The 56661-nt window shown below is 70.8% G+C and carries 55 protein-coding genes, 1 tRNA gene and 2 pseudogenes (2 of these 58 only partly in view); 10 read left to right on the top strand and 48 right to left on the bottom strand.

Annotated elements, in window-relative coordinates; genetic code table 11:
• From leuS to ACYVIH_RS14625, 13 genes are all read right to left on the bottom strand, one after another.
• Nucleotides 1–1552 carry the 5' portion of a leucine--tRNA ligase gene (gene leuS, locus ACYVIH_RS14565; protein WP_460870184.1) on the bottom strand. It extends 950 nt beyond the left edge of the window, so only the first 1552 of its 2502 coding nucleotides appear in the window; the start codon lies at nt 1550–1552; its stop codon lies beyond the left edge, outside the window.
• Between the two features lie 173 nt (nt 1553–1725).
• Nucleotides 1726–2610: a hypothetical protein gene (locus ACYVIH_RS14570; protein WP_460870185.1), complete on the bottom strand. Its 885-nt coding sequence runs from the start codon at nt 2608–2610 to the stop codon at nt 1726–1728.
• Nucleotides 2611–2668: 58 nt separating this feature from the next.
• Nucleotides 2669–3151 carry a hypothetical protein gene (locus tag ACYVIH_RS14575; RefSeq protein ID WP_460870186.1) on the bottom strand — a complete coding sequence of 161 codons (483 nt, stop codon included), beginning with the start codon at nt 3149–3151 and terminating at the stop codon, nt 2669–2671.
• Between the two features lie 14 nt (nt 3152–3165).
• Nucleotides 3166–3528: a response regulator gene (locus ACYVIH_RS14580; protein ID WP_460870187.1), complete on the bottom strand. Its 363-nt coding sequence runs from the start codon at nt 3526–3528 to the stop codon at nt 3166–3168.
• Nucleotides 3525–4019, bottom strand: a complete 495-nt coding sequence (locus ACYVIH_RS14585) for a chemotaxis protein CheX (protein WP_460870189.1) — start codon at nt 4017–4019, stop codon at nt 3525–3527. Before ACYVIH_RS14585 ends, ACYVIH_RS14580 begins: the two co-directional genes overlap by 4 nt.
• Complete coding sequence (locus tag ACYVIH_RS14590) at nt 4016–4405, bottom strand: response regulator (RefSeq protein WP_460870190.1); 390 nt, start codon at nt 4403–4405, stop codon at nt 4016–4018. The genes ACYVIH_RS14585 and ACYVIH_RS14590 overlap by 4 nt, the downstream gene beginning before the upstream one ends.
• 5 nt (nt 4406–4410) lie before the next feature.
• Nucleotides 4411–5292 (bottom strand): CheR family methyltransferase, encoded by an 882-nt coding sequence (locus ACYVIH_RS14595; protein ID WP_460870191.1) that lies wholly within the window; start codon nt 5290–5292, stop codon nt 4411–4413.
• On the bottom strand, nt 5289–6449 hold the full coding sequence (locus tag ACYVIH_RS14600; RefSeq protein ID WP_460870192.1) for a protein-glutamate methylesterase/protein-glutamine glutaminase: 1161 nt from the start codon (nt 6447–6449) through the stop codon (nt 5289–5291). Before ACYVIH_RS14600 ends, ACYVIH_RS14595 begins: the two co-directional genes overlap by 4 nt.
• A 95-nt stretch (nt 6450–6544) precedes the next feature.
• Entirely contained in the window at nt 6545–8161 is a 1617-nt protein-coding gene (locus ACYVIH_RS14605) for a methyl-accepting chemotaxis protein (protein ID WP_460870193.1), read from the bottom strand.
• A gap of 173 nt (nt 8162–8334) precedes the next feature.
• Nucleotides 8335–9915, bottom strand: a complete 1581-nt coding sequence (locus tag ACYVIH_RS14610; protein ID WP_460870194.1) for a methyl-accepting chemotaxis protein — start codon at nt 9913–9915, stop codon at nt 8335–8337.
• Nucleotides 9912–10349 carry a chemotaxis protein CheW gene (locus ACYVIH_RS14615; RefSeq protein ID WP_460870195.1) on the bottom strand — a complete coding sequence of 146 codons (438 nt, stop codon included), beginning with the start codon at nt 10347–10349 and terminating at the stop codon, nt 9912–9914. The genes ACYVIH_RS14610 and ACYVIH_RS14615 overlap by 4 nt, the downstream gene beginning before the upstream one ends.
• Before the next feature lie 13 nt (nt 10350–10362).
• Complete coding sequence (locus ACYVIH_RS14620; RefSeq protein WP_460870196.1) at nt 10363–12732, bottom strand: chemotaxis protein CheW; 2370 nt, start codon at nt 12730–12732, stop codon at nt 10363–10365.
• 161 nt (nt 12733–12893) lie between these two features.
• Nucleotides 12894–14108 carry a methyl-accepting chemotaxis protein gene (locus ACYVIH_RS14625; protein ID WP_460870197.1) on the bottom strand — a complete coding sequence of 405 codons (1215 nt, stop codon included), beginning with the start codon at nt 14106–14108 and terminating at the stop codon, nt 12894–12896.
• A gap of 287 nt (nt 14109–14395) precedes the next feature.
• On the opposite strand from ACYVIH_RS14625, the gene galE reads away from it, so the two are divergent.
• From galE to ACYVIH_RS14640, 3 genes are all read left to right on the top strand, one after another.
• Nucleotides 14396–15358 (top strand): UDP-glucose 4-epimerase GalE, encoded by a 963-nt coding sequence (gene galE, locus ACYVIH_RS14630; RefSeq protein ID WP_460870198.1) that lies wholly within the window; start codon nt 14396–14398, stop codon nt 15356–15358.
• Nucleotides 15359–15361: 3 nt separating this feature from the next.
• Nucleotides 15362–15658 (top strand): hypothetical protein, encoded by a 297-nt coding sequence (locus ACYVIH_RS14635; RefSeq protein WP_460870199.1) that lies wholly within the window; start codon nt 15362–15364, stop codon nt 15656–15658.
• A 64-nt stretch (nt 15659–15722) separates the two neighbouring features.
• Nucleotides 15723–16229, top strand: a complete 507-nt coding sequence (locus ACYVIH_RS14640; RefSeq protein WP_460870200.1) for a YflT domain-containing protein — start codon at nt 15723–15725, stop codon at nt 16227–16229.
• 63 nt (nt 16230–16292) lie between these two features.
• On the opposite strand, the gene ACYVIH_RS14645 is transcribed toward ACYVIH_RS14640, so the two are convergent.
• From ACYVIH_RS14645 to ACYVIH_RS14720, 16 genes and pseudogenes are all read right to left on the bottom strand, one after another.
• A tRNA-Ala gene (locus ACYVIH_RS14645) sits at nt 16293–16368 on the bottom strand.
• Between the two features lie 118 nt (nt 16369–16486).
• The gene (locus ACYVIH_RS14650) at nt 16487–16963 is read right to left on the bottom strand and encodes a universal stress protein (protein WP_460870201.1); all 477 of its coding nucleotides are present in this window, start codon (nt 16961–16963) and stop codon (nt 16487–16489) included.
• Nucleotides 16964–16977: 14 nt separating this feature from the next.
• Nucleotides 16978–17607 (bottom strand): histidine phosphatase family protein, encoded by a 630-nt coding sequence (locus tag ACYVIH_RS14655; protein WP_460870202.1) that lies wholly within the window; start codon nt 17605–17607, stop codon nt 16978–16980.
• The gene (rsfS, locus tag ACYVIH_RS14660; protein ID WP_460870203.1) at nt 17604–17984 is read right to left on the bottom strand and encodes a ribosome silencing factor; all 381 of its coding nucleotides are present in this window, start codon (nt 17982–17984) and stop codon (nt 17604–17606) included. The genes ACYVIH_RS14655 and rsfS overlap by 4 nt, the downstream gene beginning before the upstream one ends.
• Complete coding sequence (gene nadD, locus ACYVIH_RS14665; RefSeq protein WP_460870204.1) at nt 17981–18634, bottom strand: nicotinate-nucleotide adenylyltransferase; 654 nt, start codon at nt 18632–18634, stop codon at nt 17981–17983. Before nadD ends, rsfS begins: the two co-directional genes overlap by 4 nt.
• Nucleotides 18635–18664: 30 nt before the next feature.
• Nucleotides 18665–18817 (bottom strand): hypothetical protein, encoded by a 153-nt coding sequence (locus ACYVIH_RS14670; RefSeq protein WP_460870205.1) that lies wholly within the window; start codon nt 18815–18817, stop codon nt 18665–18667.
• Nucleotides 18818–18833: 16 nt separating this feature from the next.
• Nucleotides 18834–20108: pseudogene (locus ACYVIH_RS14675) on the bottom strand (glutamate-5-semialdehyde dehydrogenase); the annotation flags it as partial.
• Nucleotides 20109–20130: 22 nt separating this feature from the next.
• Nucleotides 20131–20481 (bottom strand): hypothetical protein, encoded by a 351-nt coding sequence (locus tag ACYVIH_RS14680; protein ID WP_460870206.1) that lies wholly within the window; start codon nt 20479–20481, stop codon nt 20131–20133.
• A 117-nt stretch (nt 20482–20598) separates the two neighbouring features.
• Entirely contained in the window at nt 20599–21735 is a 1137-nt protein-coding gene (proB, locus tag ACYVIH_RS14685) for a glutamate 5-kinase (protein ID WP_460870207.1), read from the bottom strand.
• The gene (gene obgE / locus ACYVIH_RS14690) at nt 21732–23312 is read right to left on the bottom strand and encodes a GTPase ObgE (protein ID WP_460870208.1); all 1581 of its coding nucleotides are present in this window, start codon (nt 23310–23312) and stop codon (nt 21732–21734) included. The genes proB and obgE overlap by 4 nt, the downstream gene beginning before the upstream one ends.
• A 115-nt stretch (nt 23313–23427) precedes the next feature.
• Entirely contained in the window at nt 23428–23685 is a 258-nt protein-coding gene (rpmA, locus tag ACYVIH_RS14695; RefSeq protein WP_460870209.1) for a 50S ribosomal protein L27, read from the bottom strand.
• Nucleotides 23686–23730: 45 nt separating this feature from the next.
• Entirely contained in the window at nt 23731–24039 is a 309-nt protein-coding gene (gene rplU, locus ACYVIH_RS14700; protein ID WP_460870210.1) for a 50S ribosomal protein L21, read from the bottom strand.
• A 172-nt stretch (nt 24040–24211) separates the two neighbouring features.
• Nucleotides 24212–24418, bottom strand: a complete 207-nt coding sequence (locus tag ACYVIH_RS14705) for a hypothetical protein (RefSeq protein ID WP_460870211.1) — start codon at nt 24416–24418, stop codon at nt 24212–24214.
• Between the two features lie 920 nt (nt 24419–25338).
• Nucleotides 25339–27903 (bottom strand): annotated as a pseudogene (locus tag ACYVIH_RS14710) (Rne/Rng family ribonuclease); the annotation flags it as partial.
• Between the two features lie 258 nt (nt 27904–28161).
• The gene (locus ACYVIH_RS14715; RefSeq protein WP_460870212.1) at nt 28162–28902 is read right to left on the bottom strand and encodes a TIGR03936 family radical SAM-associated protein; all 741 of its coding nucleotides are present in this window, start codon (nt 28900–28902) and stop codon (nt 28162–28164) included.
• 19 nt (nt 28903–28921) lie between these two features.
• Complete coding sequence (locus ACYVIH_RS14720) at nt 28922–30100, bottom strand: winged helix DNA-binding domain-containing protein (protein ID WP_460870213.1); 1179 nt, start codon at nt 30098–30100, stop codon at nt 28922–28924.
• Between the two features lie 69 nt (nt 30101–30169).
• On the opposite strand from ACYVIH_RS14720, the gene ACYVIH_RS14725 reads away from it, so the two are divergent.
• The 6 genes from ACYVIH_RS14725 (at nt 30170) to ACYVIH_RS14750 (ending at nt 35258) form a co-directional block, all read left to right on the top strand.
• A complete protein-coding gene (locus tag ACYVIH_RS14725) occupies nt 30170–31438 on the top strand; it encodes a CynX/NimT family MFS transporter (RefSeq protein ID WP_460870214.1) in 1269 nt (422 codons plus the stop codon).
• A 64-nt stretch (nt 31439–31502) separates the two neighbouring features.
• Complete coding sequence (locus ACYVIH_RS14730) at nt 31503–31796, top strand: hypothetical protein (protein WP_460870215.1); 294 nt, start codon at nt 31503–31505, stop codon at nt 31794–31796.
• Entirely contained in the window at nt 31793–33148 is a 1356-nt protein-coding gene (locus ACYVIH_RS14735; protein ID WP_460870216.1) for a hypothetical protein, read from the top strand. The genes ACYVIH_RS14730 and ACYVIH_RS14735 overlap by 4 nt, the downstream gene beginning before the upstream one ends.
• A 19-nt stretch (nt 33149–33167) precedes the next feature.
• A complete protein-coding gene (locus ACYVIH_RS14740; protein ID WP_460870217.1) occupies nt 33168–33764 on the top strand; it encodes a hypothetical protein in 597 nt (198 codons plus the stop codon).
• Nucleotides 33761–34411, top strand: a complete 651-nt coding sequence (locus ACYVIH_RS14745; protein WP_460870218.1) for a hypothetical protein — start codon at nt 33761–33763, stop codon at nt 34409–34411. The genes ACYVIH_RS14740 and ACYVIH_RS14745 overlap by 4 nt, the downstream gene beginning before the upstream one ends.
• A 286-nt stretch (nt 34412–34697) precedes the next feature.
• Nucleotides 34698–35258: a hypothetical protein gene (locus tag ACYVIH_RS14750; protein ID WP_460870219.1), complete on the top strand. Its 561-nt coding sequence runs from the start codon at nt 34698–34700 to the stop codon at nt 35256–35258.
• A gap of 42 nt (nt 35259–35300) precedes the next feature.
• Here the strand turns inward: ACYVIH_RS14750 and ACYVIH_RS14755 are convergent, their stop codons facing one another.
• From ACYVIH_RS14755 to ACYVIH_RS14810, 12 genes are all read right to left on the bottom strand, one after another.
• Nucleotides 35301–37268, bottom strand: coding sequence for a TIGR03960 family B12-binding radical SAM protein (locus ACYVIH_RS14755; RefSeq protein ID WP_460870220.1), 1968 nt, complete (start codon nt 37266–37268; stop codon nt 35301–35303).
• A gap of 80 nt (nt 37269–37348) precedes the next feature.
• On the bottom strand, nt 37349–37519 hold the full coding sequence (locus tag ACYVIH_RS14760; RefSeq protein WP_460870221.1) for a hypothetical protein: 171 nt from the start codon (nt 37517–37519) through the stop codon (nt 37349–37351).
• A 92-nt stretch (nt 37520–37611) separates the two neighbouring features.
• A complete protein-coding gene (locus ACYVIH_RS14765) occupies nt 37612–38163 on the bottom strand; it encodes an RNase H family protein (RefSeq protein ID WP_460870222.1) in 552 nt (183 codons plus the stop codon).
• Nucleotides 38164–38277: 114 nt separating this feature from the next.
• Nucleotides 38278–39195 carry a TIGR03086 family metal-binding protein gene (locus ACYVIH_RS14770; protein ID WP_460870223.1) on the bottom strand — a complete coding sequence of 306 codons (918 nt, stop codon included), beginning with the start codon at nt 39193–39195 and terminating at the stop codon, nt 38278–38280.
• Nucleotides 39196–39297: 102 nt separating this feature from the next.
• Nucleotides 39298–40509: a rod shape-determining protein RodA gene (rodA, locus tag ACYVIH_RS14775; protein ID WP_460870224.1), complete on the bottom strand. Its 1212-nt coding sequence runs from the start codon at nt 40507–40509 to the stop codon at nt 39298–39300.
• On the bottom strand, nt 40506–42656 hold the full coding sequence (gene mrdA, locus ACYVIH_RS14780) for a penicillin-binding protein 2 (protein ID WP_460870225.1): 2151 nt from the start codon (nt 42654–42656) through the stop codon (nt 40506–40508). The genes rodA and mrdA overlap by 4 nt, the downstream gene beginning before the upstream one ends.
• Nucleotides 42656–43168, bottom strand: coding sequence for a rod shape-determining protein MreD (gene mreD, locus ACYVIH_RS14785; RefSeq protein ID WP_460870226.1), 513 nt, complete (start codon nt 43166–43168; stop codon nt 42656–42658). Before mreD ends, mrdA begins: the two co-directional genes overlap by 1 nt.
• Nucleotides 43168–44079 carry a rod shape-determining protein MreC gene (gene mreC / locus ACYVIH_RS14790; RefSeq protein WP_460870227.1) on the bottom strand — a complete coding sequence of 304 codons (912 nt, stop codon included), beginning with the start codon at nt 44077–44079 and terminating at the stop codon, nt 43168–43170. Before mreC ends, mreD begins: the two co-directional genes overlap by 1 nt.
• A gap of 58 nt (nt 44080–44137) precedes the next feature.
• Nucleotides 44138–45166: a rod shape-determining protein gene (locus tag ACYVIH_RS14795; protein ID WP_460870228.1), complete on the bottom strand. Its 1029-nt coding sequence runs from the start codon at nt 45164–45166 to the stop codon at nt 44138–44140.
• Nucleotides 45167–45365: 199 nt separating this feature from the next.
• On the bottom strand, nt 45366–45773 hold the full coding sequence (gene ndk / locus ACYVIH_RS14800) for a nucleoside-diphosphate kinase (RefSeq protein WP_460870229.1): 408 nt from the start codon (nt 45771–45773) through the stop codon (nt 45366–45368).
• A gap of 137 nt (nt 45774–45910) precedes the next feature.
• On the bottom strand, nt 45911–46285 hold the full coding sequence (locus tag ACYVIH_RS14805) for a DUF4233 domain-containing protein (RefSeq protein ID WP_460870230.1): 375 nt from the start codon (nt 46283–46285) through the stop codon (nt 45911–45913).
• Entirely contained in the window at nt 46285–47682 is a 1398-nt protein-coding gene (locus ACYVIH_RS14810; RefSeq protein WP_460870231.1) for a bifunctional folylpolyglutamate synthase/dihydrofolate synthase, read from the bottom strand. The genes ACYVIH_RS14805 and ACYVIH_RS14810 overlap by 1 nt, the downstream gene beginning before the upstream one ends.
• Before the next feature lie 119 nt (nt 47683–47801).
• Here ACYVIH_RS14810 and valS point away from each other — a divergent pair, with 119 nt between their 5' ends.
• Nucleotides 47802–50420: a valine--tRNA ligase gene (valS, locus tag ACYVIH_RS14815; protein WP_460870233.1), complete on the top strand. Its 2619-nt coding sequence runs from the start codon at nt 47802–47804 to the stop codon at nt 50418–50420.
• Nucleotides 50421–50490: 70 nt separating this feature from the next.
• Here valS and ACYVIH_RS14820 read toward each other — a convergent pair whose 3' ends face one another.
• The 7 genes from ACYVIH_RS14820 to tig form a co-directional block, all read right to left on the bottom strand.
• Nucleotides 50491–51471: a hypothetical protein gene (locus ACYVIH_RS14820; protein ID WP_460870234.1), complete on the bottom strand. Its 981-nt coding sequence runs from the start codon at nt 51469–51471 to the stop codon at nt 50491–50493.
• A gap of 215 nt (nt 51472–51686) precedes the next feature.
• Nucleotides 51687–52964 carry an ATP-dependent Clp protease ATP-binding subunit ClpX gene (gene clpX, locus ACYVIH_RS14825; protein ID WP_460870235.1) on the bottom strand — a complete coding sequence of 426 codons (1278 nt, stop codon included), beginning with the start codon at nt 52962–52964 and terminating at the stop codon, nt 51687–51689.
• Nucleotides 52965–53133: 169 nt separating this feature from the next.
• Nucleotides 53134–53757 (bottom strand): ATP-dependent Clp protease proteolytic subunit, encoded by a 624-nt coding sequence (locus tag ACYVIH_RS14830; protein ID WP_460870287.1) that lies wholly within the window; start codon nt 53755–53757, stop codon nt 53134–53136.
• Nucleotides 53758–53859: 102 nt separating this feature from the next.
• Nucleotides 53860–54462: an ATP-dependent Clp protease proteolytic subunit gene (locus ACYVIH_RS14835; protein WP_460870288.1), complete on the bottom strand. Its 603-nt coding sequence runs from the start codon at nt 54460–54462 to the stop codon at nt 53860–53862.
• A 122-nt stretch (nt 54463–54584) separates the two neighbouring features.
• Nucleotides 54585–55061, bottom strand: coding sequence for an SRPBCC family protein (locus tag ACYVIH_RS14840; RefSeq protein WP_460870236.1), 477 nt, complete (start codon nt 55059–55061; stop codon nt 54585–54587).
• A gap of 37 nt (nt 55062–55098) precedes the next feature.
• Nucleotides 55099–56328, bottom strand: a complete 1230-nt coding sequence (locus ACYVIH_RS14845) for an alpha/beta fold hydrolase (protein WP_460870237.1) — start codon at nt 56326–56328, stop codon at nt 55099–55101.
• A 201-nt stretch (nt 56329–56529) separates the two neighbouring features.
• On the bottom strand, nt 56530–56661 hold the 3' end of the coding sequence (tig, locus tag ACYVIH_RS14850; RefSeq protein ID WP_460870238.1) for a trigger factor. 1257 nt of this gene lie beyond the right edge of the window; the window shows 132 of its 1389 coding nt (coding positions 1258–1389); its start codon lies beyond the right edge, outside the window; it ends in the stop codon at nt 56530–56532.

Here is a 56661-nt window from a genome sequence, read left to right on the forward strand (position 1 = left end):
CCACGAAGGTGTCCATCGTGTCGCTGTCGCGCTTCGCCGAGCCGCCACAGGACGGGCAGGCGACATTGACCCAGTCCTCCGCCGCGGCCAGCGGCGAGGTGCCCTTCGGCTTCAGGTCCGCGCCACGCAGGTCGGGCAGCTCGACGGGCAGCTGGTCGTCCGGGACCGGGACCTCGCCACAGCTCTCGCAGTGCACGATCGGAATCGGGCAGCCCCAGAACCGCTGCCGCGACAGCAGCCAGTCACGCAGCCGGAAGTTCACCGCCCCCTGGCCGCGCCCGGCCTCCTCCAGCCGCGACACGATCCGGGCGATCCCCGACGCCTTGTCGGTCAGCCCGTCCAGGTCCCCGGAGTTCACGTAGACGCCGTCGCCGGTGGTGGCGACGAAGCTCTCCTCGGGGTTGTCCTCGCCGGTGTCGACGACGCGCCGTACGTTCAGGCCGAACGCCTTGGCGAAGTCCAGGTCACGCTGGTCATGAGCCGGCACGGCCATCACCGCACCGGTGCCGTAGTCGGCCAGCACGTAGTCGGCCGCCCACACCGGGATCCGCTCCCCGTTGACCGGGTTGACCGCGTAGCGACCCAGGAAGACACCGGTCTTCTCGCGCTCGGTGGACAGCCGGTCGATCTCGCTCTCCTTGCGCACCTGCTCCAGGTACGCCTCGAACGCCTCCCGCTGCTCGGGTGCGCAGATCTCCTGGGCCAGCTTCGCGTCCGCGGCCACGACGAAGAACGTCGCGCCGTACAGCGTGTCCGGGCGGGTGGTGAACACGCTGACCCGCTGCTGCGGCTGGTCTCCGCAGGCCTCGATGTCGAAGTCGACGTGTGCACCCTCGGAGCGGCCGATCCAGTTGCGCTGCATCGCCAGCACCCGCTCGGGCCAGGTGTCCTTCAGCTGCTCCATGTCATCCAGCAGCCGCTGGGCATAGTCGGTGACCTTGAAGTACCACTGGGTCAGCTCGCGCTTGGTGACCTCGGCACCGCACCGCTCGCACGCTCCCTGCACCACCTGCTCGTTGGCCAGCACGGTCTGGTCGTTGGGGCACCAGTTGACCGGGCTGGACTTGCGGTAGGCCAGGCCGCGCTCGCGGAACCGCAGGAACAGCCACTGGGTCCACCGGTAGTACTCCGGGTCGGAGGTGTGCAGCCGGCGCGACCAGTCGAAGCTCACCGCGTAGCGGCGGAACGACTCCGCCTGGGTCTCGATGTTGGCGTAGGTGTACGTCGCCGGGTGCTCGTCGCGCTTGATCGCGGCGTTCTCGGCGGGCAGGCCGAAGGAGTCCCAGCCGATCGGGTTCATCACGTCGTACCCACGCTGCCACCAGTACCGGGCGATCACGTCGTGCAGGGCCATCACCTCGGCGTGACCCATGTGCAGGTCACCGCTCGGGTAGGGGAACATCGTCAGCGCGTAGCGCCGCTCGCGCGCACCGTCGTCCGCGGCCTGGAACGGGTTGAGGTCCTCCCAGACCTTGCGCCACCTCTCCTGCGCGGCGACGACGTCGTACGTCGTCCGGTCCTCTGCCGTCCGGGGGGCCTGCTGCTCGGTCATCGTCTCGTCTTCCTGTCGCGTGTCGGTCGCGTCGCCTCGGGCACAAAAAAACCCCTCAGGCATGAGGGGTAGCCGCGCTGTCGTGGTGCGTGGTCAGCGCGGCCGGCTAAGAAGGAGGAACCTGGTCACCCGGCCATGGTACCGCAGGCACCCCCGTGCGCCGCGAGCAGTGCTCAGTCCTCCAGCGGACCGAGCGCCACCGTCAGCTCCCGGAGCAGTCCGGCGGCGGTCTCCTCGTCGAGGAGATCGCGGACGACCAGTGCCTGGACGGCACCGCTGACCAGGTTCCACGCCCCGGTCGCCAGATCGGTCACCGACAGGCAGCTCTCGCCGAGCGCCTCCACGGCGAGCAGCTGTGCCCGGGCGGTCTCCCGGATCCGGTCCGCGAGGTGAGCCGCCCAGGTCGCGGAGTGCACCGCTCCGGCCCAGTCCTCTCCCCGCATCCGGTCCGCGGCGGCGGAGAGTCGCTGCGGGTCCTCGGGCTCGAGCCGACGCAGGCGCCGCACCAGCGCTGCGACCTCGCGGCCGTTCGGACCCAGACGACTGCCGTGCTCGTCAGCGCGTCGTGACCGGTAGCTGCGCAACAGCTCCGCGACGGCTCCTCCGGGGAGCTGGTCGTAGGCAGCGCCCACCGCACCGCAGACGGCCGTCACCGCGGCCGCGGCGACGGGGCTCTGCCGGGGAGCCCCCTCCCCCGTCGTCCAGGTCCAGCCGAAGACGTCGTACCTGATGAAGTGCTCCAGCCCGTCCCGGCCGACGACCGAGGTGCGCTCGAGCAGGGCCAGCGCCTCGTGGGCACGGTCCATCGCCACGAGTGCGGCGCCTGCTCTCAGCGCACCGGTCAGGTTCTCGGGGTGGGACGCGGAAGCCTCGAGCGCGGGTAGGTCCTCGATGCTGGCGGTCGCCGGGTCCGCCGCCTCGGCGTACACCTCGGCGATCGCGGGCAGGTCGTCCTCGGTGAGGTCGAGCGCCGCCAGCATCAGGGACGCGACCGCGACGCCTCCCTCGCGCCGGACCAGGTCGAAGCCGAGCACGGGCGCGCTGACCAGTGAGTACACCTGGTACCTCCTGGTCCTCGTCAGCCCTCTGCGCCCGGCGTGCGGGCCGGATCCGTGCTTACGGTGCGCCCACGATCGACAGCTTGCCCTTGCCGTAGCCCGTCACGTCCACGACGAGGTCGAGGCGGTTGCCCAGGATCGCGGCGAACCCGGGCACGTCGCTCGGGGTCGCCGCACCGGGCGGGTACGTCGCGTGCAGCTTCACGTGCGGGTGCCCCTCGGCGTTGAGCAGCGACCCGCAGATGTTGAGGACCTCGCCGAGGTTCTCCTGCAGCAGCGGGCTCAGCTCAGCGTCCTCGATCGCGGCCTCGGCCCCACCCACGGGGATCAGTCCGATCGCCGCGGCGGCGTAGGCCGAGAGATCCAGATCCAGGGCGATCACAGCCCGCGTCCGCAGTCCGTCGTCGACGAAGACGCCGAGGGTCGCCGGCTCCTTCGGCTTGGGTGCGTAGGCGTCGCCGATGGCCACCTCGACGTTGCGCCCGAGCAGGTCGAGCAACAGGTCTCGCACGGCCTTCGGGGTCGGAAGAGGAGTGGTCATCGTCTGTGTTCCTTTCAGCCCAGCACGGGGTCGAGGGCGTCGCGAAAGCTCTCCGCTGTGAAGGGCTTGGTGATCAGGAAGAGGGCACCCGCGTCCTGTGCCCGCTGTGCCATCTCCGGAGAGCTCTCCGAGGTGATGAAGCCGAACGGCACGTTCTTGCCGGCTGCCCGGAGTGACTGGAGCATCGAGATGCCGTCCATCTCGGGCATGTTCCAGTCCGAGAGCACGAGGTCGGGCATGTGCTGGTTGACCGCGTCCAACCCCTCGCGGCCGTTGCCGGCCTCGACGAGGTCGTGGCCATCGTAACCGGCCTGGCGCAGGGTGCGGGTGACGATCTGCCGCATCACGCGGCTGTCGTCGACGATCAGGATCTTCACTGTTCTCCTCCGTTGGGTGCGTTCTTGGTGCGGGTGGACTCCCAGACGCTGACGCGCAGCGGCTGTCCGTCCCAGGAAAGGTCGGCGCGGCTCAGCTCGACGCCGTCGAGGGTGACCGCCCGCGTGACCCGGCCCATCACGACGGTGGGCAGGGTGAGGCTGCTGGGGGCGGGCATGATGCCCTTGATGTTGCCGCCGACCATGTTCACCAGCTCGCCGACGGCGTCCATCACGTCCTCGACGGTGACCTCGTCGAGCCCGAGCATCGCCTTGGTCGCCTCCTCGGCACCGGTGGCGGTCATCTCGAGCCAGACCTGGCCGTCCCAGGCCCCGCCCACGCCGACCCAGGCGTGGACGCCGTCGACGTTCGGGGCCAGCGGCTCGGCGGCGTCGAGCAGCGGGGTCTCGTCCTCGGTGCCGAGGAACGAGGCCCAGACGCCGTTGCTGATCTCGCGGACCTCCTCGAGGCTCAGCAGGGTGTCGGTGTTCATGCGATGCTCCTTGCGGGGTTGAGGCCGAGAAGGTCGAGCTTCTCGGAGAAGGCGTCTGCCCCGAAGGGCTTGATCAGGTACTCGTGGGCCCCCGCGGCGAGCGCGCGGACGATCTGTCCCTGCTCGGACTCGGTGGTGACCATCATCAGTGAGATCTGCCGCCACTCAGGGCGCTGCCGGATGGTCTGCACGAACGTGAGTCCGTCCATGACCGGCATGTTCCAGTCCACGGTGGCGAGCACGGGCAGGTCCTCGCCTGCCTCCTCCAGGCGGGTGACCGCCTCGGCTCCGTCGCCGGCCTGGAGCACCTCGAAGCCGAGCCCGCTGAGCTGGCGGGTGAGAACCATCCGCATGGCGCGGGAGTCGTCGATGACCAGTGCACGCATGTCACTCACCTGCCTTCACCGGCCGACACCAGGGGCGCCGGAGACTGTCGAGCGGTTCCATTGATTCCTCCTGCAAGGGGACGGTTGAGAGTGGTTCGGCCGGCAGAGACGCGCTCCCAGTTGTCGTCGATGCCGAGGGTCGTCTCGGCCCCGCCGAGGACCAGGTAGCCCTGGGGGTTGAGGACGCGCTGGGTGCGCTGCAGGATCGAGCGCTTGGTCGGGGTGTCGAAGTAGATGAGCACGTTGCGCATGAACACCACGTCGAACGTCGGCAGCGGCGGGAACGGCGCGGCGAGGTTGAACTTCTGCACCCGCACCATCGACCGGAGCTGGTCGGAGACCTGCCAGTGGGTGCCGACCTTCGTGAAGTGCTTGACCATCATCGGGGCGGGCAGGCCCCGGTTGATCTCGAGCTGGCTGTAGCTGCCCTGCTTGGTCCGCTCTAGCATCTCCCCCGAGATGTCGGTGGCCAGGATGTCGACCGACCAGCCGAGGGGTACGACGTGCTCGGCCATGAGCATCGCGATGGTGTAGGCCTCCTGGCCGCTGGAGCAGGCCGCCGACCAGACGGTGATCCGACGGCGTGCAGCGGTGCTCTTGAGCAGCTCGGGGATGATGTGGTTGGTCAGCGCCTCGAAGGGCTCGCGGTCACGGAACCACGAGGTCTCGTTGGTGGTCAGTGCCTCGACGATCGCCTCCCGGTCCTTGGCGCTCCCCCGGGTGGACACGGCGCCGACGTAGTCGTCCACGCCTGCGTGACCCGCCGCACGGGAGAGCGGGAGCAGGCGTGCCTCGACGAGGTACTCCTTGCCCGGGCTGAGCACGATGGCCGCCTCGCGGCGGACCAGTTCGCTGACGTACCCGAAGGCACGCGGGGAGAGCGTCACGATCGGACCTCCTCGAGAGCAGATGCGGTGCCCAGGGCGGGACGACCGGTGCGGACGCGTCCGACGATGGCGGGAGCCACGTCGGGCAGGGGAAGGATGCGGTGTGCCAGACCGGCGCCGGCGACCGCGCCGGGCATGCCCCACACGACCGAGGTCTGCTCGTCCTGGACGAAGACACTGCCACCGGCGGCGACGATGTCGGCCGCGGCTCGTGCACCGTCGGAGCCCATGCCGGTCAAGACGACGGCCAGGACGTTGGGGCCGAAGTTCTCGGCGACGGAGCGGAAGAGCACGTCGACCGCGGGACGGCAGTAGTTCTCCGGTGTCCCCTGGTCGAGCGTGACCAGGGTGTGCTCACCGGAGCGGCGCAGCCGCATGTGGTAGTCACCGGGGGCGATCAGCACGTGACCGGGGCGCACCCGGTCACCGGGCAGAGCCTCGCTGACCGAGACCGCACAGCGGGTGTTGAGCCGGTCGGCGAACTGCTTGGTGAAGACCGGGGGCATGTGCTGGACCACGACGATCGGCACCGGGAAGTCGGCCGGAAGGGCAGCGAGCACGGTGGTGAGGGCGTCCGGGCCTCCGGTCGAGACACCGATCGCCACCACGTCGACGCGGTGCTCCCGAGCCGGTCCCGGCCGTGTCGCCGGAGTCGGTGCGGTCCCGCGCCCGGGTACGGCGGGCGTGGCCGGACGTCGTACCCCCGCCCGAGCAGGCACAGAGGCACCCAGCGCCGAGGCTGCGCCAGGACGGGGGCAGAGCGCGAGGATCTTCGGGACCAGCTGCGCCCGGACCGCCTCCATCGACGCGGTCACGCTGCCGACGTTCGCGGGCTTCGTGACGTAGTCACGGGCACCCCGCTCGAGCGCGTCGAGGGTAGCGGTGGCGCCGCGCTCGGTGAGCGTGGAGAACATGATCACCGGGAGCTTGGGGTAGTCCCGGCGAAGCTCCAGCAGGGTCTCCAGCCCGTCCATCACGGGCATCTCGATGTCGAGGGTGATCAGGTCGGGGTTGGTCTGCGGGATCTTGGCCAGGGCGACCTTGCCGTTGGCCGCCGTCCCGACCACCTCGATGTTGGGGTCAGCCGACAAGATGTCGGACACCAGCCGGCGTACGACGACGGAGTCGTCGACCACCAGCACGCGGATCCGCGTCATGGTGCCGTCCTTTCGTTTGCTCTCATCGGTCCTGTTGGGAGACCTGCGCTGTGCCGAGTGACCCCCCGGTCGCTGAGCACAGCGCAGGTTGCTTGCTAGTACTGGAAGCGGGCGACCAGCTGCTGCATCTCAGCCGCCATCCGCGCCAGCTCCTCGGCCGCCTGGCTGGTGGACGCCGCAGCAGCAGTGGTGTCGTTCGCGGTCCGCGCCACACCGGTCACGTTCTGCGCGATATCACTGGACCCGGTCGCCGCCTCAGCAACATTGCGACTCATCTCGTTCGTCGTCGCGGTCTGCTCCTCCACCGCCGACGCAATCGTGTTCTGCGTGTCATTGATCCGCGCGATGATCGCCGAGATCTCCCCGATCGCCTCCACCGCAGCAGAGGTATCGGACTGGATCGCCTCGATCCGACGAGAAATGTCCTCCGTCGCCTTCGACGTCTCCTGCGCCAACTCCTTCACCTCGTTGGCCACGACCGCGAACCCCTTGCCGGCCTCACCGGCCCGAGCCGCCTCGATCGTCGCGTTCAACGCCAACAGGTTCGTCTGCTCCGCGATCGAGTTGATCACCTTGATCACGTTCCCGACCTCCGACGAGGACTCACCCAGCTTCGCCACCGTGCTCGTCGTCGTCTCCGCCACCTGCACCGCCTGCGCCGCAACCCCCGCAGCAGACGACGCGTTCTGCGCGATCTCCCGGATCGACGCCGACATCTCCTCCGTCCCCGTCGCCACCGTCTGCACGTTCCGCGACACCTGCTCGGCCGCCGCCGACACCAGACCCGCCTGCGACGCCGACTCAGCAGCCGAACCAGACATCTGACCCGACACGCTCGAGAGCTCCTCCGACGCCGACGCCAACGCCTGCGAGTTGTGATCGATCTGGCTCATCGAATCCCGCAGCTGATCCATCGCCGCGTTCAACGCCACCGCCATCTGACCCACCTCATCCGCCGAGTCCACCTCCAACCGCTGGTCGAGCCGACCCGCAGCCAGACCGCGGAGGACCTCGACGGCGCGGCCGAGCGGCTTGGCGACCAGCCCGGACAGGTAGCGGGCCATCGCGAGCGCCAGCAGACCGGCGAGGACCACGAGGCCGATCACCATCAGCCGGCCGGAGTCGTAGGCGCTCTGCGAGGCCTCCCGCGCCTGCTCGGCGTCGGACATCTCGATGTCCAGCAGCTTGTCGATCGAGTCGGCGACCTGGCTGGCCAGAGCGCTCATCTCGCCGGCACGGATCGCGGAGAACCGCTCCAGCTGGTTCGCCCGAGCCGCGGGCAGCGCCTTGCTGTCGCGCACCTCGCGGTAGGCGGTGAGCCCCTGCTCCAGGGAGGTCAGAGCCTCCTCTCGTCCGGTCAGGTCGGTCGTCCGGTACGTCGTCAGAGCGTCGTCGACCAGGCCGTCGAGCTCCTTGATCCGCGCATCGAGGGTCGCCATGTCCTCGGCGTCCGTGGACAGGGCCACGTCGAGCGTCCGGAAGCGAATGGACTCGAAGTAGGTCTCCACGCTGCCGATCAAAGCGAGGGACTGCAGGTTGTCCTCGTACATGTGGTCCAACCGGCTCTGGGCCTTGCCCAGGCGCGTGACGCCGAGCGCCCCGACCAAGGTCATCAGCACGATTACGGCGAGGAACCCGGCCAGCAGCTTGTGAGCGGTCTTCAGATCCCGCACCCTGCCCATGACTCCTCGGCTCTTCACGTTGTCCTTCATGTCGCTCTCCACGACGTTCCCCGTTTCAGTGGTCGTTGCCGCAGCTGCGGCGTGGTTCCGAATCTGTGCTGCCGGCACGCCGGGATCCGGCGACCGGGTGATGCGTCTCGGCAGGCAGGCCTGGCCGGCCGGTCGGTCTGCCGGCTGGCGCACTTCCTTGCTCGCCGAGGTGGTCAGTACTGGAAGCGGGCGACCAGCTGCTGCATCTCGGCTGCTGCGCGGGCGAGCTCCTCGGCCACCTGGCTGGTGGACGCCGCAGCAGCAGTGGTGTCGTTCGCGGTCCGCGCCACACCGGTCACGTTCTGCGCGATATCACTGGACCCGGTCGCCGCCTCAGCAACATTGCGACTCATCTCGTTCGTCGTCGCCGTCTGCTCCTCCACCGCCGACGCAATCGTGTTCTGCGTGTCATTGATCCGCGCGATGATCGCCGAGATCTCCCCGATCGCCTCCACCGCAGCAGAGGTATCGGACTGGATCGCCTCGATCCGACGAGAAATGTCCTCCGTCGCCTTCGACGTCTCCTGCGCCAACTCCTTCACCTCGTTCGCCACCACCGCGAACCCCTTACCGGCCTCACCAGCCCGAGCCGCCTCGATCGTCGCGTTCAACGCCAACAGGTTCGTCTGCTCCGCGATCGAGTTGATCACCTTAATCACGTTCCCGACCTCCGACGAGGACTCACCCAGCTTCGCCACCGTGCTCGTCGTCGTCTCCGCCACCTGCACCGCCTGCGCCGCAACCCCCGCAGCAGACGACGCGTTCTGCGCGATCTCCCGGATCGACGCCGACATCTCCTCCGTCCCCGTCGCCACCGTCTGCACGTTGCGCGACACCTGCTCGGCCGCCGCCGACACCAAACCCGCCTGCGACGCCGACTCAGCAGCCGAACCAGACATCTGACCCGACACCGAAGACAGCTCCTCCGACGCCTGCATCAGGGTCTCTGCGCTGGTGCCGAAGTCGGTCATCGTGCTGCGCAGGGTCTCCAGCGCCTCGTTCAAGGAGAGCGCCATCGTCCCGAGCTCGTCCTTGGAGTCGAGGTCGAGACGTTCGTCGAGCCGGCCGCTGGCAAGCCCCTTGAGCACCTCGACAGTCCGTCGCAGCGGGCGGGTGATCATCCGGCTGATCCACAGCGCGACGATGATCGCCACGACCGTCGCGACACCCAGGATCAGGAGCATCGCGAGCGTGAGCGAGGAGCGCAGGTCCAGCTCCTCCTGGTTCACCCGGGCGATGCCTTCGTCGATGGCCGTGCGCAGCTGGTCGAGCACCGCGTCCATCTGCTGGTTCGCGTCGGCCACCTGGCCGACCTGCGCGGCAGCCGCGTCACGGTCGGTGGCCGCGAGCTCGACGTAGCCGCTCATGAAGGTGAAGTAGCCCTCGAGCGCGTCGTAGAAGCCAGACTCGTCGGCCGCCGCCGCAGAGTCGATCTTCAGCTCGTCGAAGCCGGCCAGGATGTCCTGGGCCGTGGCGATGTCCTTGGCGAGGTCGGCCTTGACCTGCGCGGTGTCGCGCTCGACGAGCGCCCGGTAGGCGTCGGACTTGATCTCGCTGAACCGTGTGTCGAGGCTGTTGACCAGCGAGGCCGCCTGCGTGATGTGGCGTGCCTCGAGGGACTTCTCCTCGATGGCGTTCATCTTGACGTAGCCGTAGCCACCGAGGAGCACGCCGGGCAGCAGGCCGACCGCGGTCACCAGGACCAGCTTGTGAGCCGTGCTCCGGTTGCGGAGGACGGCACCGACGGTCTTCACGCAGCTTCTCCGTCGAGGGTGACGGCGAGCTCGGTGTCGAGGGCGAGCATGAGCTCGGTGTCGAGCTTGCACACGCCGGTGACCATGACACGGATCCGGGACGGGACGGTCTCGGGTGCCGCCTCGAAGGACTCCTGGCTGGGCTCGAGCACGTCGCCGATCTCGTCGACGACGAGGCTGACCGCGCTGCCGTCGGCGGTCCGGACGACCACGCACACCGACGGGGCCTCCTCCTCGCGTGCGGGGATGCCGAGCCGGCTGCGCAGGTCGATCGTGGTGACGATCTGGCCGCGCAGGTTGATCAGGCCGGAGACCTCGTGCGGTGCGAGCGGGACCGGGGTGACCTCCTGTGACTTGAGGACCTCCTGGACCGAGGAGACCGGAACACCGAAGAGGTGGCCGTCGAGGACGAAGGTGCAGTACTGCTGGGACATCTGGTGCTCTCCCTCAGCTCAGGACCGCCGGGGCGAGCAGCCCCGGGTCGATGGAACCGATCACGCGGTCGATGTCGACCAGCTCGGTGACGAGGCCGTCCACGACCGCCGAACCGTTGTGGCCGCCGGTGTCGAGGTGGCTGCGGACCGAGAGCTCCTCCTCGACGATGTCGAGGATCCCGGCAACGACGATGCCGATCAGGCTGTCGCCGCTGCGGCACACGACCACCTGGAGCGACTCGCCCTGGTCGCCGCCATACCCCTGCAGGGCCTGGTCGAGGCGCACGAGCGGAAGGATCTGGCCGCGGTACTGCACGACCTCGTGCCCACCGGTGCGTTCGATCCTGGTGAGTGCGAACTCCTCCAGCCGGTCCACGGTCCCGAGCGGGATCGCGGCACGCCGGCCGTCGCCGAGCGCGACCACGAGCAGTGCGGTGTTCTCGGTGTTGCTGGCCTGCACGTTCGAGGCGTCGAGCCCGTCGCCGTTCTCCACCGCCATGCCGGCCCGGCGGGCGAGTGCCATCGCGTCGAGGATCAGTGCGACCTGTCCATCACCCATGATCGTCGCGCCGGCGTACAGCTCGATTCCGCGAAGCTGGCGGCCGAGCGGCTTGACCACGATCTCCTCGGTGTCGAGGATGCCGTCCACGATCAGGCCGAACTCGCGGTTGTCCGCCTGAAGCACCACGATGTAGGTCGTCTCGTGGTCCACCACGGACAGCCCGAACTGCTCGCGGAGGTCCACCAGGGGCAGCAGCCGGCCGCGGAGCCGGTAGACCGGAGCTCCGTGCACCGTCTCGATCGCAGAGTGGGAGTCGGGCTCCACGCGCACCAGCTCGAGCAGGTTCACCTGCGGGATCGCGTACCTGTTGCCGGCCGAGGCCACCACGAGCGCGGGGATGATCGCCAGGGTCAGCGGGATCCGGATCCGGACCGTCGTGCCCTCGCCGCGGACGCTGCTGACGTCGATCGTGCCGCCGATCTTCTCGATGTTGGTCTTGACCACGTCCATGCCGACGCCGCGGCCGGAGACGTTGGTGACCGCCGCTGCGGTCGAGAAGCCGGCGGAGAAGATCAGGTTCAGTGCCTCGCGGTCACCCAGGGCGGCGGCGCCCTCGCGGGTGAGCATGCCGTTCGAGACGGCCTTGGCGCGCAGCTTCTCAGGGTCGATCCCGGCGCCGTCGTCGGCGATCTCGATGTTGACCTGGCCGCCCTCGTGAAAGGCACGCAGCAGCAGCGTGCCCTGCTCGGGCTTGCCCGCCGCGAGGCGCTGCTCGGGGGTCTCGATGCCGTGGTCGACGGAGTTGCGGACCAGGTGGGTCAGCGGGTCGCGCACGGCCTCGAGGATGGTCTTGTCGAGCTCCGTGTCGCGCCCCTCCATGCGCAGGTCGACCCGCTTGCCGAGCATCAGGGACAGGTCGCGCACGACGCGGGGCAGCTTGCTCCACACGTTGTCGATGGGCTGCATGCGCGTCTTCATGACGCCCTCCTGCAGCTCACCGGCGATCAGGTTCAGCCGGTGGGTGGTCCGCGCGAGCTCGATGTCCTCGCGGGTCGCGGACCGCTGGAGCATCTGGTTGCGCGTGAGCACGAGCTCGCCGACCAGGTTCATCAGCGAGTCGAGCAGCGCGACGTCGACGCGGATCGAGCTGTCGGCGACCGACCGGCGAGCCTCGTCCTGGCCGCCTGCGCTGTCGGAGGAGCCGGTCTCGGCGGCCGCGGTCCCGGCGGCGGCCTGGGGCAGGGCGTCCACCGCTGCAGGGTTCTCGGCGAGTGCCGAGCTCTCGGGGAGCAGGTCCAGTGCTGCGAGGTCGGCGGGCACGATCTCGTCGGCGCCGAGAGGTACGTCGGTGCCGGTGCTCGCCGTACCCACCTGCCCGTTGAGCGAGCCGGATGCCTGGCCGGACCCGGCCGCCTCGGCACCCACGGTGGCGAGTGCGGTGGCGGTGACCGTCACCTCCTCGGCCGGGACCTCGACCTGAGTGGTCCCTCCCTCGAGCAGCGCCTCGAGGCGGGCCACCAGCGGAGCGTAGGTCTCCTCGCCCTCGTTTCCGCTGCGCTCGATCTCCGCCAGCAGAGCACGCACGGCGTCGACCATCTCCAGCAGCACGGTGGTGATCTGCGGGGTGAGCACCATCTCGCCGTCGCGCAGACGCGACAGCAGGCTCTCCCCCACGTGCGTCACCGACTCCAGGGTGCCGAAGGCCAGGAAGCCGCTGGTGCCCTTGATGGTGTGCAGCGTCCGGAACACGCTCGAGAGCAGCTCGCGCGACGACGGGTCGCGCTCGAGGTCCACGAGGTCCCGGTCGAGCTGGTCGAGGTTCTCGTGGCTCTCCACGAGGAACTCCTCGATGATCTCGTCCATGCCTTCCATGCCGTCCATGGCAGCTCCGCTCTTCCCATCAGTGCCCGCGGCGGGCAGGTTGCTTTATCAATCGGTTCCCAGCGCCCGAACTTGAGCCGTTTTGCGCCGGTTCGGGGGTGGTTCGGGCACAGTGCGGTGCCCGGCCCGGACGTGCCGGATGTGACAGGTGTGACCAGGAGTCAGAGCGAGGCCACGGCGCGCAGGTCGGTGGCCATCCGGTCGGCCTCCGAGGCGGCGCTGTCGATCGCGTGACGCGCCTGGTTGGTGGCGGCAGTCTGCTCCTCGACGGCCGCGGCGATCGTGGTCTGCGCGTCGACGACCTGCGTCATCACGTCGCGGATCCGGTTGATGCTGCCGGCAGCCTGCTCGGTCTCGGACTGGACCGCCACCACCACCTCGCGGATCCGCTCGGTGGCGTCGGCGGTCTCCCGGGCCAGGCTCTTCACCTCGCTGGCCACGACCGCGAAGCCCTTGCCGGCCTCGGCCGCCCGTGCCGCCTCGATCGTGGCGTTGAGGGCGAGCAGGTTGGTCTGGTCGGCAATCGCGGTGATGCTCTGGGCGATCTGCTGGACCCGGCTCATCGTCTGCGACAGCCGCTCCATCGAGACCACGCTGTCGCGGATCTCGGTGTCCGCGTCGTTGGCGGTGGTCGTCGCATGGCTCGCGGCCACCGCGATGTCCTGGATCGCGCTCAGCAACCCCTCCATCTCGCCCGTTGCCGTGCTGACGTTGCCGTTCAGCCGCTCACCGGCCTGCTCGAGCACCGCGAGCCGCTCCGCGAGCTCGGCGGCCCGTCGCTCCTGCTCGGCAAGGCGCTCGGCGGCCTCCGCCGCGGTGCGCTCCCGCTCGGCTGCCAGCTCGCTCTGCATCTTCGCCTGAGCCAGGGCCTGCTCCTCGGCGCGGCGCTGCTCGGCGCGACGGGCGGCCTCGGCCTGCTCGGTGTAGCGCCAGCCGACGGCCAGGCCGACCGCCATCGCCAGCAGCAGCCCGGCGTGCAGCAGCGCGAACGCCAGAGGGTTCTCCTGGGCGGCGGGGTCGGAGAAGACCGCTTCTGCCTGGAGCGACCCGAGGATCAGGTGGTGTCCGCCGACCATCGCGATCGCGACGAGGAAGGGCGACCAGTCCTGGTAGAGCGCCACCAGGGCGAGCATCACGTAGAAGTGGATGTGGATGTCGGTCTGCCCGCCCGAGACGTGGAGCAGGACGGTCGAGGTCATCATCAGCGCGAAGCCGACGAGGCTGGCTCGTAGTGGCTGGGACAGCGCCCGCGAGGCCAGTGCGCACGCAGCGACGATCGCGGCGAGCCCGATCCACACGACCGAGTCGAGGACGCCGCGCCAGACGGCGACGCCGAGGATCAGCGGGATGTGGACCAGCGCCACCGCAGTGAGCATGCGGTGACGCGCGGCGAAGGCCGTGGCGTCCAGCGCGACTCCGCGCGGGACCCAGGAGGTGATACCCGTGCGGGCCGTGGTGGTGGTCAGGTCTGCTCTCTTCGGCGCGGCTCGGCGTTCACTTGAGCACAATCGCGGCAAATGACCCGGTCGGACCAGACCACCTGGCGCCCACCGCGGCCGGCCTCAGAGCCGTGGCGAGCCTGGTCCCGGGTCGCCGGCCAGTAGGATCGCCGACGCCGGCCGGGGACTCCCGGACGGCTTCGACGCGAGTGCGAGGAGTGCCGATGACGTGGCTGGTGACGGGCGGAGCGGGTTACATCGGGGCGCACGTGGTGCGTGCCTTCACCGAGCAGGGCATCGGCTCGGTGGTGCTCGACGACCTCTCCAGCGGTCACGCCGGGTTCGTCCCTGACGACATCCCGTTCGTCCGCGGCAGCATCCTCGACACCGACCTGGTCCGTCGTACCCTCCGCGAGCACGAGGTCACCGGTGTCGTGCACGTGGCGGCCTTCAAGTACGCCGGAGTGTCGGTGCAGAAGCCGCTGCACACCTTCGACCAGAACGTCACCGGCACCGTGAGCGTGCTCCGCGCCATGCAGGACGAGGGCGTGGACAACATGGTGTTCTCCTCCAGCGCCGCGATCTTCGGCACGCCCGACACCGATCTGGTGACCGAGGAGACGCCCACCCACCCCGAGTCGCCCTACGGCCAGTCCAAGCTCATCGGCGAGTGGTTGCTGGCCGACCAGGAGGTCGCCACCGGGCTGAAGCACACCTCGCTGCGCTACTTCAACGTGGTCGGGTCCGTCGACGACTCGATCTACGACACGAGTCCGCACAACCTCTTCCCGCTCGTCTTCGACGCCCTGGTGGCGGGCAGGACGCCGCACATCAACGGTGACGACTACCCCACCCCCGACGGCACCTGCGTCCGCGACTACATCCACGTCGCCGACCTCGCCCACTCGCACGTCGTGGCGGCCCGCAAGCTGGAGGGTGGTGAGCGGCTCGCACCGGCCTACAACCTCGGCAGCGGCGACGGCAGCTCGGTGCGCGAGATCATGGCCGCCATGGCCAAGGTGACCGGGATCGGCTTCGACCCCGAGATCGCTCCGCGTCGTCCCGGGGACCCCGCCCGGATCGTGGCAGCCGGCGACCTCGCCGCGCGCGACCTGGAGTGGCAGATGCGCCACGGACTCGAGGAGATGGTGGCCAGCGCCTGGTCGGCGCGGAAGAACGCCGAGTAGGCCGTGGCCCTCGGGTTCGTCTCCTGCCCGCTCTGCGGGACCGAGCAGCCCGCGCTGTCTCGCTACCCCGGTTACCTCTGCCGCAGCTGCGTGTCCCGGGCCGGCACCGAGGACGGGCGCCCGCTGGTGCTGGTGAACACCAGCGAGTCGGGCGGGTTCGCCGCCAGGTACGCCGACACCGGCGAGCTGTGCGAGGAGGCCACGATCACCCACACCGTCTACGTCGACGGTGTCGCCTGCTGGGCCGACGAGGCCAGGTTCGGCGGCATCGTCGTGGTGGTCCGCCCGCAGCTGGACTGAGGGTCGTCGGCCGGTCGGTCGGCGGCCGGCTTGCCCGCCGTACCCGGACGGGGAGAATGGACACATGAGCAACCCGGCACGCATGCCCGACCCCAGGTCCCCCCTGCAGCTGCAGTTCCCGCAGTCCCTCGGGGTGTACGACGACTACGCCGGAGCGCAGAAGGCCGTGGACCATCTCGCGGACAACGGGTTCCCCGTCGAGAACTGCATGATCGTGGGGACCGACCTCAAGCAGGTCGAGCGCGTGACGGGCCGGCTCACCAACAGCAAGGTCGCGCTCGGCGGAGCACTGTCCGGGCTCTGGCTCGGCGTCTTCGTCGGCCTGATCTTCTCCCTTTTCGGCACCGAGGACGCGCTGCCGGTGATCCTCTCCACCGCCTTGTTCGGGGCCCTCTTCGGCGTGATCTGGGCGATGATCGGCTACGCGGCGACGCGCGGCCGCCGCGACTTCACCTCGGTGCAGCAGGTGGTCGCGACCAAGTACGAGGTGCTGGTCGAGCACAAGTACGCCGCCGAGGGCCGTTCCCTGCTCGCCGACCTTCCCGGCGGCCGCCCGGACCCGTTCGCCTGAGGGCCGCACCCGGCCCGGAGACGACAGAAGCTCCCTCGCGTCGTGCGAGGGAGCCTCTTCGTCTGGTGGAGCTGAGGGGACTCGAACCCCTGACCCCCTCCATGCCATGGAGGTGCGCTACCAGCTGCGCCACAGCCCCGCCGCTCGAACCCGTCCGGGCCGAAGCAACTCGGGAATCTTAGCCAACCCGTTGGCCTTATGCGAAATCGGGGGTGCGGCGCGGCGCATGAGGTGCGCCACGCCGGCGCCGTGGCCGCTCAGGACGGGTTGCGTACGACGATCACGGGACCTGCGCAGTGCCGGATGCACTGCTCGGCCACCGAGCCGAGCACCAGCGACCGGAACCCGCCGAGCCCCCGCGACCCGACCACGACGACGTCGGCGGTCTCCGAGGCGGCGATCAGCGCCTGCGCCGCGGGGCTGTGCACGCAGTGCACCTGGACCTCGACGTCGAGGTCCTTGCCGAGCAGGTGGTCGATGCGGGCCTGCTCCTCGGCGAGCGCTGCCTCTTCGTACTCCTGCAGGGACGCGGCGAACCCCGGCGGGACATCGGCCGGCCGGGTGCTGCTCATGATCGACCAGGCCCGGACCACGTGGAGTGCGCTGCCGCGGCGACGAGCCTCCTCGAGGGCGAAGCGCACCGCGTGGGCGGCGCCTTCGGACCCGTCGTCCCCGACGACCACGCCACCGTCGGGACGGGCGTACTTGGTGACCTCGAAGATGCTGTCGTCCATGGCTCCATCCTCCCTCACGCGGGGACCTCGCGTGGCGCCTTCTCGTTGTATCCGGCAAGCCTGAGCCGACCGCCGTGCTCGATCTCCTCGAGGGTCACCCACGCACAGTTGTCCACGCCCTTCAGCGACGCGGCCTGGTCGTGGGGCCACTCGAGCAGGCCGGCGACCGCGATCTTCATCGCCGCCCCGTGCGAGACCACGACGCCGGTCTGGCCGCGCTCCAGCGACGCCACGCAGTCATGGAGGGCCGGCACGATCCGGGTGGCGACGTCGTCGCTGGACTCCCCGCCCTTGCCCGGCACCAGCCCACTCCCCCGGGTCCAGTCGGCGAACTCCTCGGGGAACCGGTCGGCGAACTCGTCGAGGGTCAGCCCCTGCCGCAGCCCGACGTCGAACTCACGCAGCCGCGGGTCCTCGGTGACCGGCAGCCCGGTCAGCTCGGCGAGGTACTCGGCGGTGCGCCGGGCCCGGCTCAGGTCGGAGGACCACAGCGCATGGATCTCGCGCGTCGCCAGGTGGCGGGCCGCCCCACGCGCCTGGGCGTGTCCGACGTCGTCGAGCTCGACGTCGGCGTGGCCCTGCGCCCGCCCGGAGGCGTTCCAGGCGGTGCGGCCGTGCCGGAGGATGACCAGCCGGCGGCTCACTCGCCGCGGCCGGAGGTGACGGTCTCGGGGAGCTCGATCACCGGGCAGTCACGCCACAGCCGCTCGAGGGCGTAGAACGAGCGCTCCTCCTCGTGCTGCACGTGGACCACGATGTCGGCGTAGTCCAGCAGCACCCAGCGGCCGTCGCGCTCGCCCTCGCGGCGCATCGGCTTGGCGCCGATCTCGCGGAGCTTGTCCTCGATCTCGTCGACGATCGCCCGCACCTGCCGGTCGTTGGCGGCCGAGCAGAGCAGGAACGCGTCGGTGATCACGAGCTGCTCGGAGACGTCGAAGGCGACGATGTTCTGGGCGAGCTTGTCGGAGGCCGCCTGGGCGGCGACCCGGACCAGCTCGAGGGCGCGGTCGGTGGCGGTCACGTGAGTCCTTGCCTGGGTCGGGGGCGGTCTGTCCGGTAGAGCGCGTGCTTGCCGATGTACTGCACCACGCCGTCGGGGACGAGGTACCACACCGGCTCCCCGGCCGCCGTACGGTCGCGGCAGTCCGTCGACGAGATCGCCAGCGCAGGAATCTCGACGATCGTGACCTTGTCACCGGGGATCCCCTCGAGCGTGGACTCGTCCATCTCGTAGCCGGGCCGGGTGCAGCCGACGAAGTGGGCGAGCTCGAAGAGCTCGGAGGCGTCGCGCCAGGTGAAGATCTCCATCAGCGCGTCCGCGCCGGTGATGAAGTACAGGTCGGCGTCGGGCAGCGCCTTGCTCAGGTCGCGCAGCGTGTCGATGGTGTACGTCGGGCCGCCACGCTCGATGTCGACCCGGGAGACCCAGAACTTCGGGTTGGACGCGGTCGCGATCACCGTCATCAGGTAACGGTCCTCCGCGGCGCTGACCTCACGCTCGGACTTCTGCCAGGGCTCGCCGGTCGGCACGAACACGACCTCGTCGAGGTCGAACCACGCCCGCACCTCGCTCGCGGCGACGAGGTGGCCGTGGTGGATCGGGTCGAACGTCCCGCCCATGACGCCGATCCGGCGACGTCGGTCGAGCGCTGGGCCGTTGAGCTCAGTCACGGGCATCGGTCATCGCGTGGGCGCTCCCGGTCAGGAGTGCTCGCGACCCTTGCCGAACGCGAGCACGGCCACCAGCAGCGCGAGCAGGATCACCAGCGCGATGGCGCCGACGGCGTACGGGGACAGAGCGGCGCCCGACTCGTGGGTCTCCTGGGCAGCCGTGATGACGGACGTAAGCAGCATGAGGGACACCTTACCGTCAGGGCCTCACGTGGCCGTCGCCGGTGACGACGTACTTGGTCGAGGTCATCTCCGGCAGCCCCATCGGGCCGCGGGCGTGAAGCTTCTGGGTCGAGATGCCGATCTCCGCGCCGAAACCGAACTCCCCGCCGTCGGTGAACCGGGTCGAGGCGTTGACCAGCACCGCTGCGGAGTCCACTGCGGCGACGAACCGGCGCGCCGCGGGCTGGGAGCGGGTCACGATCGCGTCGCTGTGCCCCGACGAGTAGGTGCGGATGTGCTCGATGGCCGCGTCGAGGTCGGGTACGACGGCCGCGGACATGTCCAACGAGAGGTACTCCTCGGCGAAGTCCTCCTCCGTCGCCGGCACCACGCCCTGGAGCCGGGAGAAGGTCGGGTCGCCGTGCACGGTCACCCCGGCCTCGTGGAGTGCGGTCACCACCCGGGGCAGGAACTCCTGGGCCACGTCGGCGTGGACGAGCAGCGACTCGGCGGCGTTGCACACCGAGGGCCGGTGGGTCTTGGCGTTGAGCACGATCGACAGCGCCATGTCGAGGTCGGCGTCAGCGTCGACGTACACGTGGCAGTTGCCGACGCCGGTCTCGATCACCGGCACCGTGGACTCCTCGACCACCGACCGGATCAGCCCGGCGCCGCCTCGCGGGATCAGCACGTCGACCAGGCCTCGGGCACGCATGAGGGCCTTGGCGGGCTCGTGGCCCTCCCCCGGCACCAGCGCGACGCTGTCCTCGGGGAGGCCGGAGGCGGCCGCCGCCCGGCGGAGCACCGCGACGGTGGCGGTGTTGGAGCGCAACGCGCTGGAGGAGCCCCGCAGCAGCACGGCGTTGCCTGCCTTCAGGCAGATCCCGGCTGCGTCGGCGGTGACGTTGGGTCGGGCCTCGTAGATGATCCCGATCACGCCGAACGGCACTCGCACCTGGCGCAGCTCGAGCCCGTTGGCGAGCGTGGAGCCGCGGACCACCTCCCCGACCGGGTCCGGCAGGGCCGCGACGTCGCGCAGACCCTGTGCCATCGCGGCGACCCGGCCCGCGTCGAGCCGGAGCCGGTCGATGATCGCCGCCGGTGTGCCGGCCGCCTCTGCGGCGGACACGTCCTCGGCGTTGGCGGCGAGGACCTCGTCGGTCGCCGCGACCAGGGCGTCGGCCATCGCGTGGAGCGCCGCGTCCTTCTGGCCGCGGGTGGCCAGAGCGAGCTCGTTCGCCGCGGCTCGGGCGCGCTGCGCGACCGCGACGACCGCGGCCTCGGCGCTGGGAGCAGAGGAAGTGGTCATGCGTCCAGGGTAGGGCGGCCGCGGCTCAGAACGGGAGCGGTGTCACGTCCTGGAGATCGACCACGACGGAGTACTCCCGACCGCGGCTCTGGAACACACCGCGTTCGACGACCTCGAGACCGACGACCTCCCAGCGCGGGAGGCCCGCGGAGTCACGGTGCTCGTTCCACACCCGCAGCGCCAGCGACGAGGCGTCGAGCAGCGACTCGGCCTCCTCCCAGTACTGGATCTCGGCGCGTGCACCGTCGTACTTCAACGAGTGCAGGAAGGGACGCTGGTCGCTGAGGCGGCGCAGCGCGTTGCGGACGACCAGCGGCTCCATCGCATCGCCCGCGACGGTCAAGGTCACATGCCACAGCCGAATGGCCTCGCCCACGTGCCACCTTCTCCTCAGGTCCCGGAACCCCAACGCCCCTAGTGTTGCGCGAGCGACCGTGCCGGGCAGGTGAATGTCCAAACTCGACGGACACGCGCGGCCATGGGCTGTACCGGACTAGCTCGACCGGTGGTGGTGCAGCAGCACGAGGTCGTCGCGGTGCACCACCTCGCGCTCGTAGGAGGAGCCGAGCTCCTTGGCCAGGTCGCGGGTGGAGCGGCCGATCAGCGAGGGCAGCTCGTCGGAGTCGTAGTTGACCAGGCCGCGCGCCACGGCGGTGCCGTCCTCGTCGACCAGGTCGACCGGGTCGCCGCCGACGAAGGTGCCGCTCACCCCCGTGATCCCGGCGGGGAGCAGCGAAGCGCGACGCTCGACGACGGCGCGCACGGCGCCCGCGTCGAGCACGACCGTGCCCTTGGGCTCCGTGGCGTGGGCGAGCCACAGCAACCGCGTCGGGCGGCGGCGGCCGGTGGGGTGGAACATCGTGCCCACCTGCTCCCCCGCGAGCGCCTCGGCGGCGCGGTCCGCGGAGGTGAGCACCACCGGGATGCCCGCGCCGGTGGCGATCCGGGCGGCCTCGACCTTGGTCTGCATGCCGCCGGTGCCCACACCGGCCGGACCGGCCCGGCCGATCGTCACGTTCTCGAGATCGTGGTCGGAGGAGACGTCGGTCAGCAGCCTGGTGCCGGGCACGGAGGGGTGGCCGTCGTAGAGCCCGTCGACGTCGGAGAGCAGCAGGAGCGCGTCGGCGTGCACGAGGTGGGCGACGAGCGCGGCGAGCCGGTCGTTGTCACCGAAGCGGATCTCGGAGGTGGCCACGGTGTCGTTCTCGTTGACGATCGGCAGCGCGCCCATCTCGAGCAGCTTGGCGAAGGTCCGGTAGGCGTTGCGGTAGTGGCTGCGCCGAGTGACGTCGTCGACGGTGAGCAGCACCTGGCCCACGGTCTGGCCGTGCCGGGCGAACTCCTCGGTGTAGCGGTGCACGAGCAGCCCCTGCCCGACCGAGGCCGCGGCCTGCTGAGTGGCCAGGTCGCGGGGCCGCCGGGCGAGCCCGAGCGGCGACAGGCCCGCGGCGATCGCACCGGACGAGACGAGCACGACCTCGGCGCCGCGGGCGCGGACCTTGGCCAGGGTGTCCACCAGGCTGCGGACCCGGACCGGGTCGATACCACCCTCGGCGGTGGTGAGCGAGGAGGAACCGACCTTGACCACGACCCGGGAGGCGTCGGCCACCTGGTGACGCAGCCCGGTCATCGTTGCTCGTCCTCCGGCACCGCTCGCACCGCGTCGGGGTCCTCCTCGTCCCAGCCGAGGTCGAGGTCCTGGCCGGGCTCCTCGGGCTCGATCAGGCCCTGCTCGGCGAGGCGGCGCGCCACGTCGGCGCGGGTCTCCCCCTCGGCGCGGTCGGCGTAGGCCTCGTCGATCGCACGCCGGCGCTGGGCCGCAGCGCGGCGCTCCTCGAACCGGTGGTCCTCGCCGCGTCGGCTGAGCAGCTCTGCGCCGGCCTCCATCATCGGCTTGAAGTCGAAGACGACCGCGTTGTCGGCGGCGCCGATCAGGACGGTGTCGCCCTCCTGCGCGCCGAGCTGGAGGAGCCGGTCCTCCACGCCGAGCCGGTTGAGCCGGTCGGCCAGGAAGCCGACCGCCTCGTCGTTGCTGAAGTCGGTCTGCCGCACCCAGCGCTCGGGCTTGTCGCCGCGCACCCGCCAGGCCCGCTCGTCCGGGCCCGCCGCGGCGCCGTCCTCGGTGACGGTGAACTCCGGCCCCCCTGCGGCCGTGGGGGGTCGGAGCACGATCCGGGTGGCCTCGACCACGGGCTTGTTCCGGCGAGCCTCGGCGACGATCCGGGCCATCGCGAACGACAGCTCGCGCAGGCCCTCGTGGCTGGCCGCGGACACCTCGTGGACCTCCAGGCCCCGGGCGGCGAAGTCCTCCCGGACGATGTCGGCGAGGTCGCGGGCATCGGGGACGTCGACCTTGTTGAGTGCCACCAGGCGAGGACGGTCCTCGAGACCGCCGTACCTGCTCAGCTCACGCTCGATCACGTCCAGGTCGCCCAGCGGCTCGCGCCCGGGCTCCATGGTGGCCATGTCGATCACGTGCACCAGCGCAGCGCACCGCTCGACGTGACGCAGGAAGTCGTGGCCGAGGCCGCGGCCCTCGCTGGCCCCCTCGATCAGCCCGGGCACGTCGGCGACCGTGAACGTCGTGTCGCCGGCGGTGACCACACCGAGGTTGGGCACCAGCGTGGTGAACGGGTAGTCGGCGATCTTCGGACGCGCCCGCGACAGGGCCGCGATCAGGCTGGACTTGCCGGCGCTGGGGAAGCCGACCAGCCCGATGTCGGCGACGACCTTCAGCTCGAGGGTGATCGTGAGGTCGTCGCCGGGCTCCCCCAGCAGGGCGAAGCCGGGCGCCTTGCGCTTCGACGACGCCAGGGCGGCGTTGCCGAGGCCGCCGCGGCCGCCCTGGGCGACGACCATCTCGGTGCCCGTCCCGACGAGGTCGGCGAGCACGTTGCCGTGCTCGTCACTGACCACGGTGCCGTCGGGCACCGGCAGCACCAGGTCCGCGCCGTGCGCGCCGTTGCGGTGGCCGCCGGCGCCGTGCCCGCCGTGCTCGGCACGCCGGTGCGGGCTGTGGTGGTAGTCCACCAGCGTCGTGACGTCGGGGTCGACCCGCAGGATCACGCTGCCGCCGGGGCCGCCGTTGCCGCCGTCGGGCCCGCCGAGCGGCTTGAACTTCTCCCGGTGCACCGACGCCACGCCGTTGCCGCCGCGACCCGCGGTGACGTGCAGCACCACGCGGTCGACGAAGGTGGGTACTGCCATGGGTCGGTCCTCACTTCAGGGGTGCCCGGCGGCGGGCAGGAGTCGGGAAAGTACCAAGGGGCGCCCCGCGGTGTCGCGGAGCGCCCCTGGGCGAAGAGTCAGTGCCGGCGGTGCGTCACTCAGCCGTCGGGATGATGTTGACGACGCGGCGACCCCGCTTGGTGCCGAACTCGACGTTGCCGCCGACGAGGGCGAACAGGGTGTCGTCACCGCCGCGGCCCACGCCCGAGCCGGGGTGGAAGTGGGTGCCGCGCTGGCGCACGAGGATCTCGCCGGCGTTGACGAGCTGGCCACCGTAGCGCTTGACGCCGAGGTACTGCGGGTTGGAGTCGCGGCCGTTCTTGGTGGACGCCGCACCCTTCTTGTGTGCCATGAGTTCAGTCCTTGGTTGATCGAAGAGAGGCTGATCGGCAGGCGATCAGGCCGAGATGTCGGTGACCTTGACCTGGGTGTACTTCTGGCGGTGCCCCTGGCGCTTCTTGTAGCCGGTCTTGTTCTTGTACTTCTGGATGATGATCTTCGGGCCCTTGGTGGCGCCGAGGACCTCGGCCGTCACGGTCGCCTTGCCGAGCTTGGCCGCGTCCGAGGTGACGTTGTCACCGTCGACGAGCAGCACCACGGGAAGCTTGACCGAGTCGCCGACCTCGCTGGCAACCTTGTCGATCTCGATGACGTCACCGACAGCAACCTTCTGCTGCTGGCCGCCACTGCGCACGATCGCGTACACCGCGGACTCACTCTCATTCGTCGGACTACAAGTTCGGTTCTGCGGCAGCGCGCTGCCCGGCTGGAAGGACGGGAGCGTGCGACTGACACACAGAGGACGGGCGCGCTTTGCACGCCGAGGATCAAGTTTACGGACGATCCCCTGTCGGGTCAAAACGCGGCCCCCGCAGAGGCTACTCCTGGAGGAACAGCCAGGGGTTGGTCGGCAGCGGCGTCGTCACCGGGCGTACGACGGTCCGCTTCCCGCTACGCCTGAGGCGATCGGCCTCCTCCTGCGCGGCCTGCCGCGAGCTGAAGGTGCTTTCCAAGGCCCGAGATCCGACGACATCGACGCGGTAGCTGAGCACGTGCTCGGCCGTGATCCGCTTGGCCTCTCTCACGTCTCCCAAGCTACGCCCGCGGCGCGGGGGTGGAATGGTCCGAAAGTCCCTTTCCGCGCCGCGAACGTCCCTTGCTCAGTACAACTTCATCGGCGGCGCGAGCCGCGCTTCTTCACCGGCACGTGCGGGGTCTCGGGCGCCTCGGCGGACGCGTCCTCGGCAGCCGCGCCGGCCGCCGTCTCCTCGTCCGCGAGCTCCGCGTCGTCGACCAGGGCGGCGATCGGCTCGCTGTCGGCCGGCTCGTCGACGTCCAGCTCCGCCTCCTCGACGACCTGGCCGTCGGCGGCCCCCGTGGGCGACGCAGTCGGTGGCTCCACAGTGAGCGTCGCCACGGTCGCGGCAGGCGGCGGTCCGGCGGCCCGCCGAGCACCCCGACGGCGCGTCGACGTCACGATCTTGGGCGCCACGGGCGCGGCAGGCTCACCCTCGGCAGCCGGAGCCTCCGAGGAGGCCTCCCCGTCCCCTTTGCGCTCGAGCTCGGCCGGGCCGGCTGTGGTCGGCTCGGCGCCGGTTGCTACGGCAGCGCCGGCGGTCACCTCGGCGACGCCGGACGTCTCCTCTGCTGCAACGACCGCCTCCGGGCGTGCCTCCTCGGCCTGCTCGGCGGTCGGCTCGGTCTCGACCGCGGCAGCCTTGGCCGCCCGCCCGCGTCCGCCGCGGCCGCGGCCCCCGCGGCTGCGCGTCGGCTTGGTCTCCTCCGCCGCCTCTGCCTCCGCGGTCGGCGACTCGGGTCCGGCCTCGGCGGGTGCAGGAGCCTCTCCGGCAGCGGCCGGCAGCTCCTGGGCCTTGCCGCTCGGCTGCTCCGGGGTCTCCCCCGGCGCCGCTTCGGACTTCTCCTCGTGCTTGGCCATCGCCGCGATGTCCTTCGGCGAGGGGATCGCCCCGCTGTCGCCGGCGCCCTCGTCGCGGCCCCGGCCGCGACCGCTCCGACGCCCGCGTCCCCGCGACTCGTCGTCGGACTTCTTCTTCGGCTCGACCGGCTCGTGGTGCAGGACCAGGCCGCGCCCCTGGCAGTGCTCACACGTCTCGGAGAACGCCTCGAGCAGCCCGGTGCCGATCCGCTTGCGGGTCATCTGCACCAGGCCGAGCGAGGTGACCTCGGCGACCTGGTGACGGGTCCGGTCCCGACCCAGACACTCGACCATGCGCCGCAGCACCAGGTCGCGGTTGCTCTCCAGGACCATGTCGATGAAGTCGACCACGATGATCCCGCCGATGTCGCGCAGCCGCAGCTGACGCACGATCTCCTCGGCGGCCTCGAGGTTGTTCTTGGTGACGGTCTCCTCGAGGTTGCCGCCGGAGCCGGTGAACTTGCCGGTGTTGACGTCGACGACGGTCATCGCCTCGGTCCGGTCGATCACCAGCGAGCCGCCGGAGGGCAGCCACACCTTGCGGTCGAGCGCCTTCTCGATCTGCTCGTCGATGCGGTACTCCGCGAACACGTCGCGGTCCCCGTCGTACCGCTCCAGGCGGTCGGCGAGATCCGGCGCGACGTGACTGACGTAGCCCTCGACCAGGTCCCAGGCCTCGTCGCCGGCGATCACCAGCTTGTTGAAGTCCTCGGTGAACAGGTCGCGGACCACCTTCAGGGTCAGGTCCGGCTCGCCGTACAGCAGCTGCGGGGCGTTGCCGCCCTTGACCTTGCTCTCGATGTCGGCCCAGCGGGCGGTCAGCCGCTCGACGTCGCGGGTCAGCTCCTCCTCGCTGGCGCCCTCGGCCGCGGTGCGCACGATCACGCCCGCGGAGTCGGGGACGATCTCCTTGAGCAGGCTCTTGAGCCGGTTGCGCTCGGTGTCGGGCAGCTTGCGGGAGATCCCGCTGGTGGTGCCGTCGGGCACGTAGACCAGGAACCGACCCGGCAGGCTGATCTGGCTGGTCAGCCGGGCGCCCTTGTGGCCGATCGGGTCCTTGGTGACCTGCACGAGGATCGACTGCCCCGACTTCAGGACCGACTCGATCTTGCGTGGGGCGCCGTTCTTGGCGCCCAGCGCGTCCCAGTTCACCTCGCCGGCGTAGAGGACCGCATTGCGTCCCTTGCCGATGTCGATGAACGCGGCCTCCATCGAGGGCAGCACGTTCTGGACCCGGCCGAGGTAGACGTTCCCGATCAGCGAGGTCTGCGACTCGCGGGCGACGTAGTGCTCCACGAGCACCTTGTCCTCGAGCACCGCGATCTGGGTGAGGTCCTCGCGCTGGCGGATCACCATCACCCGGTCGACGGACTCACGGCGGGCCAGGAACTCGGCCTCGCTGACGATCGGTGCCCGTCGCCGGCCGGCCTCGCGACCCTCGCGACGGCGCTGCTTCTTGGCCTCCAGGCGGGTCGAGCCGCTGAGCGCGGTGATCTCGTCCTCGGCGTTGCGGGGCTTGCGAGCGCGCGCGGTCGGGGCCTCCTCCTCGCCCTCACCCTCACCGCTGCGGCGGCGCCGACGGCGACGGCGGGTGCCGGTTCCGGCCTCCTCGGCCTCCTCCTTCGCGCCCTCGGGGCCCTTGCTCTCCTTGGGCTCCTTGGGCTCCTTGCCCTCGGGGGCAGCGCCACCCTCGGTCGGCTCGGCGCTCTCGCCGTCCTCGCCACCGCCGGAGCGACGGCGACGACGACCACCACGGCGACGGCGACGGCGCTCACCGCCCTGCTCCTCCTCGCCCTCCTCGGCTGCCTCGGGCTCGGCGGCAGGTTCTGCCTCCGGCTCGGCGGCTGCTGCCTTCTTCGTGGTCCGCTTCGCGGCCGCCTTCTTGGCGGTCTTGCGCGCGGGGGCCTCGGCGCCCTCGGGTGCCTCTTCGGCTTCGACGGCAGGCGCCTCGGCCGGGGTCCCGGTCTCGGCCTGCTCGGCAGGAGCCGCGGCGACCTTGGTGGTCCGGCGGCGGCGGGTGGTGACCACGGCCTTGGTCACGTCCGGCGGCTGGAAGAGCGGCGTGGTGGCCGACGGCGGCGCCGCGGCGGACGCCTCTTCGTCACCGGTGGGAGCCTGCGCGGTGGCCGGCGTCTCCCCGGCAGCCGGCAGCGTCGGCGCGGTCTCGGCCACCGGCCCCTCACCGGCTTCGGTCCCCTCGGCAGAGGGCGCCTCAGCAGCCTTCGCGGCCTTCTTCGTGGTCCGCTTCGCCGCGGTCTTCTTCGTGGTCTTCTTGGCCGCCCGCTTCGCCGCCGGTGCCCCCTCGGCCGCAGCACTCTCCGCCGGCGCTGCTGTGGCATCCACCTCGGGGGTGGTCTCGGCGGCGGCCGCCGGCTCGGGCCCGGTCTCGGGCTGTGGCGGCTCCGCCGCGGCCTTCTTCGTGGTCCGCTTCGCGGGGGCCTTCTTGGCCGTGGCGGCCTTCTTCGCGGCGGTCTTCTTGGCCGGGGTGCGCTTGGCGGCCGTCTTCTTGGCGGGTACGGCGCCGCCCTCGGTGGCCTCCGCGGCGCTGCCGACCCCGCTCTCCGGGTCCTGCGCCGCGGCACCCTCCGAGGTCGAGGGTGCCGCTGTTTCGGTGGTGTTCTCGTCGTCGAGCATGTGCTCTCCTATGACTCCCGGGACCTGTCGGAACGGGTCCACGCGGGAGCGTGTCGGTCGTCGTACCGGAGTCCGGTGCGACGCAAGCCTGCGGTCGGGGCTCCAGCACACGCCGGCCTCCGGTCGCGATTCCTGCGCGAGACGACGGCCCTGCATCGCTGAAGCGCGGCGACAACCTCCGAAGTCACTCGTCGCCGGGGGTTCGCGTCGTCGCCCTCCGCGGTCAGCAGCTCAGTGGACCGAACCTGTCACCTTCGGTCAGCCTGCGTCGCGGTCGGGCGCCAACGGATCCCCTACCGTGCCGGTCCTCGGGTCGAGCGGACCCTGGGCCTGCCGCTCGTACAACGGAGCGGTGTCGACCTGGAGTCCGGCGACCTCGCGGAGTCCGGCGAGGATGTCGTCGGGTCTCACGGACGGGGTTCCGTGCCGTAGGACCACGTCGAGTATCGCACACTCACCACCTGATACCTCGCCAACGTGTGAGGTGAGCGACACGACCGCGTCGCGACAGTCGAACGTCCGCAGGCCCTTCTTGGTCATCCGCTGCACCGACACCTCGTCCGCGGCGAGGAACCGCGCGACGGCGTCGGCCGCGACGTCCGCGACGACGCCCGGCAGGCTCAGCCGCCAGCTGCTCGCCTCCAGCCGGTCTGCCAGCGCGCCCCCGTGGCTCTCCACGACCTCGAGCACGTCCAGGCCGTCGGGCAGCGACTCGTCCAGGGCGGCGTGCACGGCGGCCGGGTCGACGACCTCAGCCAGCGCGATCTCGAGGTACTCCGCCTCGCTCGCCGAGCCGGTCGGCGCTGCCCCGGCGTAGGAGATCCGTGGGTGCGGGTTGAAGCCCGAGGAGTACGCCATCGGGATGCGCGCGCGGAAGACCGCTCGCTCGAACGCCCGGGAGAAGTCGCGATGGCTGGTGAACCGGAGGCGTCCGCGCTTGGCGTAGCGGATCCTCAGCCGCTGGACCGGCGGGGCTTGCTGTTCGGGCTGTTCGGGCACCCGCACACCCTAGTCGGACTCACCTCCTGGTCCGGGGGCGCCGTCGCCGGCCCAACGGCGTCGTGAGCGACGAGGGGACGTGTACGCCGGCCAACCAGTCGGTCAGCCGGCCCGCCTCCTCCTCGAGCCCGCGGAGCCCGGCAGGATCCACGTCCTCGAGGAGGTCGAGGACGACCTCGCCGGACGGGACCTGGTGCCAGCCGCCGACCACCCGGCCCTCCCACCACGCGGTCGGCCCGGCGTTGCCGTTGCCGTCGAAGAGCAGCCGCCGGTGCGCACCGAGGTACCAGTCCCGGTCGGCCCAGCCCATCGTCGTCACGTCGAGGGCGGGCAGCAGCGCCGCCCAGGGTTCGACAGGGGGCATCGGCTCCAGGTCGTCGGGGAGCAGGTAGCCGGTGCCTGCGTCCACCGCGACCGGCACGGCCCCGAGCTCGGCCAGGGCTGCGCGCACCCGACCGAGGGTGGACCCGAACCACCAGCGGAGGTCTCGCTCCGTGCCCGGCCCGAAGGCACGCAGCCACCGGCCCACGAGGACCGCCATCGCCTCCGCCTCGGGCAGCGGCTCCAGGTCACGCCCGATCCAGGAACGCATCGAGGTCCAGGTCGGGCGCGACACCGTCCAGGTCCCGAGGTTGTGGGCTCGCGCGACCTGCCCGGCCGCGGCGAGGGCGTTGAGCACGTTGGGCGCGACCGGTGCCCGCCCGGGCCAGGCCGTGCCCTGCCCGTAGGGCATCGTCACCTGCAGCGCCGGGATCTCCGCCCGCAGCTGCGCGGACGTCGCCTCACGTCCGTCGGCGAGCGCGGCGAGGACCGCCGCCGCGGCCTCGTCGAACCATCGGGCGCCGTCCTCGGCCAGTCCCGCTCTCTGCACGGCGCGTGCCAGCGACCGACGCTCCGCGGCAGCGATCCGGTCGCCGACGGCGCCCTGCACGACGTCGAGGCTCTCGCGCGGCACGACGAACAGGGTGCGCCGCATGGCCAGCTGCTTGACGAGGGTGCGGTCGTCGTACATCGCCTGCTGCAGGTCCGCCACCGTCATCGAACGGGTCCGGGCCCACGCGGACAGGAACGCGGTGGGCGCCTCGCTGCCGTGCAGCCCGAGCAGCTCGCGGGCAACGGCGAGCGGCCCCTCGACGCGACACGAGGGCGCGAGGTGGTGCCGCCGGGCCAGCCGCGCCCGGCGCTGGTCCGCACTCACGCTGCGCACGTTGCTCACCCTAGGGCCCGCGGTGCCGGCACAGGTGTCCGCGGGACATACAGTGTCGCGGTGACGAGGCACACCCACGACGAACCCGCCGCCGCGGCGCCGGCCGAGCAGCACCAGGACACCCGCACCGAGAAGATCCTCGTGCTGGTCGGGATCGTCGTGCTCGGCTTCAACCTCCGCCCCGCAGCGGTCAGCATCGGGCCGGTCCTCGACGAGATCATCGGGTCCTTGCGGATGAGCGGCACCACCGCCGGCGTGCTCACCACCCTCCCCGTGGTCGCGTTCGCCGGTTTCGGTGCCGTCGCACCGGACCTGGCCCGACGGGTCGGGGCACATCGGGTCACCCTGGTCTCGCTGCTCGCCGTCGTCGTCGGCCTCGGTGTCCGTGCCCGCACCGACCAGGTCTGGCTGTTCCTGCTCATGTCGCTGGTCGCCCTCGCCGGGATGGCCACCGCCAACGTCCTGCTCCCGTCGCTGGTGAAGCTGCACTTCCCCCACCGCGTGGGTCTGCTGACCTCGATCTACACGACCTCGATGGCGATCGGGCTCACGCTGGCCTCGGTGCTGACCGTGCCGCTGGGCCATCAGCTCGGCTCGTGGCGTTGGGGGCTCGCCATGTGGGCGGTGACCGCCGCCGTGGCAGCCCTGCCGTGGATCGGCCTGATCCGGCACGACCGGACCCCGGCTCCGGTGCCGCACACCGTCACCCTCCGGCAGGTCGCGCGCACCCGGCTCGGCTGGGCGATGGCGCTCTTCTTCGGCCTGCAGTCGCTCCAGGCGTACTCGATCTTCGGCTGGTTCGCGCAGGTCTACCGTGACGCCGGGTTCTCCGCCTCCACCGCGGGCCTGCTGCTCGGAGTGATCACCGCGATGAGCATCCCGTTCTCGTTCGTGATCCCCTCGCTGGCCTCGCGGCTGCGGAACCAGACCTGGCTGATCGTCGGCCTGATCGCCTGCTACCCCGTCGGCTACCTGGGGCTGATCTACGCCCCGGTGGCCGGCGCCTGGCTGTGGGCAGTGCTCGTCGGCACGGCGGCCAGCGTGTTCCCCCTCGTGCTCACCCTGATCGGTCTGCGGGCGCGCACCAGCGCGGGCACGGCCGCGCTGTCGGGGTTCACCCAGTCGGTCGGCTACCTGCTCGCCGCCGTGGGGCCGCTCGGGGTCGGCATCCTCTACGAGGCGACCGGTGGCTGGACGGTGCCGCTGTGGACGCTGCTGGTCCTCGTGGTCGGCCAGCTCGTGGCGGGTCTCACGGTGGCGCGACCGTCGTACATCGAGGACTCGCTGCCCGCGCCCGCGACGGTTCGACAGCCGCAGAATGGGACATAATCCCTCTCGGGCGCCCGGCTGAGTCCGCGCTCACGAGCAGGCGACGAGGGGAATCGGGGGAAGCATGAGCGACCTGAAGGTCGACTACTACCGGTTGCAGGACAGCGTGACGACGCTGAGCCGGCTGAAGTCGGAGTTCGACGACATCGAGGGGCGTCGCGACGACACCCGCGACATCTGGGGGCACGACGCGGTGCGCTCGGCGATGCACGAGTTCGCGTCCAACATGGACTACAACCGGCGCAAGCTGTCGGAGGAGATCCAGACCGTCGGCGAGAAGATGGCCGGCACGATCGAGGCGTTCCAGGAGGCCGACGCGAAGCTCGCCGCGTCCTTCGACCAGGAGCGCGCCCGATGACCGCCCGCCCCGGCGAGTGGCACCTGCTCGACCACGACGCCGACCCGGTGCCCGGGTCCTCCTACGAGGTGGCCACCGAGGGCCGTCACTACAGCCAGGTCGCCACCACGATTGCGGGGCAGATCTCGCGGCTCCGGGCCCTGGCCGAGCCGGATGCCGCGCTGGTGGGTCACTACGCCGAGGGCCTGCGTGAGTCCTGCGACGAGCTCGCCGGGCACCTGGAGCAGATCGAGGACAGGTTCCGTACGACGGGCAGCACGCTGGTGGCGTACGCCGAGGACCTGGAGGAGGCTCGCACGAAGACCGGCAACGCGCTCGCCGAGGCCGAGGAGGCCAAGCGCCAGCTGGACGCCAACACGCCGCTCGAACCCGATCCCGGGCTCGCCGACGCGCCCAAACCGCAGCAGGACGCTGCGCGCGAGGCGGCCGAGGCTCGGGCCGGCCGCTACAGCCAGGCCGAGGGCGCGCTGGCCGACGCCAAGGCGTCGTGTCGGACCGCCATGAGCGCCTTCGACGAGCGCGCCGAGGAGGTCGCGAAGAAGATCCGTGACGCCTCCGACGACGACATGAAGGACAGCCGCTGGGACAGGTTCAAGGACGTGGTCGGCCAGATCGCAGGCGTCCTCGACAGCATCGCTGACGTCCTGGGATGGATCGCGGTGGGGCTGACGATCGTCGCGCTCTTCATCCCCGGCCTGAACCTGCTCGTGATCGCCGCTGCGCTGCTGTTGGGTTCCCTGATGCTGCACACCTTGCTGGCGGCGACCGGCAACGGCTCGTGGCTCGACGTGGCCTTCGACGTGCTCGGTCTCGCCACGCTCGGAATCGGGACAACCGCGGTGGCCGCCGCTCGCGTCGGGCGGGCCGCGACCCTGGCCGCAGCCGGCCGTGCGGCAGGACGACAGGCCTCCGCGCAGGTGCTCACCCGCGCCTCGTTCAACGGCGGACGCGGCCTGATCGGTGGCGCGCACCGGTTCCTGCTCCGCAACTTCTCCACCACCGTGCGGCAGGGCATGCGCAACGCCTACGACGACGCCTACCGAGGGTTCGTCAACCGTCCCGTACCCGGATCCAGCATCCGGGAGGGGCTCAGGGCCGGGCTCGACCGGGACCTCGCGTCGCTGGTCAAGGACCACCGGCTGCTCACCCGCGAGCTCGGCGAGGCAGCGATCGACCCGGCGTACACCCGCAACCTCCAGCGCGCCCTGGCTGCGACCTGGACCAGCATCGGCACGGATGCCGCCAGCAAGGTCATGCAGCCGAAGGTCGGCGACGTGTGGCATCCCTACACCTTCCCGCCCTACGGCAAGGCCTCCGACGCCCTCACCTTCACCATCGGTGGTCCGCTGTGAGCGCCGCGACGGTGGCGCGGTGAGCAGCGCGGAGCTCGACCCCTACCTGGACCTCGACCCCGACCCGGCGCTGTGGCTGATCGGCCCCACGCCGGAGCGGCCGGTGGAGCAGTGGCTGCCGGCGGCCACGGACGCGGTCGTCTCCGACTTCGGGCGCGGTGCGGAGCAGGCCCGCGAGCGTGAGCACGTCCGCGACGTCCTCGGACTCACCGCACGGCGCCATCCCTCTCCCCTGCCGCTGTTCGTGCTCCGGTGGCGCGAGCTCAGGGAGGTGCCGATGGCGCTGTTCCTCGGTCTCGTCGAGCGTGAGCCGGGCCTGACCGACCTCTGGCTGGACGCGGAGGACGGCGAGTCCGTCGAGCCGCCGGTCCGCGAGCCCGTGCCGACCGGAGCAGGTACGACGATCGAACGCTCGCTGTCCTACACCCACGACGGGGAGACCGGTCTCACGATCGGACTGAGATACGTCGTCGACACCGGCCACCCCGTGGCTGTCGTCCTCGCCCACACGGCGTCGGACTCCCCGGGAGACATCCTCGCTGCGGCGTCCGACGTCGAGGACCTGCTGCGCACGGTCCGCGTGCTCGACCAGCCACCCTCGGGAGGGCGCCGATGAGCGCCACGTCGTACCAGCTGGTGCTGCCCGCGCCCTGGGAGCGGATCAGACTGGACGGCTCGATCCGGACCCGGGTCCGCGAGATCGTGGAGCGGTCGGTGGCCCGGCTGCCCGGGGACCTCCCGCCCGACCAGGTGGCGCCCGCCCGCCGCCGTGTCGAGGAGGAGCTCAACCAGCTCCTCGTCGAGGCGCGGAACAACGGCGGGATCGACTACTACCTGCCGACCGAGCTCATGCACGGTCAGCAGCTGAACGCCAGCTTCGTCGTGAGCGCCGTCATCCCCGACGCGACCGCGGAGGCAGACCTGGTGCCACGAGTGATGGCGAGCCTGCTTCAGGCCGAGGACACCGCGGCGGTCACCGTAGGGGACACCACCTGGACCCGTCGCGAGCGCGTGCTGCGCCGACCTCCCGGCGGCCTCGTCGGCGACCAGGTCGACCTGCGCAAGGTCGAGTACCTCACCGCCGTGCCCGACGACGCCCGCCGCTGGGTGCTGGTCACCTTCACCACCGCCGGGGACGGTGACGTCGACAGCGAGGCGACCGCCCTCATCGTGGAGCTGTTCGACGCGATCATGAGCACCTGGCGCTGGGGCGCGGACCCCGCAGGGGGGAGCCCGGCCGCCGGCTCTGCCGCGGAGGCGTGACGTGCCCCGGCTCAAGCCGGCTCCGCGGACATCTCCCGGATCCGCGGGCTCAAGGGGCAGTACGTCGGAGCCTCTGCCGTGACGACCCTGGTGCCCGCGGCAGCCGTGTCGTTCATGTGGTGGGCGAGCCTGCCGGCCTCGTCGGTCCTCTTCGGGATCGGGATCGTCGTCGCTACCGTGCTGCCCGGCCCGTGACCTCGCACGGCCCCGGGTGCTGGCCACCGGCCCGGAGGTGCGTAGTCTGCAAGACTGCGCGCGGCGGGTGCGTGCGAGGAGAGGAGATGCGTTGGCGCGGCTGAGTCATCTCGACGCGGAGCGAGACCTCCAGAAGTACATCGTCCTCTTCCTGGGCTGGGCCGGGATCGCCCTGCTGATCCTCGGGGTCGCCGCGATCGGCTTCGAGCTGCAGGAGGTCTCCGGCGACGCGGAGGGCCCCGGGGAGTGGGTGCCGCTCCGCGCGGCCATGGGAGCCGTGGCCGTGCTGATCAGCCTGCGGCTGCCGCTGCTGGTGCGCCGCCACCGCGACGACATCTCCCGGATCAACGGGCTGAAGGGGCAGTACCTCACCGCGGCGGTCGTCACCGCTGTCCTGCCCGTCCCCGGCTCCGCGTTCTTCTGGTGGGCGGCGCTGCCGGCCAGCGCGGTCGGCCTGGTCAGCCTCGTTCTCGCAGCACGGGTCCCGAAGATCCCTGTTGAGGAGATGACCGAGACGATCGACTACCGCAACCCCGAGGCCTGGGGCGGCCCCACGTTCCTGGGGGAACGGTTCGTCTTCCTCAAGGTGATGGCGATCAGTTTCGTGCTCACGAGCGCCCTGGTGATCGCGCTCATCCTCTTTGCCACCTGACCCGATGAAGCGACCGGGCGGCCGGAGCGACGCGACGACGCCTCAGACCACTGACAGCGGCAGAAGCTTCTTTCCGGTGGGGCCGATCTGGATCTCGGTGTCCATCTGCGGGCACACGCCGCAGTCGTAGCACGGGGTCCAGCGACAGTCCTCGACCTCGGGGATGTCGGCGTCGGGGTCGGCCGCCGACAGGGCGTCCTGCCAGTCCTCCCACAGCCAGTCGCGGTCGAGCCCGGAGTCGAGGTGGTCCCAGGGCAGCACCTCGGAGTACTCCCGCTCCCGGACGGTGTACCAGTCCAGGTCGACCGGAGTGTCGGTCAGGCCTCGCTCGGAGGCGGCCACCCAGCGGTCATAGGAGAAGTGCTCGCTCCAGCCGTCGAAGCGGCCGCCGTCGCGCCAGACCTCCTCGATGATCCGACTCACCCGGCGGTCACCGCGGGAGAGCAGGCCCTCGATGATGCCGGGCCGCCCGTCGTGGTAGCGGAAGCCGATCGCTCGACCGTACTGCTTGTCCTCGCGGACCATGTCGCGCAGCTTCTTCAGCCGCTCGTCGGTGGTCTCGTGGTCGAGCTGTGCCGCCCACTGGAACGGCGTGTGCGGCTTCGGCACGAACCCGCCGATCGACACCGTGCAGCGGATGTCCTTGCGGCCGGAGACCTCACGACCCTTGGCGATCACCTTCTTGGCAAGGTCGCCGATCTCGAGCACGTCCTCGTCGGTCTCGGTGGGCAGGCCGCACATGAAGTACAGCTTCACCTGGCGCCAGCCGTGGGAGTACGCCGTCGCGACGGTGCGGATCAGGTCCTCCTCGGTGACCATTTTGTTGATCACCCGGCGCATCCGCTCCGACCCGCCCTCGGGGGCGAAGGTCAGCCCCGAGCGGCGGCCGTTGCGCGACAGCTCGTTGGCGAGCGTGATGTTGAAGGCGTCGACCCGGGTCGAGGGCAGCGACAGCGAGACGTTGGAGCCGTCGTACCGGTCCGCGAGGCCTTTGGCCACCTCCCCGATCTCGGTGTGGTCGGCGCTGGACAGCGACAGCAGACCGACCTCCTCGAAGCCGGACTTGCGGATGCCGTTCTCGACCATGTCGCCGATCGTGGTGATCGAGCGCTCCCGCACCGGGCGGGTGATCATCCCGGCCTGGCAGAACCGGCAGCCGCGGGTGCAGCCACGGAAGATCTCCACCGAGAAGCGCTCGTGGACGGTCTCGGCCAGCGGCACCAACGGCTTCCGCGGGTACGGCCAGGAGTCGAGGTCCATCAGCGTGTGCTTGTGCACCCGCCACGGCACACCGGAGGTGTTCGGCGCCACCCGCTTGATGCGACCGTCGGGCAGGTAGTCGACGTCGTAGAACTTCGGGACGTAGACGCCGCCGGAGACCGCGAGCCGGTAGAGCAGCTCGTCGCGCGGGGTGCGCCCGCCAAGACCTGGACAGCCTTCGGCCTTCCACTCCCGGATCACCTCGGAGATCGCCAGCACGATCTCCTCGCCGTCGCCGAGGACCGCGGCGTCGATGAAGTCCGCAATCGGCTCGGGGTTGAACGCCGCGTGCCCGCCGGCGAGCACGATCGGGTCCTCCTCGCCGCGGTCCACCGCGTGCAGCGGGATGCCGGCGAGGTCGATCGCGGTCAGCATGTTGGTGTAGCCGAGCTCGGTGGCGAACGAGATGCCGAGCACGTCGAAGGCCCGGACCGGCCGGTGATGTTCGAGGGTGAACTGCGGGATGCCGTGCTCCCGCATGACCTTCTCCATGTCCGGCCAGACGGCGTAGGTGCGCTCGGCGGCGATCCAGTCGCGCTCGTTGAGCACCTCGTAGAGGATCTGCACGCCCTGGTTGGGCTGGCCGACCTCGTAGGCGTCGGGGTACATCAGCGCCCACCGGACGTCGACCGCGGCCCAGTCCTTCAAGGTGGCGTTGAGCTCGCCGCCGACGTACTGGATCGGCTTCTGCACCGACGGCAGCAGCGGCTCGAGTCGCGGGAAGAGTGACTCGGCGTGGGGCGCGGGCATGCAGGAACCTCTCGAAGTCTGTTGTGGGGTCCCGACAAGGGTACGACGCTCACCCCGGAGGTTCTAACCCCGCGCAGGCGCTACTCCGGCTCGGCGAGCTCGCGCAGCGCGGCCTCCGCCTTGGCCAGCTCCTCCCGCGCGAGCGCGATCAGGTCGGCCAGGCCCTGGGTGCCGAAACGGTTGCTGATGTTGGCCACCGCCTCGACGATCACAGGGTCGACGTTCTCCGGCGGCGTGGTGCTCTCGGTCATCGGGCCATCCTGGCCCGTAGGCCGGGGACCGTCCACTACCTCGCGCGCAGCGTGTCACGGGTCTCGACAGACCCCCTGGACTGCAAGGGGGGCTACTCGGACGCGGACGCCTCGAGCGCGGAGAACAGGTCGGGCTCCTCGACGACCTGACCCGGACGGGACTCCGGGTGCCTGACCTCGGAGCCGGCGAACCCGGGACCCGGGTCTGGGGCGGTGCCGTCCTTCCACGAAACCGCCGCAGCATTGGCGAGCCGGTCCGCCGCCTCGTTCAGCAGGTGTCCCGTGTGGCCCTTCACCCATTCGAACCGCACCCGACGGCCACGCATCGCCACGTCGAGCGCCTTCATGATCTCGACGTTCAGGACGGGCTTGCCGTCCCCCTTCCGCCAGCCTCGCCGCTTCCATCCAGGCATCCACGTGGTGATCGAGTTGATCGCGTAGGTGCTGTCGCAGAAGACGTGCAGGTCGTCGGTCAGGTGTGCGGTCTGCTGGAGCAGGTCGAGCACGGCGGTCAGCTCGGCCATGTTGTTCGTCCCGTGAGCCCAGCCTCCGACGGCCCAGCACTCCTCGTCGACGTACCAACCCCATCCCGCTGGGCCCGGGTTGCCGAGGGCCGAACCGTCTGCTGCCGCGATGATCGTCACGGCCGCGCATTCTGCCACGACGCCAGACCGTCCGGTGCCGCCAGAAGGCGCGACGTTCGTGGCGAGCTCGCGGTCCGACCGCCCGGCTCCGTCCGGCGCGACCGGGTCACGTCCTCAGCCCTTGACGTAGGAGAGCTTCTCGCGGACCTTCCCGTCGCGGAACGCGATCAGGTCCACGCCACGGACATGTCCCTGCGTCCCGTCCGGCTCGCTCCAGGTGAACAGCCAGCGCACGACAGCGCGGTCCTTGCAGACGAGGGACTCCTCCTCGGTGAAGACGGGGTCGTTGGTCTCTGTGAACAGCGTCTCCCACACCCGGCGTACCGCCTCTGCTCCTTCGTGGCGCACGCCATCGGGAGCGGGCGAGGTCGACTCGAAGACGCAGTCCTCGGTCATCAGCGCCATGATCCGGTCGACGTCACGGGCTGCGAAGGCCGCGGAGAATCGCATCAGCACCGCGTGATTCCTGCCCCAGTCGGCGTCGCGTCCGAACGCCGCCAGTAGGTCCCCCTGCAGGTCCCCGGACCTCGAGGCAGGCGGCCCGATCAGCCCGGCGGACCTCATCAGCTCCTCCTGACCCTCGAACCAGCGGGCGACCTCGGCGACCAGCTGCGGGTCGAGGCGGGTCTCGCCGGTCGTGGCGGCTGCGAGGTCCCAGGCGTGGATCAGGTGGTCCGAGGCGAGCTGACGGACATACTCGGCCGAGTCCGTGTCCCCGAAGGAGAGGTGGACCTTCTCCCCGCGCGGAAGCCGCTCCGCGACGACGGAGACGGCCTGCTTCGCGGCATCCAGCGCGGCGGTGACGGGGTCGTCCCCGAGCAGGTCGCCGTCGAAGCGGTCGCCGACCGCGGCGATCGTGCGCCCCTGCATCAGGGGCGCGGTCCACAGATCCTCTCCCATCACGTGGTTGACGAGGTCTCGGACCGTCCATCCGGCGCAGGGCGTCGGGTCGTCCCACTGATCACTGTGAACGGCGTTCACCCGGTCCGCCCAGCACTCGACGGTGCGGTGGTACAGCGTGTTCAGATCCATGGCCGCTCCTCCTCCAGGACCCAGCGTGCTCCGCGTCCCGATGTGCGTCCAGAGGGACGTTCCCCACGACCCGGGTCAACCGTCGAGGCGAACCGCGTTCGCCTAGAAGCGGGAGCGCGCCAGACGGCCGCGCGCCATGCCGAGGCCGAGGGACCGGTCGGTGCGCAGGTGGATGTTCTGGAGCAGCCCGACCGCCATCAGGCCGGCGAACATCGACGAGCCGCCGTAGGACACCAGCGGCAGCGGCACCCCGGTGACCGGCATGATGCCCAGGCACATCCCGATGTTCTGGAACGCCTGGAAGCCCAGCCAGCAGGCGATCCCGCCTGCGGCGAGCCGGCCGAACAGGTCGTCGGCGTGGGCGGCGATGGTCAGGGCGCGCCACAGCACGACCCCGAGCAGCGCGATCAGCAGCCCCGCGCCGACCAGGCCGAGCTCCTCCCCCGCGACGGTGAAGATGAAGTCGGTGTGCTGCTCGGGCACGAACCCGGACTGGGTCTGGGACCCGTCGAAGAGCCCCTGACCGAAGACCCCGCCGTTGCCGATCGCGATCCGGGCCTGCTCGGTGTTGTAGCCGGCCCCCCGCGGGTCGAGCCCGGGGTTGGTGAAGGCCAGGAAACGGTCGACCTGGTAGTCCTTCAGCACCCCGGCCTGCACCGCGAGCAGGGCTCCCCCGACCGCTCCCCCGGCCAGCCCGGCCAGCCAGCGGCGGGGTGCACCGGAGACGGCGACCACGCCGAACACCGTGGCCGACAGCACCAGCATCGTGCCGAGGTCGGGCTGCAGGAGGATCAGCGCGGCCGGCAGCCCCGCGATCGCGAGCATCCCCACCACGTCGAGGTGCCGGACCTGCCGCTGCTTCCACGAGCCCTCGGTGCGCTCGGCGACGAACAGCGCCATCGCGACGACCACGGCGAGCTTGGCGAACTCAGCCGGCTGGATCGACATCCCGCCGAGCACCAGCCAGGAGCGCGACCCGTTGATCGTGCTGCCCATGACGAGGACCAGCACCAGGCCGGCCACGGAGGCGGCGTACACGAGCGGGGCGAGGATCCGCACCCAGCGGTGGTCGGTGGCCATGATCATCACGCCGAGCACGGTGCCGATCGCGATGTTGACCAGCTGCTTCTTCAGGTAGGCGGTGGGGACGCCGCCGGTGAGATCGTCACGGCTGACCGTGGCCGACCACACCAGCAGCGTGCCGATCACGAGCAGGCCGGCGACGGCGAGCATCAACAGCCAGTCCAGGCGTGGCACGCGGGCCCCGCGTTCGATTCGGACGGCGCGGGTTCTCGGCGCGGTGGCGAGGCTCATGACCGGCGCCTCCTGTCCTTGCGGGGCGGTTGTGCCGGCGGGAGGATCGCGCCGTCGTCGGCGAACACGGGGAGACCGGCGGGAGGCACGGCCCCGGGCAGCGCGGCCTTCGCCGGCACGACCCTGTCGCCGCGGACGCCGTACAGGGTCTCCCAGATCTTGCGGATCGCCGGTCCGGACGTGCCCGACCCGGTGCCGCCCTGGGACACCATCATCACCACGGCGTAGCGGTCGTCGTAGGAGGCGACCCAGGACGTGCTCTGCTTGCCGTAGACCTCGGCGGACCCGGTCTTGGAGCGGATCTTGACCTTGTCGAGCGGGAAGTCGAGCAGCCGCCACGACATCGTGCCGCGCTCGGAGACCCCGCGCAGCGCCTGGTCGATGTAGCGCAGGTGCCGCTCGGCGACCTTGACGCTGCCCGCCCTCTTCGGCTTGATCTCCCGGATCACGTTGCCGTCGGGGTCGACGACCGCCTTGGCCACCCGGGGCTCCCACAGCGTGCCGCCGTTGGCCAGGCTCGCGTAGGCGCGGGCGAGCTGGAGCGGGGTGACGATCGTGTCGCCCTGGCCGATCGCGAAGTTCACCGCGTCACCGGCGCGGTAGGCGTATCCCTCGGCGCAGAACTCGCGCGCGAAGCGGTGCAGGAAGTCGTTGCCGTCGCGTCGGCCGATCTTGCAGTAATAGTCCTTGTTGGCCTCGTAGTAGTCGCGCTTCCACTGCCGGTCGGCGATCCGCCCGCTGGCCTCGCCGGGCAGGTCGATGCCGGTCTCCTCGCCGAAGCCGAACCGCTTGGCGATGGCCACGAGCGGGTCCTTGGCCTCGAGGTCGTCGACGTCGCTGCCCCACTTCTGCCAGTAGTTGTAGCCGATCCGGTAGAAGAAGGTGTTGCAGGAGACCTCGAGCGCCTTGTCGAACCCGATCGAGCCGTAGGCACCCGACTCGTAGTTCTTGAAGGCCCGGTTGCCGACGGTGAACGACGAGGAGCAGGCCAGCCGGCTGTCCTGGCTGTAGCCGTTCTCCAGCGCCCCGGCGGTCATGAACGGTTTCCACGTCGACCCGGGCGCGAACTGCCCCTGGGTGGCCCGGAACAGCAGCGGGGTGCCGGCCTCGGCGGAGTACAGCCGCGCGAGCTGGTCGTTGCTGATCCCGCCGACCCACACGCTGGGGTCGTACGTCGGGTAGCCGGCCATCGCGACCACCCGGCCGTTGGTGACGTCGAGCACCACCGCGGCACCGGAGTCGGCGGCGTACTTGCGGCCCGTGACCTTGTCGACGGTGCGCCGCGCGGTCTTGATGGTCGACTCGAGCTGCTGCTCGACGACGGCCTGCACCCGGGCGTCGATCGAGGTGACCAGGGTGTCGCCGGCCTTCGCCTCGATCTCGCCGGAGTCACCGAGCACCCTGCCCATGCTGTCGACGGCCACCCGCTTGTAACCCGGCTCGCCGCGCAGGTACTCGTCGTACTGCTTCTCCACCCCGGCGCGGCCGACCACCGACGCGCCGTGCACCGAGGTGTCACCCTCGGCCTCGGCCTCGTCGAGCTCCTCCTCGGTGATCGGGCTGAGGTAGCCGAGCAGGTGGGCGGCGTTGATGCCGTACGGCGACGGGTAGGCGCGCACGCTGGTGGACTCGGCGAGCACCGCGGGGAAGTCCTCGCTCTGCTCGAGGATCGAGACGGCAGTCTCCTGCGGCACGTCCTCGGCGACCGGCACCGGCTGGTAGGGCGAGCCGTTCCAGCAGGTGCCGGTGACGGCGCCTTCCTCGCCGCAGAGCTTGGTGCGGGCGAGGATCTTCCGGTACGGCGAGCCGACGGTCCGGGCGACCCGGCGCAGCACGTCCTCCTGTGCCCGCTCGTCCATCTTCCTGAGGAGCGTCCGGTCGACCGTCACCACCCACGAGGTGCGGTTCGCCACCAGCGGCCGGCCCATGTCGTCGACGATCAGTCCGCGCGCCGGCTGCACCACGATCTCGCGCACCGACTGCTCTGCGGCCTGGGCCTGGTAGGACTCGCCGCCGAGGACCTGGAGGTACCACAGCCGGGCGAACAGGGTGAGGAACAGCGAGAGCACGACGGCCTGGACGACGATCAGCCGCAACCTGCTGCGCTGGCCGGTCGACGCCCTGCCGGTGCGTGTCGGCGGGACCATCAGTAGGCGACCTGGTGCGGTTCGAGCCGACGGAACAGGCCCATCATCACCGGCAGCACGAACGGAGTCAGCACGACGTCGTACACGACCGCGGTGGGGATCACCGCCAGCGCCTCGGCGAGCGGCACCGCCGGGTCGGCGAGCACCATGCCGCTCAGCGCGAAGACGGAGGTGCCGATGAACGACGACGCCGCGACGGTGACGACCGCCGCGACCGCGGAGGAGCCGGCGTCGTGGCGGACCCGGCCGGCGAGGTAGCCGACGACGACCAGCGCGAGCGCCCAGCGACCGGCGACGTGGTCGGCCGGAGGGGCGAGGTCGACGGCGAGCCCGGCGACGAAGCCGAGCACCGCGGCGAACTCCGGGCCGCGCACCAGGGCGGCGGCGACCACGACGAGCAGCGCGAGGTTGGGCACCACACCGTTGACCGCGAGCGGCGCGAACAGCGCGACCTGCAGGACCACCGCAAGCGTGATGACGACCGTGAGCACGAGGGCCCGGGCGGCGACCATCAGCGGCCCCCTTCCTGCGTCCCGCTGGGCGATCCCGCCTTGATCAGGTCGCGGTCGCCCCGGGTGTCTCCACGGACGACGACTCCGACCACGTCGAGCGCGGTGAAGTCGACGAACGGCGCGATGACCGCGCGCTTGGAGAGCTCCCGCGGGCTGCTGAACACCGAGGTGACCCGGCCGATCGGGACCCCCGCGACGTAGGGGGCGCCGTTCTCCGAGCCCCAGGTCACGACCACGTCGTCGCGGGCGGGGGTCACCGCGTTGTCCACGAGGTCGAGGTCGAGCTTGGCGGGCTCGCCGACCGCACCGCGGCCGCGGAGGAAGCCGACCTCCATGTTGGAGCCGAGCCGGCCGCCGACCACCGAGCCGCGGTCGACGATCAGCAGCACCGTCGCCGAGGACCGGCCGGCGCGGATCACCCGGCCGACCAGCCCTTCGCTGTTGAGCACGGTCATGTCTGCGTGGACGCCCGACGTCGTCCCGGCGTCGATGGTCACGGTGCGGCTGAACGACTGCGCCGGGCCGATCGCCACGACCCGGGCGGGGACCAGTGCGTGGCCGGTGTCCCGCGAGCTCCTCAGCAGCCCGTCGAGCTCGGCGGCCCGGTTGCGGGCGACCGACGAGGTGGCCAGCTCGCCCCGCAGCGCGTCGTTCTCGGCCTCCAGCCGGCGGACCTCCTTACGCAGGCTGCCGGTCGTGGAGAACAGGTCCGGCACCGCGCGGAACGGGCGTACGACGGTCGCGGTCACCTCCTGCACGGGGCCGAAGGCCTCCCCGACGACCGCTCGCACCGGCTCGACCGGGGAGTCGTCACCGCCGCGAACGTCGAGGGTGATCAGCGTGATGCTGGCGAGCAGCAGGAGCACGAGCACGCCGCGTGAGGGGCGCTCGTGCCGGTCGCGCATGGTCATGGGGTCACCACCCGGCGTCGTCCGGATGTCGTGGCGAGCACGCTCGAGGGCACCGTCCTCACCGTCGCCTGGGCTCGCTGACGAGCACCTGCTGCAGCGCCTCGAACTCCTCGACGCACTTGCCGGCGCCCATGGCGACGGAGTGGAGCGGGTCCTCGGCGATGTGCACGGGCATGCCGGTCTCGTGGCGCATGCGCTCGTCGAGGCCGCGGAGCAGCGCGCCGCCGCCGGTGAGGACCAGCCCGCGGTCCATGATGTCGCCGGCAAGCTCCGGCGGAGTCTGGTCGAGGGTGGCGCGCACGGCGTCGACGATGTCGTTGAGCGGCTCCTCGAGGGCCTGCCGGACCTCGGCGCTGGAGACCACGATCGTCCTGGGCAGCCCGGAGACCATGTCGCGGCCGCGGACCTCGGCCTCGGGCTCCTGCGGCAGCGGAAACGCCGAGCCGAGGGTCATCTTGATCTCCTCGGCGGTGCGCTCCCCCAGCATCAGGGAGTACTCCTTCTTCATCCACGCGATGATCGCCTGGTCGAGGTCGTCGCCGGCCGTGCGGACCGAGAGGCTGGTGACGATGCCGCCCAGCGAGATCACCGCGACCTCGGTGGTGCCGCCGCCGACGTCGACGACCATGTTGCCGGTGGCCTCGTGGACCGGGAGGTTCGCCCCGATCGCGGCGGCCATCGGCTCCTCGATGATGTAGACCCGGCGGGCACCGGCCTGGTAGCCGGCCTCCTTGACCGCCCGCTGCTCCACGGCGGTGATCCCGCTGGGCACACAGACCACGAGGCGCGGCTTGGCGAAGTAGCGCCTGCGGTGCACCCGCTGGATGAAGAACCGCAGCATCTGCTCGGTCGAGTCGAAGTCGGCGATCACACCGTCCTGGAGCGGCCGGATCGCGGTGATGTTGTCCGGCGTGCGGCCGATCATCCGCTTGGCCTCGTGGCCGACCGCGAGCACCTCGCCGGTGGTGGCGTTGAGCGCCACGACCGACGGCTCGTCGAGCAGCACGCCCTTGCCGCGGACGTAGACAAGGGTGTTGGCGGTGCCGAGGTCGACCGCCATGTCCCGGCCGATGAAGCTGTTCGCCATGTCCCGCCCTCTGGTGTCCGCACAGGGGTACGACGATCACGTGCTCGTCGTACCGTGCGAAAAGCCTAAGAGGGCAAGGCTTTGCTTCCCGGCAGGACACGCGCGTGCCCGCCGTCCCGCTGGTCGAGCCCGTCCTCCGCTGGTCGAGCCCGTCCTCCGCTGGTCGAGCCCGTCCTCCGCTGGTCGAGCCCGTCGAGACCTAGAGGCCCGGGAACCAGATCTTGATCTCGCGCTCGGCGGACTCGGGCGAGTCCGAGCCGTGCACGAGGTTCTCGCGGTTCGACAGCGACAGGTCGCCGCGGATGGTGCCGGGGGCCGCCTTGCGTCCGTCGGTGGCGCCGTTGATCGCACGCACCACCTCGATCGCCTCGTCGCCCTCGAGCACGCAGGCCACCAGCGGCCCGGAGGTCACGAACTCCCGCAACGGCGGGTAGAAGTCGCGCTCGACGTGCTCGGCGTAGTGCTCGTCGGCCTTGGCGGCGTCGATCGTGCGCTGCTCGAGGGCCACGATCGAGAGCCCCTTGGCCTCGTAGCGACCGAGGATGTTGCCGACGAGGCCCCGGCGGACGGCGTCGGGCTTGAGGAGGACCAGAGTGCGCTGCGACATGGTCGCAGCCTATCTACTGGCCGGCGCGGGTCTCGACGGGCTCGACCTCCGGGTCTCGACGGGCTCGACCACCGGGTCTCGACCGGCTCGACCACCGGGTCTCGACGGGCTCGACCACCAGGCTGTCCGGTGACCGCTCAGGCCGGCCCGTGCTCGGCGGTCCACTGCTGCTCGAGCACCTCGCGCTCAGCACGCTCCCGGTCGACCTTCGCGCCCAGGAAGAACGCTCCGGCCCACAGGGCAGTGAACACCCCACCGAGCACGAACATGATGGGCACGACGAAGCCCAGGGCCAGTGTGACCAGCTGGATCGTCCAGCCGAGGTAGTAGGCCCACGGCATCCGCAGCAGGCCCGCCGTCACGACACAGGCCGCCGCCAGGCCGAACCCGATGCCGAGCGCCGTGCCGACGTCCAGGTCCTCCAGCCCGATCAGGACCAGCCCGCTGAGGAAGAGCACGACCGCCTGCAGCGACAGCATGGTGGCGCTCATCGCCCGCTTCGCCGAGCGCATCAGGAGGTCCTCCCCTCGGCCGCACTGGGGCGAGCGGCCCGCTCGCGCGGCTTCAGCATCGCGCGGGCCTCGCCCACGGTGACCACCGAACCGGTCACCAGCACACCGCCGGAGCCGTAGACGCCACCGGTCTCGGCCAGGGTCGCCGCCATCTCGATGGCGTCGTCGAGCCGCGGCGCGACGTGCACCCGGTCGACCCCGAAGATGCCGCGGGCGACCTCGGCGAGCTCCTCGGCCGGCATCGTCCGGGAGGTGGAGTTCTGGGTGCAGACGATCTCGGCGAAGCTGTGCTCGAATGCCGCAAGCAGGCCCTCGTAGTCCTTGTCCGCCATCACCCCTACCACACCGACCAGCGGGTGGAAGGTGAAGGAGTCCTCCAGCGCGGCGGCGGTGGCCGCGGCGCCGTGCGGGTTGTGGGCGGCGTCGAGCACCACCGTGGGGCTGCGCCGGATGATCTCGAGACGCCCCGGCGAGGTGACCTGGCCGAACGCCTCGTGCACGAGCTCGGCGTCGAGCGGCTCGTCGCCGGCGAACGCCTCGACGGCGGCGAGGGCGAGCGCGGCGTTCTGGCCCTGGTGGGCGCCGTAGAGCGGCAGGAACAGCTCGTCGTACTCCGCGCGCAGACCCTGGAGCCGCAGCATCTGCCCACCGACCGCGGGCAGCCGGTGGACGACACCGAAGTCCACGCCCTCACGCAGCACCCGCGCGTCGACCTCGGCGGCGCGTTCGAGGATCACCTCCGCCACGGCCGGCAGCTGCTCGGCCATCACCACGGTGCAGCCGGGCTTGATGATCCCGGCCTTCTCCAGCGCGATGTCCTCCGGGGTGTCGCCGAGGTACTTGGCGTGGTCGACGCTGATCGGGGTGATCACCGCGACCTTGGCGTCGACGACGTTGGTGGCGTCCCAGGAACCGCCCATGCCCACCTCGACGATCGCGGCGTCGACCGGCGCGTCGGCGAACGCCGCGTAGGCCATGCCGACCACGGTCTCGAAGAACGACAGCGGGTGCTCGGCCTCCGCGTCGGCGAGCGCTGCGAACGGCGCCACGTCGCGGTAGGCCTCGACGAAGGTCTCCTCCGAGACGGGCTCGCCGTCGATGGAGATCCGCTCGGTCATCGACTCCACGTGCGGGCTGGTGAACCGCCCCGTGCGCAGCCCCAGGGCGCGGATCAGCGTGTCGACCATCCGCGCGGTGCTGGTCTTCCCGTTGGTCCCGGTCAGGTGCACGACCGGGTAGGCGTGCTGCGGGTCGCCGAGCAGGTGCACCAGCGCCCGGATCCGGTCCAGGCTCGGCTCGAGCTTGGTCTCGGGCCAGCGGGCGAGGAGCGCACGTTCCACGTCGGCGTAGGTCGTGGGGTCGCCGTCGGGCGTGGCGGAGGCAGGGGTGTCAGGCATCGCGGTTCGAGTCTACGGGGGTACGACGGCCCGCCCGTCGCCGCACGACCTGCCCTGCCCGTCGTACCGGGCCGAACTGAGTCGCAGCACCCGAAGCCCCACCCGTAAGATTTCCTGCCATGGACAACGATCCCAAGCCCCAGCAGACCGGAGAGACCACCGACGCGACCCACGGCCGCTCGGTCGTCGTACCCGACCGGCCTGCCCTGGAGGGGCTGGAGGACAAGTGGGTCCAGCGCTGGGAGGACGAGGGCACCTACCGGTTCGACCGGTCCCGGACCCGCGAGGAGATCTACTCGATCGACACCCCTCCCCCGACCGTCTCCGGCTCGTTGCACGTGGGCCACGTCTTCTCCTACACCCACACCGACCTCATCGCCCGCTTCCAGCGGATGCGCGGCAAGGAGGTCTTCTACCCGATGGGCTGGGACGACAACGGCCTGCCCACCGAGCGCCGGGTGCAGAACTACTTCGGCGTGCGCTGCGACCCCTCGCTGCCGCACGACGAGGACTTCACGCCGCCGGAGAAGCCGGACCCGAAGAAGCAGGTCCCGGTCGGCCGGCAGAACTTCATCGACCTGTGCGAGCAGCTCGTCGAGGAGGACGAGAAGACCTTCGAGGCGCTGTGGCGCAAGGTCGGCCTGTCGGTGGACTGGACCCAGACCTACACCACGATCGGTGAGGACGCCCGGGTCGCGAGCCAGCGGGCGTTCCTGCGCAACTTCGCGCGCGGTGAGGCGTACTCCACCGACGCGCCGACGCTGTGGGACGTCACGTTCCAGACCGCTGTCGCGCAGGCCGAGCTGGAGGCTCGGGAGTACCCCGGTGCCTACCACCGCGTCGCGTTCCACCGCCCCGCCGGCGAGCCGGTCCACATCGAGACCACCCGCCCGGAGCTGATCCCCGCCGTGGTCGCGCTGATCGCGCACCCCGACGACGAGCGCTACCAGCACCTGTTCGGTACGACGGTCACCTCGCCGGTGTTCGGCGTGGAGATCCCGGTCCTCGCACACCCCGCGGCCGAGCCCGACAAGGGCGCCGGCATCGCGATGTGCTGCACCTTCGGTGACCTGACCGACGTGATGTGGTGGCGCGAGCTGCAGCTGCCGGTGCGCACGGTGATCGGCCGCGACGGCCGGCTGCACCGCGATACGCCGGCCTGGCTGTCGCTCGAGCCCGCCGCCGCGGCGTACGCCGACCTGGCCGGGAAGACCACGTTCAGCGCCCGCGAGGCGATGGTCGAGAAGCTCCGCGAGACCGGGGACCTCGACGGTGAGCCGAAGCCCACGCAGCGGATGGCGAACTTCTTCGAGAAGGGCGACAAGCCGCTCGAGATCGTCTCCACCCGGCAGTGGTACCTCAAGAACGGCGGACGCGACCTCGAGCTGCGCGCCGAGCTGATCGACCGGGCGACCGAGATCACCTGGGTGCCGGAGTACATGAAGCACCGCTACACCAACTGGGTCGAGGGCCTCAACGGCGACTGGCTGGTCTCCCGGCAGCGCTTCTTCGGCATCCCGTTCCCGGTCTGGTACCCGCTCGACGCCGACGGCGAGCCCGACTACGACCACCCGCTGATGCCGTCGGAGGACGAGCTCCCGGTCGACCCCTCCTCGCAGGCGCCGCGCGGCTACGACGAGGACCAGCGCGGCAAGCCGGGCGGGTTCATCGGCGACCCCGACGTGATGGACACCTGGGCGACGTCCTCGCTGACGCCCCAGATCGTCACCGGCTGGGAGCGCGACCCGGACCTGTTCGAGCGCACCTTCCCGATGGACCTGCGCCCGCAGGCGCACGACATCATCCGGACCTGGCTGTTCGCCACGGTCGTCCGCGCCCACCACGAGAACGGCGTCGTTCCCTGGTCGCACGCCTCGATCTCGGGCTTCGTGGTCGACCCCGACCGCAAGAAGATGAGCAAGTCCAAGGGCAACGTCGTCGTCCCGACCGACATCCTCGACAAGTACGGCGCCGACGCCGTCCGGTGGCGTGCCGCCCTGGCCCGTCCCGGCGCCGACTCGCCGTTCGACGAGACGCAGATGAAGGTCGGTCGCCGGCTCGCGATGAAGGTCCTCAACGCCTCGAAGTTCGTCCTCGGACTCGGCGCGGTGGAGACCTCCCCCGCCGCGGTCAGCGCGCCGGTCGACTGCGCGATGCTCGGGGGCCTGGCCGAGGTGATCACCAAGGCCACCGAGTCGTTCGAGGCCTACGACTACACGACCGCGCTCGAGGTCACCGAGAAGTTCTTCTGGGAGTTCTGCGACGACTACCTCGAGCTGGTCAAGGAACGCGCGTACGGCGGCCGAGGCGACGAGCCGGCCGCGTCGGCGAAGGCGGCCCTGGCGATCGCCCTCGACGTGCAGCTGCGCCTGCTTGCGCCGTTCCTGCCGTACGTCACCGAGGAGGTCTGGTCGTGGTGGCGCGAGGGTTCCATCCACCGCGCCCCGTGGCCGACCATCACCGATCTCGGTTCCGCGGCGTCGACCCGACCGGCGCTGCTGGCCGCCGTGGCGGACGTGCTCACCGGGATCCGCGGAGCCAAGTCGCAGGCCAAGGTGAAGATGCGTGCCGAGCTCTCCTCGGTGACCGTGACCGGTCCGGCCGAGTCCCTCGAGCTGGCCGAGCTGGCTGCGGAGGACCTGCGTGCCGCGGGCAACATCACCGGCGAGCTGGTCTTCCGCGAGGGTGCCGGCGAGCTCACCGTCGACGCGCAGATCGCCGAGCAGCCGGAAGCCTGAGCCGGACCGGGATGCGGCCGGTGCCCTGACGACGCGGGGCAGCGGCCGCTACCTTGCTCCGGGGAGTGGCTCAGTGCCGCCAGCCGTGACGGGAGCCGTCGCGGTCACCCCACGAACGCCCATCACGATCCCGGTCGCCCCAGGAGCGGTTGCCGCGGTCGCGGTCACGCCAGGAGCGGTTGCCGCGGTCGCGGTCATGCCAGGACCCGCGGTCGTGATCGGACCGGTCGCGACCCGTCCACCGCTCGCTGCGTTGGGACAGGTCACCCCAGGTGTACGACGAGCCGTGCGCGGCACGCTTCTCGTGACGACCGTGGTCGTCGCCGCGCCGGTCCCGCCGGGACCGCTTCGACTCGGACCTGGCCGGCCAGCTCGCACGGCCGTAGGACCGATCCCGGCTGAATGAGCCGATCGTGCGGCCGAGGTCGCGCAGAGTCTTCTCCGCAGAGCTCGACGCCCGCTCGACGGCCCGCTCCGCACCTCTCCTGACACGGGCAGCCGCCTTGGCGTTCCGCTCCGCGGCCTTGGCTGCGGCGCGCTGCGCCCTGTGCACGGCCCGGTCCGCCTTCGCCGACGCGCGCTCGGCCTCCGCACGCGCACGTGCAGCTGCCTTCTCGGCCCGCTCTGCGGCCCGCTGCGAGGGTGCCGGCTGCACGCGACCGGCGGTCTGGGACCTCCGATCGGGGCTTCCGGTGCTGGCTGCGGTGCGCGCGGTGCCGGCGTTCGAGGGCACCGACGTGGCGACCGCGCGCTGGACCTGCACCGTGGCGGCGCTCGAGCCCCTTCGCGCTTGCTCGCCGGACGTCGTCGGTGACTTGGGGGTGGGGGCGGAGTGCAGCGCCTCGAAGACCGGCCCGAGGTCTGCGACCGTCTCCGAGGGAGGCTCGTAGGCGGGCAGGGGCAGGCTGCCGTGCACACGGGCCGTGCCGCCGATGACGGCAGCCATCAGCCGCCCGCCCTGGGCGTCGGCGCTCTGGATCCCGACGAGGGTGGCGGCGGCGAACGCGAGCAGCACGAAAGCCACGATCGGCTTGCGGTGTTCTGCGCTCACTGCTGGCTCTCCCGAGGCGAGAAGCACCTGCGCGAGGTGCTGGATAGGTGCCTCTCGATTCTGACGATCTGTCGGGTTCGTGTCCGGCAAACGCGAAAATCCAGACATAACAAACCTCACGCCCCGAACCCTCAAGTCAGCGGGTCGACCTGCCGACAACGGCACGAGGCCGGCCCCTCCCGGGACCGGCCTCGACGTGCTCAGGATGCGTCCGCTCAGGCGGACTTCTTCTTCTTCGACTCCGGCTCACGCGGCACCAGGGTCGGGTTCACGTTGTCGCTGACCACCTCGCCGGTCACCACGACCTTCGCGACGTCCTCGCGCGAGGGCACGTCGTACATCACGTGCAGCAGGACCTCTTCGATGATCGCGCGCAGACCGCGAGCGCCGGTGCCGCGCACCATCGCCAGGTCGGCCACGGCATCGACGGCGTCGCCGGTGAACTCCAGCTCGACCCCGTCGAGCTCGAAGAGCTTCTGGTACTGCTTGACCAGGGCGTTGCGCGGCTCGGTGAGGATCGCGACCAGCGCCTCCCGGTTGAGCTTCTCCACGGTGGCGATCACCGGGAGGCGGCCGATGAACTCGGGGATCAGCCCGAACTTCATCAGGTCCTCGGGCATCACCTCGGCGTAGATCTGGTCCTGGTCGCGTTCGGCCTTGGTGGGCAGGTCGGCGCCGAAGCCGAGGGTCTTCTTGCCGACCCGCTGCTCGATGATGTTCTCCAGCCCGGCGAAGGCACCGCCGACGATGAAGAGGATGTTGGTGGTGTCGATCTGGATGAACTCCTGGTGCGGGTGCTTGCGGCCCCCCTGCGGCGGCACCGAGGCGGTGGTGCCCTCCAGGATCTTCAACAGCGCCTGCTGGACGCCCTCGCCGGAGACGTCCCGGGTGATCGACGGGTTCTCCGCCTTGCGGGCGACCTTGTCGATCTCGTCGATGTAGATGATGCCGGTCTCGGCCTTCTTGACGTCGTAGTCGGCGGCCTGGATCAGCTTGAGCAGGATGTTCTCGACGTCCTCACCGACATAGCCGGCCTCGGTGAGCGCGGTCGCGTCGGCGATCGCGAACGGGACGTTGAGCATCCGGGCGAGGGTCTGGGCGAGGTAGGTCTTGCCGCAGCCGGTCGGGCCGATCACCAGGATGTTGGACTTGGCGAGCTCGACGGCGTCGTCCTTGGCGTGGCGGCCGGTGGTGACACCGGCCTGGACCCGCTTGTAGTGGTTGTAGACCGCGACCGCGAGCGCCTTCTTGGCGTTCTCCTGGCCGATCACGTAGGAGTTGAGGAACTCGAAGATCTCGCGAGGCTTGGGCAGCTCCTCGAGCCCTACCTCACCGCCCTCGCTGAGCTCCTCCTCGATGATCTCGTTGCACAGGTCGATGCACTCGTCGCAGATGTAGACGCCAGGTCCTGCGATCAGCTTCTTGACCTGCTTCTGGCTCTTCCCGCAGAACGAGCACTTCAGCAGGTCGCCCCCGTCACCAATGCGTGCCACAGGCGACGTCTCCTCACGACTCAGGCCGGCACTGAACGCGCCGGCTCGCTGTCCACCACTGCTACTTCCTCGAAGGTACCCCGTCGCGCCCCCAAATGGGATGGGGACACGGCGATCCCTTCGCCCGGTCAGGTGGTGCGTGGTGGCCGCACCACCTGACCGGAGGGGTCTAGCGGCCGGTGCCCCCACCGACGCCGAGCGCGGCCTTGCGCGACTCCAGGATCGAGTCGATCAGGCCGTAGTCGATCGCGGCCTGGGCGGTCAGGATCTTGTCGCGGTCGATGTCGCGGCTCACCGTCTCCTTGTCCTTGCCGGTGTGCTCGGAGATCATCGTCTCCAGCAGGTCCCGCATCCGCAGGATCTCGTTGGCCTGGATCTCGATGTCGGAGGTCTGGCCGTAGGTGCCCTCGGTGTAGGGCTGGTGGATCAGGATCCGGCTGTTGGGCAGCGCCATCCGCTTGCCCGGGGCGCCGGCGGCCAGCAGGATCGCGGCCGCGGAGGCGGCCTGACCCAGGCACACGGTCTGGATGTCGGGCTTGACGAAGCGCATCGTGTCGTAGATCGCGGTCAACGCGGTGAACGACCCGCCCGGGCTGTTGATGTAGAGGATGATGTCGCGCTCGGGGTCCATCGACTCCAGCACCAGCAGCTGCGACATCACGGCGTTGGCGACCTCGTCGGAGATCGGCGTGCCGAGGAAGATGATCCGGTCCTCGAACAGCTTGGTGTAGGGGTCGATCCGGCGCACGCCGTACGACGTGCGCTCCTCCCACTGCGGGATGTAGTAGTTCATGCTCGGCGACGCGAGCTCACTGGCCCTGCCGCTCGGCGACGGGCCGCCGGAGAGACCGGGAATCTGGTTGGCGCTCATGAAAGTCTCCGCTCCCAATCCTCGTCAGTTCTTCGCCGCGGGGCGGCCCTGGTCGGCGACCTGGCCGGCGCTGGCCACGACCTTGTCGATGAAGCCGTAGTCCAGCGCCTGCTCGGCGGTGAACCAGCGGTCGCGGTCGGCGTCCTGCTCGACCTGCTCGAGCGGCTGGCCGGTGTGCTGGCTGATCAGCTCGAACAGCACCTTCTTGATGTGCATCGACTGCTGGGCCTGGATCTTGATGTCGGCCGCCGAGCCGCCCATGCCGCCGGAGGGCTGGTGCATCATGATCCGCGCGTGCGGCAGGGCGTAGCGCTTGCCCTTCGCCCCGGCGCAGAGCAGGAACTGGCCCATCGACGCGGCCAGGCCCATGCCGACGGTGGCCACGTCGTTGGAGATGTAGTTCATCGTGTCGTAGATCGCCATGCCGGCGTCCACCGAGCCACCCGGGCTGTTGATGTAGAGGAAGATGTCGGCGTCGGGGTCCTCGGCGTTGAGCAGGAGCATCTGCGCGCAGATCGCGTTGGCGTTCTGGTCGCGCACCTCCGACCCGAGGAAGATGATCCGCTCCTTGAGCAGACGCTGGTAGATGTGGTCGTCGAGCCCGTACGACGCGGCGCCACCGTTCATCTGGGGACCTGGAGTCAGGCTGGGAGTCTCGTTCACGCCCCCGACCCTAGCCGGAAGCCCGGACAGTTCCACGAGGAAACCCGCGGTGTTCGCCGAGAGCGGACTGCCCCGGCCGTGCGCACCTACACCGCGGTCGCTCGGGCCGACTCCACCGAGGCCTTGATCCGTTCGAGCGTGGTGCGGATGCCGTCGGCCAGCTCCTGGTCGTGTCCCTGTGCGCCGCCGATCAGTGGGGCCATCACCTTCGTGCCGACCGTGTACGCCGGCAGCTCCCGGCGCCCGGTCAGCCGGGTCCCGGTCGCGGTCGGCTCGAGCTCGTAGGTCCACGTCGCGCCGCTCTCCCGGGTCTTCCAGGCGATCGCCTCACCAGGCTCGAAGCGGACCACGGTCGAGGTGGTGGGCCACATCGCCCAGCCGCGGCGGTTGAACCCGAGGAACTTCGTGCCCAACCCCCGCTTGGGCGTGCCGAGCACCACGATCCGGCGGCACTCCGGGCTCCACTCCCCCATCCGGCTGACGTCGGAGACGAGCTCCCAGACCTGCTCGGGAGCGGCGGCGACCTCGACGGAGGCACTGAGGGGCAGGGGGTTGTTCATCATGACCTTCTCTCTGGGATGGGAACGTGGAGGACCCGGCTCAGCCGAGCCAGCTCCGGAGGGCTTCGTGGACGTCGGGATGGTTGAGCAGACCGAAGTGGCCGGTGCCCGGGACGTGGAGCACGTCGGCGTCGGGGAACATCGGGCTCCCGCGACGGGGCGTGGCGACCGCGGACGGGTAGCGCACCAGCAGGTCGCCGAGGACCTCGCTGACCGGGTGCCGGTGCGAGCTCGCGAGGGTGGCCGCGACCAGGTGGTAGCGCGCGTGCGGGAGGTGCTGTACGTCGGCCGCCAGGCCACGTCGCAGGTCGAGGATGCCGACGCTGCGGTACTCCAGGATCCGGCCGAACGGCGCCGCCTCCGGCAGCCTCCCCAGCGCACGGGCCCCCACGTGGACCATGTGCTCCAGCGGCGCGCCGAGGTGTGGGGTGCCCAGGGTGACCACGTTGCTGACCAGCTCGGTCCACGGCCGCTCGGCGTGGACGGGGGCGGTGTCGACAGCACAGGCGGCGCGCATGATCAGCCCGCCCATGGAGTGGCCGACCAGCCCGATCCGGCGTACCTGCGTCGGCCAGGCGGCGACCAGACGGTCGAGCAGCGAGGCCAGCGCCACGCCGTTCTCGGCGATCGGCAGGCCGGTGTTGGCGCGCAGGTAGACGGGGGTCCAGTCCGACTCCTCGGCCAGCCGGGTGCCGTAGCTGCCGCCCAGCTCGTCGCTGCGCAGGTCCCACGACTCCTCGCTCTCGCCAAGACCGTGCAGGAAGACCACGAGGTCGCCGGTGGCGTCGGGGAAGGCCTCTCGCAGCGACGAGGGGTCGAGCGCCACGTCGGCGCCGCCGCTGCGCACCGCCATCTCGATCGCCAGCTCCGGCAGGTCCTCGCGGAGCCGGTCGCCGACCAGCCCGTTGACCGCCGAGAGCAGCTGACGCCCTCCCGGCCGCGCCTGCAGGCGAGGACCGTGCCCCCGGCGCTCGAGCGCTCGTAGACCGGCGGCCGCGGTCCGGACGCCGGCCCCGAGGCCGGCGTACACCCCGGTCGAGACCTGGTCGTGCACCAGTCGCGGCAGCCGCGCGGAGCCCCCGGTGGTGCGGTCGACGACCGAGAAGACCCGCCCGGCGACGGCCCGGTGCACGTCTCGGACGGTGCCGAGAACCAGCTCGCCGGCGTAGTCGCCGGCCAGCGCTGCGGCCGCGGCGACCCCCACGTCGGAGGGGTCACGCGGATCGCGCCGGGCCGGCGCGTTCGTGCGTGCTGCGGTCGGGTGCGGCATCCGGACAGTCTCCGGGGCGTACCGCCGGTACGTCAACGGGGCCGGCCACTCCTCGGACGGCGGCGGTGCGCGTCGTACGACGGGGCCGGTGACGGTGCCGCCGAACAACCACTGGGCACGACAAATCGCCGCTCTGCACGGGTTGCATCCCGTGCAGAGCGGCGATTTACCACGTTAACGTGGGGATTGGCGGGGCCGGAGTCAGGCCTCCGAGGACTCCTCGGACTCGGACTCCGCCGCGTCCGCCTCGGCCTCGGGCTCGCCGATCGTGCCGTCGGGGCGGAGGTTCTTCAGCTCCACGTGGTTGCCGGACTCGTCGACCACCTTGGCACC

The sequence above is a fragment of the Nocardioides pakistanensis genome (genome assembly GCF_054781215.1).

Bases quoted from the DNA above. Each gene is read 5' to 3' on its own strand.
- ACYVIH_RS14730 (WP_460870215.1), top strand. From the start codon at position 31,503: ATGAGCGACCTGAAGGTCGACTACTACCGGTTGCAGGACAGCGTGACG.
- ACYVIH_RS14830 (WP_460870287.1), bottom strand. From the start codon at position 53,757: ATGAACTACTACATCCCGCAGTGGGAGGAGCGCACGTCGTACGGCGTG.
- rodA (WP_460870224.1), bottom strand. From the start codon at position 40,509: ATGAGCCTCGCCACCGCGCCGAGAACCCGCGCCGTCCGAATCGAACGC.
- ACYVIH_RS14810 (WP_460870231.1), bottom strand. From the start codon at position 47,682: ATGCCTGACACCCCTGCCTCCGCCACGCCCGACGGCGACCCCACGACC.
- mrdA (WP_460870225.1), bottom strand. From the start codon at position 42,656: ATGGTCCCGCCGACACGCACCGGCAGGGCGTCGACCGGCCAGCGCAGC.
- ACYVIH_RS14760 (WP_460870221.1), bottom strand. From the start codon at position 37,519: ATGACCGAGAGCACCACGCCGCCGGAGAACGTCGACCCTGTGATCGTC.
- ACYVIH_RS14805 (WP_460870230.1), bottom strand. From the start codon at position 46,285: ATGCGCTCGGCGAAGCGGGCGATGAGCGCCACCATGCTGTCGCTGCAG.
- ACYVIH_RS14615 (WP_460870195.1), bottom strand. From the start codon at position 10,349: ATGTCCCAGCAGTACTGCACCTTCGTCCTCGACGGCCACCTCTTCGGT.
- galE (WP_460870198.1), top strand. From the start codon at position 14,396: ATGACGTGGCTGGTGACGGGCGGAGCGGGTTACATCGGGGCGCACGTG.
- proB (WP_460870207.1), bottom strand. From the start codon at position 21,735: ATGACCGGGCTGCGTCACCAGGTGGCCGACGCCTCCCGGGTCGTGGTC.
- ACYVIH_RS14640 (WP_460870200.1), top strand. From the start codon at position 15,723: ATGAGCAACCCGGCACGCATGCCCGACCCCAGGTCCCCCCTGCAGCTG.
- ACYVIH_RS14745 (WP_460870218.1), top strand. From the start codon at position 33,761: ATGAGCGCCACGTCGTACCAGCTGGTGCTGCCCGCGCCCTGGGAGCGG.
- ACYVIH_RS14600 (WP_460870192.1), bottom strand. From the start codon at position 6,449: ATGACGCGGATCCGCGTGCTGGTGGTCGACGACTCCGTCGTCGTACGC.
- ACYVIH_RS14755 (WP_460870220.1), bottom strand. From the start codon at position 37,268: ATGCCCGCGCCCCACGCCGAGTCACTCTTCCCGCGACTCGAGCCGCTG.
- mreD (WP_460870226.1), bottom strand. From the start codon at position 43,168: ATGGTCGCCGCCCGGGCCCTCGTGCTCACGGTCGTCATCACGCTTGCG.
- ACYVIH_RS14840 (WP_460870236.1), bottom strand. From the start codon at position 55,061: ATGATGAACAACCCCCTGCCCCTCAGTGCCTCCGTCGAGGTCGCCGCC.
- ACYVIH_RS14735 (WP_460870216.1), top strand. From the start codon at position 31,793: ATGACCGCCCGCCCCGGCGAGTGGCACCTGCTCGACCACGACGCCGAC.
- ndk (WP_460870229.1), bottom strand. From the start codon at position 45,773: ATGTCGCAGCGCACTCTGGTCCTCCTCAAGCCCGACGCCGTCCGCCGG.
- ACYVIH_RS14835 (WP_460870288.1), bottom strand. From the start codon at position 54,462: ATGAACGGTGGCGCCGCGTCGTACGGGCTCGACGACCACATCTACCAG.
- ACYVIH_RS14625 (WP_460870197.1), bottom strand. From the start codon at position 14,108: ATGCTCACTGCGGTGGCGCTGGTCCACATCCCGCTGATCCTCGGCGTC.
- ACYVIH_RS14670 (WP_460870205.1), bottom strand. From the start codon at position 18,817: ATGCTGCTTACGTCCGTCATCACGGCTGCCCAGGAGACCCACGAGTCG.
- ACYVIH_RS14620 (WP_460870196.1), bottom strand. From the start codon at position 12,732: ATGGACGGCATGGAAGGCATGGACGAGATCATCGAGGAGTTCCTCGTG.
- ACYVIH_RS14845 (WP_460870237.1), bottom strand. From the start codon at position 56,328: ATGCCGCACCCGACCGCAGCACGCACGAACGCGCCGGCCCGGCGCGAT.
- ACYVIH_RS14770 (WP_460870223.1), bottom strand. From the start codon at position 39,195: ATGGATCTGAACACGCTGTACCACCGCACCGTCGAGTGCTGGGCGGAC.
- valS (WP_460870233.1), top strand. From the start codon at position 47,802: ATGGACAACGATCCCAAGCCCCAGCAGACCGGAGAGACCACCGACGCG.
- ACYVIH_RS14795 (WP_460870228.1), bottom strand. From the start codon at position 45,166: ATGGCGAACAGCTTCATCGGCCGGGACATGGCGGTCGACCTCGGCACC.
- ACYVIH_RS14585 (WP_460870189.1), bottom strand. From the start codon at position 4,019: ATGAACACCGACACCCTGCTGAGCCTCGAGGAGGTCCGCGAGATCAGC.
- mreC (WP_460870227.1), bottom strand. From the start codon at position 44,079: ATGACCATGCGCGACCGGCACGAGCGCCCCTCACGCGGCGTGCTCGTG.
- ACYVIH_RS14605 (WP_460870193.1), bottom strand. From the start codon at position 8,161: ATGAAGGACAACGTGAAGAGCCGAGGAGTCATGGGCAGGGTGCGGGAT.
- rpmA (WP_460870209.1), bottom strand. From the start codon at position 23,685: ATGGCACACAAGAAGGGTGCGGCGTCCACCAAGAACGGCCGCGACTCC.
- ACYVIH_RS14575 (WP_460870186.1), bottom strand. From the start codon at position 3,151: ATGACCACTCCTCTTCCGACCCCGAAGGCCGTGCGAGACCTGTTGCTC.
- ACYVIH_RS14650 (WP_460870201.1), bottom strand. From the start codon at position 16,963: ATGGACGACAGCATCTTCGAGGTCACCAAGTACGCCCGTCCCGACGGT.
- obgE (WP_460870208.1), bottom strand. From the start codon at position 23,312: ATGGCAGTACCCACCTTCGTCGACCGCGTGGTGCTGCACGTCACCGCG.
- ACYVIH_RS14590 (WP_460870190.1), bottom strand. From the start codon at position 4,405: ATGCGTGCACTGGTCATCGACGACTCCCGCGCCATGCGGATGGTTCTC.